A 57671-nucleotide genomic window follows, 5' to 3' on the forward strand; every position below is an offset into this window, starting at 1 on the left:
TCCACTACGATTCCGAAAGGAATGCCTATATCTGTCCGAACGGACAGGAACTCCGGTATTCGACCACCAATAAGCAGGGCTACCGGGAGTACAAATCGAACGGGGCCAAATGTGCAGGTTGTCCGCTGCTTGCTCAATGCACTCAAAGCAAGAATCATGTAAAAGTCATCACCCGGCATATCTGGCAGGACTACCTCGATCAGGCAGAGGCCATTCGGCTCACCCCAGAAAACAAAGAAATCTATGCAAGGCGGAAAGAGACCGTAGAACGCGGTTTCGGAGATGCCAAGGAGAAGTGTGGCATGCGTTGGACAACCCTTCGTGGAAGGGCAAAAATGTCCATGCAGGCGATGCTTACTTTTGCTGCCCTGAATCTGAAGAGGTTGGCCTGCTGGACCTGGGAGTCACCCGAACCGGCCTGACGGCCGGTCATTCCAAGGGGATTTAAGGAGAAAACCACGATAAATTTCCAATAAAATTACTAAACGGACCTAGAAAGATTTCATCTGGGTACGTTTTGTCTACAGTCTGAAGCACTGGGATTAAAATCCCGGTGCTTTCCTGTTGGCCAATCGGCTTTTAATACTTGGAACCCTTGTCCCCGTATTTATCGAGCAGTTCTCCGAACGACATGTTTTTTTCCCGTTCACGGCGTTCCTTCGCCTTCTGCGCAAGGCGTTTTTCCTCTTCTTCCTTTTCGGTTTGGAGAAGTGCCTGCTTGGCTTGTTTCAGCTTATCCAACGTGTCCCCGCCGAGTCCGTCGGCGAGTGTAGGACGGCTGTCCTGTTTTTGGGCGGCTGTTTTCCGCTGCTGCGGTTTCTTTTTGGCCACAGACTCACCTTCTTTCAGTCATTCAGGGACGGCGCACGACTGTCGCGACACCCTGGCCGCCGCCGATGCAGAGTGTGGCAAGACCCGTCTTGGCGTCACGCCGCTTCATCTCATGAAGCAATGTCACGAGGATCCGCGCGCCGCTTGCGCCGATCGGATGGCCCAGCGCAATCGCACCGCCATTCACGTTCAGTTTATCATGGTCGAATTCGAGTTCGCGGTCCACAGCGATCGACTGGGCTGCAAACGCTTCGTTCGCTTCAACAAGGTCCATGTCCTTAAGTTCCAGTCCGGCTTTGTCCAGTGCTTTCCTGACTGCCTGGACCGGGCCGATGCCCATCACGGCAGGATCCACACCGGCATTGCCGTTGGCGGCAATCACCGCGAGAGGCTCGATGCCGAGCTCATCCGCCTTTTCTTTGGACATCACGACAAATGCCGCCGCGCCGTCATTGATGCCGGAAGCATTCCCGGCAGTGACGCTCCCCTCTTTTTTGAAAGCCGGGCGGAGCTTCGACAGCTTCTCAGCCGTGGATCCGGCTTTTACGTGCTCGTCCGTATCAAAGACGATCGGGTCACCCTTACGCTGCGGGATTTCGACCGGCACGATTTCATCTTTGAATCGGCCTGCATCAATGGCTGCTGCCGCCCGCTCCTGTGAACGTGCCGCGAACTCATCCTGCTCCTCCCGGCTGATGCCGTATCGGTCGCAGAGGTTCTCTGCGGTGATTCCCATATGATAATCGTTGAATGCGCACCACAGACCGTCCGAAATCATGCTGTCGACCAATTTCTGGTCGCCCATCTTGAAGCCGTCACGTGCCCCTTTCAGGAGATGCGGTGCCTGACTCATATTTTCCATGCCGCCGGCCACGATGATATCGGCATCCCCTGCCTTGATAGCCTGGGCAGCCAGATGGACCGCCTTCAGACCGGAACCACAGACTTTATTGATCGTCAACGACGGCACCGTTTCCGGAAGTCCGGCTTTGATGGATGCCTGTCGTGCCGGGTTCTGGCCGAGTCCCGCCTGAAGGACATTCCCCATGATGACTTCGTCTACCTGCTCCCCGGCCACACCAGCACGGGAAATCGCCTCACGGATTGCGATGCTTCCAAGTTCAGTTGCCGGGATGTCTTTAAGCGTCCCAAGGAATGTGCCGATTGCCGTACGGACCGCACTTACGATTACCACGTCTTTTGTCATTTCCCCATCTCCCCTTTACACTCGTCTGTTAATTGCCTTGCCCCGCTCCGTCCGCATCCTTACAATGAAAACAAGGAGGGGGTTTGTCATGTTAAGTCTACCAAAAAAAGTTGCGATTATCGAGGTAGGGCCGAGGGATGGCCTGCAGAATGAAAAAAACCAAGTCCCGACAGAGGTGAAGCTCAGGTTCATCCGTGCCCTGCAGAATGCGGGGGTCAGTGAAATGGAGCTCACCTCATTCGTTTCGCCGAAGTGGGTGCCGCAGATGGGGGATGCGGCAGACATCATGGTGGGGACAAAACGTACCGGCAGGCAGTTTGTGCTCGCCCCAAATGAGCGGGGAATCGCAAATGCGAGAGCCGCAGGCGCGGAAAACATCGCCGTGTTTGTCGGTGTAACAGATGCATTTAATAAGAAAAATATCAACAGAACAACAGATGAAAGCATGGAACAGCTGGCTCCGCAGATCCGGAAATTGAAAGAGGATGGCCTGTTCGTGCGGGCCTGCATCTCGACCGCGTTCCACTGCCCGTTTGAAGGTCCGGTAGATCCTGAACGCACGGTCAGTCTGTGCAAACAGTTTGCCGAACTGGGAGCAGATGAGCTGAGCGTCGCGGATACGATCGGAATGGCGACGCCCGAGGAAAGTTACCGACTATTCAGCCGGCTGAAAAAGGAACTGCCCGGTATTCTGCTGACAGCGCATTTCCATGACACCCGCAAGATGGCACTTGCCAATATATTCGCGGCGCTCCAGGCAGGTGTCGACCGGTTTGACGCATCTGCAGGCGGACTCGGCGGCTGCCCGTTCGCTCCGGGCGCCACGGGAAACGTCGCAACCGAAGATGTAGTCAATATGCTTGACCGCATGGGGATTGAAACCGGGATTTCGGTTGAGGGTATCTGCCGTGCGGTGGACGAAGTGGCTTCTCAAGTTTCGCGGCCGATTGACACGGGGATGTATACACTGTATAAGAACGCACAACGTATAGGATAAGAGCAATCCGCGGAAAGGAGGCCAATCAATGGGAGACCGCATAAAACGCTGGCTGACTGCCACCGGCATTGTGACGGGAGTTTCGGCTGCTGTCGGCTCAGCGGTCGGCCTCCTTGCCACGAACCGGCTGATGTATATGAAAAAGAAAGAGGACGATGTGATCCTGCAGCGGGAGATTTCCGCAAAGCGCTTCGATGAAGGCTGGTACAATGCCGTCAACAAATCAGAACGCTGGGTCGACTCTCCAAACGGGTACCGGCTCAAGGCCGTGCTGCTGGAGCCACTGGACACCAATCATTATGTCGTCATTTCCCATGGCGTTACAGAAAACAAAATCAACTCGGTAAAATACGCCCGGATGTTCGAGCGTCTCGGCTTCAACTCCGTTATCTATGATCACCGCCGGCATGGGGATTCGGAGGGCCGGACCACCAGTTTTGGCCATTATGAAAAGACTGATCTCGGCGCGGTCATCGATGAGCTCCGGAATTACGCCGGCGAACATGCCATCATCGGCGTACATGGAGAATCCATGGGCGCGGCGACATCCCTCCTGTACGCAGGAAGTGTCGGAGACGAAGCGGACTTCTACATAGCCGACTGCCCGTTTTCGGATTTTACCGAGCAGGTCCTCCATATCCTGAGACGGTCCACGCCACTCCGGACGGGTTTCGCCATCCGGCTCGCAAATGTGTTCCTGAAGGTGAGAGACGGCTACACGCTTGACCTCGTCTCCCCGAGACAGTCGGTCGTCGACATCCAGAGGCCGGTACTCTTCATCCACAGCCTGGAAGATGACTTTATCCTCCCCGAGATGACGAAGGAACTCTATGAGCTGAAGCCGGAACCGAAATCGATCCGGCTGTTCGACAAAGGCGGCCACGCACAGTCCTACAATGAAAACACCGAGGACTATGAACAGACGGTAAGTTCGTTTCTTGAGGAATACGGGCTGCTCCCTTCAGACGCCGGCGACCGGCCGGGAATTGCCTGATCCAATCGCGGGAAATGTGGCTCATGCGGCGCTCCACGCCGCCATTCCCGGCTTGATGATCTTTCGCGGGCCTTTATTGATCTTTCACCGCAGCTTAATGATTTTTCGTTTGGACGGCTGACATTTAAAACAAAGGGGCGTCACACCCGGATTTGTGTGACGCCCCTTTTGCATGTCCGCGGGAAGCAATAATAAAACGCCCTTCCGCGGGGAAGGACGCTGTCATTATTTGTCGTTCATCTTGTTCATCTGTGCCAGCATCTGATTGATTTTCTTCTGGGAAGGTTTCATCCCCATTTGCATCATCAGCATACGCAGCATCTGTTCGTTGATCGGCGGGTTCTCTTTCAGGTAATTCATCATATATCTTCGCGCGATGAAAAAGCCGAGAGCCACCCCGGCGAGCAACGCGACGATGAGCAGAATGATCCACCAAACGGTCGCCATTGTGGTTCCTCCTTCGTGCCATCAGTTTCACGGAATGTGCACCAAGGAGAAGTATACAACATTCCGGAGTCAGATACTACTATTTCCGCATAATTGGCGACTTGCTCCGACCCCATTTTCCCAGAACCGGACCGGCTTCAGCCAGCCACATTCTCCGCTCCCCCCGCGGACTGCAAAGTAGCTCCCGCTGATGCCGGACAAACCGGCAAACAGGTCCAGGTCCAGCATTCTGGTACCTTCGCATCGGGCAGTGATGCTGTACTCGCCGAACCCGATCCGGATGGTGCCCTTAACCGGATGATGGAGGCGGAACAGGCCCCCCTCCCGTCCCACCTCCGGAAATCGCCTGTCCATCCTGCGTTTCAGCTGAAACGTAACCCGTTCGGGATCAACCTCGTGACAGAGAAAACGCACTTCCGGGCTTTCTTCCCCTTCCATTGCCAGCAGCTCTTCCAGCATCCGCTCCCGTCCCAGAATAAACGGCTGGTGGTCGTTTTTCACTTCGTAAATGATGTATTCGCGCATGACTGCCACCCCTTTTTCAACATCATATCCCGGTTGGGGAAAAAAAGATGTCAGAGTGCGGAGAAGAACCCCTCTAGTTTTGTCGAATTATCCGGAGCGGGAGGTGCCCGCACCGATGCACAAAAAAGGAAGGCCCCAATGGGACCTTCCTTCAATGATCAGAGTTGTTTATATCTTGCTGTCACATTTTCAGGTGTGAAGCCGTATTCCTTCATGACTGTGCCTCCCGGCGCACTTGCACCGAATGTATCGATGGCGAGCACGTCGCCTTCGAAACCGGTGTACTTGTGCCATCCGAGGGAAGCACCCATCTCGATTGCAAGGCGCTTCGTGACGGACTTAGGAAGAATTTCTTCCTTGTACGCTGCATCCTGTTCTTCGAAGCGGTCCCATGAAGGCATCGATACGACGCGGACACGGATGCCTTCCTCAAGAAGCTGCTTTTGTGCATCGACTGCGAGGCTGACTTCCGATCCGGTTGCGAGAAGGATCCCATCCGGGTTCCCTCCGTCCGCCTCGGAGACGATGTAGGCTCCCTTTTCGACACCTTCCATCGCCCGCTCCGCGGAGTTTTCGAGGACCGGCAGGTTCTGGCGGGAAAGCACGAGGACCGTCGGTTTGTTTTCCGATGATACCGCCAGTTTCCAGGCAGCTGCCGTTTCGTTCCCATCCGCAGGACGGATGACCGAGAGGCCCGGCATCGCGCGAAGAGAAGCAAGATGTTCGACCGGCTCGTGGGTAGGCCCGTCTTCTCCGACAGCGATACTGTCATGTGTGAACACATAAGTGACCGGAACACCCATCAGTGCCGACAGGCGGACTGCCGGACGCACATAATCACTGAAGACGAAGAACGTGCCGCCGAATACCCGGAGTCCTCCGTGGAGGGCCATGCCGTTTAGCGCTGCACCCATCGCAAATTCACGGACGCCGAACCAGATATTGCGGCCGCTGTAGTTGTCCGGCAGGAAGTCACCCGCACCCTTGATTGTCGTCTTGTTCGAACCTGCAAGGTCAGCACTTCCGCCAAACAGGGAAGGAACCGATTCCGCCAGGGCGTTGATCATATCGCCGGACGCACTGCGCGTCGCGACGGATTTTCCGGTTTCATAGACCGGCAGTTTTTCTGCAAAGCCTTCCGGAAGTTTGCCTTCAAGCGCTGCTTTCAGCCGGGCCGCCTCTTCCGGATAAGCTTCCTCATAGGCTGCAAACCGGTCGTTCCATTGTTTCTCGGCCTGCTCGCCATTTTCTTCCGCGGCCTTGCGGAACGTTTCGTACACTTCCTCCGGCACGCAGAAGTCTTCCTCGAACGTCCAGTTGTAGTACTCCTTGACGAGTTTCATTTCATCTTCGCCAAGCGGGGCACCATGAACATCGGATTTTCCGGATTTGTTCGGCGAGCCGTAACCGATGATCGTTTTCACTTCAATGATTGTCGGCCCGTCCCCATTCCCTTTTGCCTCTTCAATGGCACGGGATACGGCGTCGATGTCGTTTCCGTCATCAACACGGAGGTAGTTCCATCCGTAAGATTCAAAGCGTTTCCGGACGTCTTCAGAAAAACTCATATCGAGTTCCCCGTCCAGGGAGATGTCATTGCTGTCATACAAGACGATCAGTTTGTCGAGCTCAAGGTGTCCGGCAAGAGAAATTGCCTCGGAAGCGACACCTTCCATGAGATCCCCATCACCGCAAAGTGCATATGTGTAATGGTCGACAACTTCATGGCCGTCCCTATTGTAAGTTGCAGCCAGATGGCGTTCTGCCATCGCCATGCCCACCGCCATGCCGATTCCCTGGCCGAGCGGTCCCGTGGTCGCTTCAACGCCATCGGTATGTCCGTATTCCGGATGGCCCGGAGTCTTTGAACCCCACTGTCGGAAGTTCTTGATCTCGTCCATCGGCAGGTCATATCCGCCAAGATGGAGGAGGGAATAAAGAAGCATCGACCCGTGCCCTGCAGAGAGGACAAACCGGTCCCTGTTGAACCATTGCGGGTTCGAAGGGTTGTGCTTCATGTGTTTTGTCCAGAGGGTGTAAGCCATCGGGGCGGCGCCCATAGGGAGACCCGGGTGGCCGGAGTTGGCTTTTTCGATTGCATCGATGGACAGAGTCCGGATCGTGGTGATTGCAAGTGCATCGGCATGATTCGCCATCTTTCGACATCCTTTCACGAACAATTAGTTGAACCTTTTTAAGTGTAGACGAGCCCGGCATTCTTTACAACCGGATTCCGTCCCCCATGCAGCTCAGTTCGGGAATTTGTCGTTCCTGAGCTGTTTTACTTTATCCGGAGTGATGTCATTGCCCTCTGGATCGATGACCGTGACGTTTTCAATTGTCTTCTTCATATTCGAACGGAAGACATCCAAATATTCCTTGCGGAGTGAGGTTTGTTCTTTCGCTTCTTCCATTGTCAATCCGATCGTTTTCTTCTTTTTCGCCAATTCGTTGATACGGGCGAGCTTTCCGGGTGAAAGCATGAAATCTCCCCTTTCCATTTCTCCTAAAGATAAGAAAAAAAAGAGACGAGCGCAACTCATTCGCTCGTCCCCCCTGCTTCTTCATATTCCCTGTAACGGCGGTGCACCGTCGCTTTGCTGACGTCATGGCCGAGCCCTCTCAAAGTGGAGGCGATCTCCTCGAAAGTCAGTCCCTTCTGTCGGAGACTGACAATTTCCGCTATCGGGACGTCAATCCGCTCACGGCCCTCCGGATTCCCGCGTTTTTTAAGATTCCGTTCCGGCCGGTATCCCTTTTCCACTGCCCGGCGCATGCCCCTGCGGATTTTGGCGTTGTGCATTTTCCTCTGGTATTCCTCGACGATTGCGAGAATGTCCAAAAGCATCGTGTCCATCTCATTCAGCGCTGCCGGACCCTTGTCCGTGTATGTAAACGTGGATGCTCCGGCTTTCTGCAGGAGATGGAGAACTGCCACACGGGCATTTCCCCGGCCAAGACGGGTCTCGTCCTGCACGAGGACGATGTCTGCCTCACCTTCGCGCACATGGTCGATCAGGTCCAGCAGACCGTCCCGCTCCATGTCATAGCCGCTGTGGCGGTCAGTGAAAACAGCGGTCACCGAAAGTCCCAGTTCACCGGCAAATGCGCGAAGTTCTTCCTCCTGCCGCTCAAGGGACATGTCCTGTGTCTCCTTTTCCGTGCTTACCCGGCAGTAGACGGCACATGTACGCGCCGGCTTCACTCTCCCTCACCGGCCAGTTGGATATCATCCGAATAGCTCACTTTTGAGGGGATGAGCAGCGTCTCCCCGGCCAGGATCGTAGCGTCTTTTTTGCCGTTCAGCTTGAGCACTTCCTCTATCCATATCTCGGCAGGCAGTGAAGTGCCTGCATCCTGATGAAGTGCAAACAGCGTATCGCCATGGTCAACCTTGATCTCTGCGGTCTGCACCGGCTGCTTTTCTTCCTGTCCCGGAAGAATCGCAACTGAAACAATGGCTATTAGGAATAGAAATACAATGTAAGAATAATTTCGGATCATGTTCATATCCGGTCCCTCCTGTCGAAAATTCGAATGTCTGTTCGCATGTTAACCTCATCGTAATGCGAACAGATGTTTTTGTCAAGACGTTTTCTCGAACCTATGTTTGCATTTCATTGAGACGGCTGATATACTTGTACCAATCAGAAAACGTGAAAAGAAGAGGTGAATCCGTTTGAAGAAAATGTCGAAGAGGCAGGAAGCGATCCTGACCTTCATCAAGGAGGAGGTCCGGACAAAAGGCTACCCGCCGTCCGTCCGTGAAATCGGCGAAGCAGTCGGGCTCGCTTCCAGCTCGACGGTCCACGGCCACCTGGCACGGCTTGAGAACAAGGGGCTGATCCGCCGGGACCCGACCAAACCGCGCGCCATCGAAATCCTTGAGGCCGGCGATACCATCCCGAAAGCAAGTGTCGTCCAGGTGCCGGTAGTCGGCAAGGTCACGGCAGGCCAGCCGATCACGGCTGTCGAGAATATCGAGGAGTACTTTCCCCTCCCCGATCAGTACGGCAGTTCAGACGACCAGCTCTTCATGCTGGAGATCATGGGTGAATCCATGATCGAGGCCGGCATCCTGAACGGAGACTACGTCGTCGTCCGTCAGCAGAGCACTGCCAATAACGGTGAAATCGTTGTCGCGATGACCGAGGACGATGAAGCGACCGTCAAGCGCTTCTTCAAGGAGCATGGACATTTCCGCCTCCAGCCGGAAAACGCCTCGATGGACCCGATCATTGTGGATCAGGTGTCCATCCTCGGAAAAGTCGTCGGTGTTTACCGCCACATTCAGTGATAAACGGATAATCAGACAGCCTGCAGCGTAAACCGCTGCAGGCTGTTTTTAGGTTTCGGCAAGAAGCTTTTCTTTTTGACCCGCAAATTCGTTCCGTTATAGTGGAATTATCAGCAGGAAAGGAGAGGTGGACGAATATGAATGTACTGGTGATCGGAGCAAACGGCAAGATCGGTAAGCAACTGGTCAGGCTGTTGAGTGAGAGCGGGGAGCATTCACCGACCGCCATGATCCGTGACGACAAGCAGAAACCTGCTTTTGAAGAATTGGGAGCCAAAACAGCAGTGGTCGACCTGGAAGACCGGACTGAAGCTTTGGCTTCGGCGATGGACGGCATGGATGCAGTCGTCTTTACGGCAGGGAGCGGCGGCAGTACCGGCCCGGACAAAACCCTTCTTATTGACCTTGACGGTGCCGCGAAAGCGATTGAGGCGGCAAGAAGGAAGGGCATCAAGCGCTTCCTGATGGTGAGTGCAATCGGAGCCGATGACCGGGAACGCTGGTCGGATCAGATCCGGCCCTACTACGTGGCCAAGCACCATGCCGACAACATTCTTCGCGGGAGCGGGCTCGATTACACAATCATCCGGCCCGGCCTTCTTCTGGATGAACCGGGAACCGGGCTCATCTCGGCCGCAGAACACCTGGAGCCGGGCGGCGTACCGCGTGAGGATGTGGCTCGTGTTCTGTTCGAGGCTCTGGACTCGGAAAACACGCGCAACCGTTCTTTTGATGTCGTATCGGGAGACTCACCGGTCAAGGAAGCACTGGAACAACTATAATGAAAAAGGGAGCGCAGCATCTTTTGCTGCGCTCCCTTTGCTATTATCAATACATTTTCATGTATTGTTCTCTTTCCCATGGATGGACTGTTGTGCGGAACATATTCCACTCTGCTTCTTTCGTGTCCACGAAGTTTTTGTAGATGTGGCTGCCGAGTGCATGCTGGATGACCTTGTCTCCGGCCAGTGCGTCCAGCGCTTCCTTCAGGCTTGCCGGCAGATCCTCGATGCCCATGCTCCGGCGTTCACGGAGACTCATCTCATAAATGTTCTGGTCGACGGACTCAGGCGGCTCCATGCCGCTGCGGATGCCTTCGAGGCCCGCACCGAGCAGGACGGCCATCGCCATGTACGGGTTGGCAGCCGGATCGACCGAACGCACCTCGATGCGGGTGCTCAGTCCCCGGGATGTCGGGATGCGGATCAGCGGGCTGCGGTTCGTACCGGACCAGGCAACATAAACCGGTGCCTCATAGCCCGGAACCAGGCGCTTGTACGAGTTCACTGTCGGGTTGGCGATCGCCGTGAAGCCGTGTGCGTGCTGAAGCAGTCCGGCCATGAACTGGTATGCGACTTTGCTCAGGCCCTCTTCGCCATCGGGATCCTCGAACACGTTTTCGCTTCCCTTGAACAGCGACATGTTGACATGCATGCCCGATCCGGCCACTCCGAACAGCGGCTTCGGCATAAAGGTGGCATGGAGGCCATGTTTACGGGCGATGGTCTTGACGACAAGCTTGAATGTCTGGATATTATCGCAAGCCCTAATGGCGTCCGCGTATTTGAAATCAATCTCATGCTGGCCCGGGGCGTTCTCATGGTGGGAAGCTTCGATTTCGAAGCCGAGCGCTTCCAGTTCAAGCACGATGTCCCTGCGGCAGTTTTCGCCGAGATCGGTCGGAGCCAGGTCAAAGTAGCCGCCATAGTCGTTCAGCTCGAGACTCGGCTCGCCGTTCATATCAAGCTTGAACAGGAAAAATTCCGGTTCCGGCCCGATGTTGAACTTTGTATACCCGAGATCTTCCATTTCTTTGAGGATCCGCTTCAGATTGCTTCGGGGATCCCCCTCGAACGGAGTGCCGTCCGCACGGTGAACATCGCAGATCAGGCGGGCGACCTTGCCGGAGCCCGTATCCCACTGGAACACCGTCCAGGTGTCAAGGTCCGGAACCAGATACATATCCGACTCCTCGATCCGGACAAAGCCTTCAATCGACGAACCATCGAACATCATTTTATTGTCCATCGCCTTGTCGATCTGCGAAACCGGGATTTCGACGTTCTTCACAGTCCCGAGAATATCCGTGAACTGCAGGCGGATAAAATTCACATTCTGCTTTTGTATGTCGTTTTTAATGTCTTCCTTCGTAATTTTGGCCACGTTACCATCCTTTCGGTTTTTAAAGCAGGCCTTCCTCCATCAGCGCGCCAAGGGCGCCAAGAATCGCGATCTGTACATGTTCGTATGTAAGACCGCCCTGGACATAAGCGGTATAAGGCGGACGGATCGGTCCGTCTGCCGTCAGCTCGATGCTTGAACCTTGCACGAATGTGCCGGCCGCCATGATGACATCATCCTCGTAGCCCGGCATATAGGACGGCTCGGGCGCGAAGTGCGCGTTGACCGGCGAATTCGCCTGGATCTCCCTGCAGAACCGTATCATCTGGGCGGCAACATCAAATGAAACCGACTGGATCAGATCCGTGCGCTCTGCGGAAAAGTGCGGTGATGTCGTCATACCGGCTGCCTCAAGCATCGCCGAGGTGAAAATGGCTCCCTTGACGGCCTGGGCCGTCACGTGAGGCGCCAGGAAAAAGCCCTGATACATATCCGGGAGCGTTCCAAGAGAAGCACCCGCCTCTGCTCCTATACCCGGAGAAGTCATCCGGTAAGCACATTTTTCAATCAGATCTGCGCGCCCGGCCAAATATCCGCCGGTTTTGGCCAGCCCCCCGCCCGGGTTTTTGATGAGGGATCCGGCCATCAGGTCGACGCCCACTTCGGTCGGTTCGATCATCTCAACGAATTCGCCATAGCAGTTGTCTGTGAAGATGACGGCATGAGGCGCGAATTCCCTGACCTTTTGCACCATCTCGCCGATCTGCCCGACGGTAAAGCTCGGCCGGAGCGAGTATCCCTTCGAGCGCTGAATCGCAATCATCTTCGTTTTTTCTGTCACCGCTCTCCGCACTGCCTCAAAATCGACCGTACCGTCGTCTTTTAAATCGATGTGGCGGTAGGAGATTCCAAAATCACTCAGTGCCCCTGTATCTTTGCCTTCAGGGCCCGAAACGATTGAGGCGAGTGTGTCATATGGTTCACCGGTGATGTATAGCAATTCATCCCCGGGGCGCAGCACACCAAAGAGAGCGATGGAAATTGCATGGGTGCCGGAAATGATCTGATTGCGGACCAATGCCGCTTCAGAGCCGAACGCAGTCGCATATACCCGCTCCAGGACATCCCTGCCTTCATCGTCATATCCATACCCGGTGGACGGGTTCATATGGTGGTCGGAAACCCGGTTCTCCCTGAAGGCTGTGAGCACTTTCGCCTGATTGGCTATCGCCACTTCATCAATGCGCTTCAGGAAAGGGGCAATTTTCTCTTCCGCATCTTTTTTCCAGTTTTCGATCTGTTTTGTGTGATTCATGATGTCGGCCATCAAACTCTTTCCTCTCTGTTGCATAGTCACCGTTCCAGTATACCGTATTGACGGCATGCCGCCTCTCAATATGGACACGCAGCGACCGGGAAAATGACGGACGGGCTGTCAGGAAGCATGGCATTTCTGCTTCCCGGCAACCCGTCTTTTTCATACTGTTTCTTCTGCCTGTTCTTCCTTTGGGACGAGGTTGACCGGGCGTGCGGGGACAAACGTGGAAATCGCATGCTTGTAGATCAGCTGCTGCTTCCCGTCGGTTTCGAGCAGCACAGTGAAGTTGTCGTACGACTTCACCTGTCCCTTCAGCTGGAATCCATTGGTCAGGAACACGGTCACATAAACCCCGTTTTTACGGATCTGGTTCAGGAATGTATCCTGAATGTTTGCCGACTTCATTGCACCTATTCCTCCGCTCTCTCTTTATATTGCCCAACGCTTGCGCTTTTGGGCACAGTCGCCGCTCATCACGGCGCCGCTGCCGCGGTAGTTGGCATGGGCCCTCTTTTATGTATTCCGTCCCGATGGCCCAAAATCCTTCATCAATGCGAGTATTTTTTCGGTATTCTGACGGGTTCCTTCCAAAGCTTCCAACCAGTGCACGTCCAGCTTGTTCCGGAAATAGGTGAATTGCCGTTTGGCGTAGCGCCTCGTGTTCCGTTTTGTCAGCTCCAGTGCCTGCTCCAAATCCGTCTCGCCTTTCAGATAGGCCTCAATCTCCCGGTACCCGATCGCCTTCATGGACTGGCTCTCCCCGAAACCGGCTTCCACCAGACGGCGTACTTCCCCGATCCATCCGGCTTCCACCATCAGGTCCACCCTGCGGTTGATCCGCTCATACAGAATGCTCCGGTCCAGTGACAGACCGATCAGCAGATGGTCATAGAGCGGTGCGGCACCATCCGCTCCCTCGGCTTCCTTTTTTGTCTTGCCGGTCATGGACGCGATTTCGAGCGCGCGCATCACCCTTCTCGTATTGTTCGGGTGGATTTCCGAGGCAGACACAGGATCCAGCTCCACAAGAAGCTCATGGAGGCGCTCCGGTCCCTCTTCCCCGAGCACCCGCTCAAGGTTTCGCCTGAGCTCGGGATCATGCTTCTGTTCAGTGAAGCGGAAATCATACAGAACCGACTGCACATAGAGGCCGGTGCCTCCGGCGATGATCGGCAGGCGTCCCCTGGAACGGATTTCCGAGATTTTCTCCCTGACGAGCCGCTGGTAGTCGGCCACTGAAAAATCGTCCCCCGGCCCGAGAATATCAAACAAATGGTGCGGCACGCCCCGCATTTCATCCGGAGTAATCTTTGCGGTACCTATATCCAGACCGCGGTACACCTGGAATGCATCACCATTGATGACTTCTCCGCCTGTTGCTTCGGCAAGGCTGACGCTCAGGTCGGTCTTGCCTGATGCTGTCGGTCCGACGATCGCCACTACTTCAGGAACGCTATAGCCGCTCATGATTCCAGCCACTCCGTGATGTATTTGGTGATGCGGCTTTTTTTCGGGGAGTGGAGGATTTCGTGCCGTCCCTCCTCCACCAGATAGACGGTGACATCGCGGATCCCGTTCTCAGAATACTGCCGGGCGATATTCCAGATGCCGTCGCCATTCTTGCCTACCGGATCAGAGCCTCCTGAAATCAGGAGAATCGGCAAATCGTCGGGCGTCCTGCGTATTTCACGGTCGTCGTGGATCAGGTCCAGTCCGTCGAAAAGATCGGAGAAAAATCCGGTCGTGGAGACGAATCCCGATTCTTCATCATCCAGATACGCCCTGACCGCCTCATGGTCTTCGTTCAGCCAGTCAAACGGCGTCTCCGCATCCGGAAACTGAAGGTTGTACCGGCCGAAGGTGAGGGAGTTCAGCAGCTGATTCGGCTCCTTTTTCAACCCTGCTGCTATATATCCGGCAGCCACCATCCGCCCGGCCCTGATGGCAGGTCCGGGGTGATCCCCCGATCCCATGAAGATCGCGCGGTCCAGCAGATGACCGTAGCGCTGGGAATAGCGTCTCGCGACAAATGAGCCCATGCTGTGCCCGAAAATCGTGAAGGCAGGGGAAGGATGGCTGTCGCGAAGGAGCGAAGTCACTTCGTGGACGTCCTGGACCACCCTCTCGAATCCGTCCTCTTCCGCGAAGTAGCCCCTGACCCCGTTGAGCCTGACAGTACTCCCATGGCCTCTGTGGTCGTGTCCGCTTACGATATAACCGGCTTTCCGGAGTGCACCGGCAAACTCCGCGTAGCGGCCGATATGCTCCGCCATTCCGTGGAGCAAGTGAATATGACCTTTCGGCGGCCCATCCGGCTCTGCCAGAAAGGCACTCACCATATGGCCATCGGTCATGTGGATGGTCATTCTGTCCAATCGGTCAGCCTCCTTGCAGACCTGCCGCCTGACTGGTGGCATGGTCGAGTTCTTGAAACATCCGTGCCTTCTCTTCTTCGGTCAGGAAAAGCAGGTCCGCCATGTATTCTGTAATTTTCTTGCCTTCAATCCGTACCTTGCCGGCATCGAAAAACATCCAGCTGGTTCTTCTGACAAGGAAGTCGGCCGGCGTGGCTGCCATTTCTCCGTGGATGGCATAAAGGATCCGGCCCCTGACAGCGGCACTCAGTCCGGCACCTTCCCCGGCAGCGTGGGCAAAACGGAACACCACATCGGCATTCGTTCCGTAGAATGCGGCAATCTCACGCCCTTCTTCCCGGGTCAATCCGTAAAGTTCCGCTTCGTTGGCCTTGCCTTCGATAAACAGTTCCAGTTCACCGGGTTCGTCGAAATCGCCGCCCGACAGGCGGAGCGCTTTGGTGATGCAGGGTCCATATGTGCGGTCCTTTGAACGCCGGACGATCCGGTCGACGGCATCTTCGGCCATTTTCCTGTAACCGGTCAGCTTGCCCCCGGCCATCGTCAGAAGCCCTGATTCAGATTCCCAGATTTCATCCTTCCGCGAAATCTCCGATGGGTCCTTGCCTTCTTCATGGATCAGCGGCCGGACACCTGCCCAGGTGGATTCCACATCCTCTCTGCCCAGACCGCGACCCGGGAACATGCCGTTCGCCGCCTTCAGCAGATAATCCACATCGTCTGCCGCTGCCGCAACATCTTCAGGATTCCCGCCGTAGAACGTATCGGTCGTACCGACATAGGCCTTCCCGTCTCTCGGTATGGCGAAGATCATCCTCCCGTCGGCACTGTCAAAATAAACAGCCTGCCTGAGCGGAAAACGCGACTGGCTAATCACAATATGGACACCCTTCGAGAGCTTGAGATGCTTGTCGTTGTCGATGGCATCCAAGCCCCTCACCTCATCCACCCAGGGACCGGCAGCATTGATGACATGGTCCGCATCGGTCCGGAACAGGCTCCCATCCAGCCGGTCTCGGATTTCAGCCCCGGCAACCTTTCCGTCTCCGTCATAGATCAGCTTTTCCGCCTTGCAGTGGTTCAGGCAGAGCGCGCCTTTCTCCGCCGCCTTTTTGAGAACCTCAATGGTCAGCCGGGCATCATCCGTCCGGTATTCTACGTAGTGGCCTCCGCCGAGAAGGCCTTCACGCTTCAGCAGCGGTTCCAGCCGGAGGGTTTCTTCCGGTGACAGCATCGTCCGGCGCTCATCTTTCTCAACACCTGCCAGCCGGTCGTACACGGCGAGCCCGGCAGAAGTCATGTGCGGTCCGAACGTGCCACCCTTGTGGAACGGAAGCAACATCCGCTCCGGCTCTGTTACGTGGGGGGCGTTCTCATAAACCACTTTCCGCTCACGCCCGGTTTCCGATACAATCTTCAGCTCCATCTGCTTCAGATACCGGAGTCCCCCGTGGATGAGTTTTGTCGACCGGCTGGATGTGCCTGCCGCGAAATCCTGCATGTCGACCAGCAGGACGGACATTCCCCGGGTGACGGCATCCAGTGCGATTCCCGCACCGGTGATCCCGCCACCGATAACCAGGAGGTCAAAACGGAACCTCGTGGCATGCTGCTTCATCTTCGGCCTGAGCAATGTTGAAAACATGGTCGCCACTCCCTTCACATTCTAAACGAACGCGTCGCTTCAACCGCTTTTTGCCATCCCGAATATAGGCTGTCACGGTCTGCCTGATCCATCTTCGGAGAGTACAGTTTCCTGGAACGCCACATTGACGCAATCTCGTCACAGTCCTTGTAGAAGCCGGTCGACAGTCCTGCCAGATAGGCAGCGCCCAATGCGGTCGTCTCACTCAGTTCGGACAGTTCGACATCCGACTGGAGGATATCACTCTGGAACTGCATGAGAAATCCGTTATCTACGGCACCGCCGTCCGCACGAAGACGCTTGATCGGAATACCCGCATCTTTTTCCATGGCATCCAGAACGTCCTTTGTCTGGTATGCCAGGGACTCCAGTGTGGCACGGATAAAATGCTCTTTTTCCGTTCCTCTTGTCAGGCCGAAAATGGCACCGCGTGCATCCGTGTCCCAATATGGTGTCCCGAGTCCGACAAATGCAGGAACAACATACACACCGTCGGATGAATCGACCCGGGCGGCATACTGCTCACTGTCACCCGCCTTGCGGAGCATTCGAAGGCCGTCACGCAGCCACTGGATGGCCGATCCTGCTACGAACACACTGCCCTCCAAAGCGTAGACCGGGCCCTCCCCGATATCCCAGGCGACTGTTGTCAAAAGCCCATGACGGGATTTGGTCGGCTGTTTGCCCGTATTGACCAACATGAAACACCCTGTGCCGTACGTATTTTTGGCCATGCCCTTCTCGAAGCAGGCCTGACCGAACAAGGCTGCCTGCTGATCGCCCGCTGCCCCGCCGATCGGCACCTTCCCGCCGAAAAAGACCGAAGGGTCCGTGTGGGCATATACTTCAGAGGAAGGCCTCACTTCAGGCAGCATCCTCATCGGAATGCCGAGAATACCGCACAGTTCGTCATCCCACTTCATTTCGTGGATATTGAAGAGAAGGGTTCTGGAAGCATTCGTCACATCGGTCACATGGACGGCACCGCCGGAAAGTTTATAGATCAGAAAACTGTCGATCGTACCGAACAGCAGGTCCCCCGACTCCGCCCTTTCCCTGGCCCCCTCGACCTTGTCAAGGATCCACTTCACCTTTGTCCCTGAAAAGTAAGGGTCCAGCACCAATCCGGTCTTTTTCCTGAACAGATCCTCATGCCCGGATTCCTTTAGTTCATTGATGATCGGCTGTGTCTGGCGTGACTGCCAGACGATGGCATGATGGACAGGACGCCCGGTCTTCCGGTCCCAGATGACGGTTGTTTCCCGCTGGTTCGTGATGCCGATCGCCCCAATCTGTTCGTGGCCGACTCCGCTTTCGGTCATCACTGCGGCAATGCAGGAAAGGACTGACCCCCAAATTTCATTGGCATCATGCTCCACCCAACCGGGATGCGGAAAATACTGCCTGAACTCCTGCTGCGCGGAATGGACCACCCGGCCCTCCCGGTCAAACAAAATGGCACGTGAACTGGTCGTCCCCTGGTCGATCGACAGAATATAGTTTTCCAACATGCTCGCCCCTTTCGTGTTACATCACACGCTTGAACATCTTCTCGATTTCGTATGTGGAGAAATGGATGATGACCGGCCGGCCGTGCGGGCAAGTGTATGGACTTTCTGCCTGCCCAAGATCATGCAGCAGCCGCTCCATATCAGCCCGTGTCAGGTAATGGTTCGCCTTGATCGACCGCTTGCAGCTCATGAGAATGGCCGTCTCCTCAAGCAATTTTCCGATATCAGTCCTTCTCTCGGCCAGTGCCTGCTCGACGAGTGCCTCGATGATTTCTTTTTCCGAGCCTCCGGGAAACCATGCGGGATGTTCGCGCACGACAAAAGTCCGGTTGCCGAACTCCTCCATCTCAACACCGACGGAAGCCAGTGTACCGCGCAGCTCGCGAATCCTTTCCATATCATCAGGCGGATAGTGGAACGTCAACGGAATCATGAGTGTCTGCCGTTCGTTGCCGTCCGCGCGTTTTACCTTTTCACGGAAATACTCGTACTTGATCCGTTCCTGGGCGGCATGCTGGTCCACAAGATAAAAACCGTCCGTGCTTTGGGCCACGATATATGTACCGTGAATCTGCCCGACAACCTCCAGCTGACTGAACGGCACTTTTCTGGTTTGCCCCTCCTCCAAATGTTCCCCATCTGCAAGGGGACTGTCACTGATGTCATGGGCATCCGTTTCCTCATTGCGGACTGATGGGTCGGCTATCATCTGGGCTGCCGGTTGCCGGCGGAGGTTGTCTTCCATCAACCCGCTTGCGGCTGACGGTAACGGCAAGCCTCCTTCGGCTGAAGTTCCCGTCCTTTCCGATTCCCCTTCATCCTTAAAATCTTCCGGAGGGATTGAAGCCGGACGATAAACCGTCTTCCCGATTTCCGGCAAGACCCGGTTTTCCCTTTCCTGCTGGTGCCAGAGGGAAGTCTGTTCCGTTTTCGGGCGTATTTCCTTCGGAGGTTTTGCTGCCGGCGCACCGATTGCACCGGACACCGCCTTTCGGACCGCTTCTCGGATCAGCGCGCAGAGCTCCGGCTCTTTACTTAGCCGGATCTGCTGTTTGGCAGGATGCACATTCACATCTGTCAGATACGGGTCGCCCTTGACGTCGATGACGGCAATCGGAAAGCGGCCGATCGGCAGAAAGGTATGATAGGCAGCGATCACGGCGTTTGTAATCGGATAGCTTTTGACCCAGCGTCCGTTCACAAGAACTGTCATGTAGTTTTTGGAGGCACGGGTGATCTCCGGCAACGCACAAAAGCCCGATACCTCATAATCTGCAGATTCGCCTTCAAATGAAAGCATCTTTCGTGCGGTCCCCGGTCCATAGATGTCCGAAATGACTTTGAGGAGATTTCCGCTTCCGGACGTCCGAAGATGTTCCTGGCCGTTGTGCACCAGGCGGAACGCGATATCCGGATGACTGAGGGCTGCCCGGTTCATGAAGTCGATGGAATGGCCAAGCTCTGTCTGGATCGTCTTCATATACTTCAGGCGTGCCGGCGTGTTGAAGAATAGCTGTGAAACCGTGATGTCGGTTCCTCTCCGGTATGCGGCCGGTTCCTGTTCGACAAGGCGTGTGCCCTCGATGCGGATCCTGCACCCGCCGGATTCACCGTCGGACGTCTGCATATCCACTTTTGAGACGGCGGCGATACTGGCCAGCGCCTCTCCCCTGAAGCCCAGTGTCCGGATCCTGAACAGGTCATGTTCGTTGCCGATCTTGCTTGTCGCATGCCTTGAAAAACAGAGAAGGGCATCTTCCGTATCCATTCCCTTGCCGTTATCCGTCACCCGTATCGAAGAAAGCCCGGCTTCCTCCAGCCTCACCTCGATGGAAGTCCCCCCGGCATCGATGGCGTTTTCCACCAGCTCCTTGACGACGGATGCGGGACGCTCCACCACCTCACCGGCAGCGATTTTGTTGGACAGCGGTTCATCCATCAGAACGATTTGTCCCATCCGATCACCTTCCGTTCCGTTTCAGTCTTTCCTGCATGCCGTGGAGCCATTGGAAAGCATCCATCGGCGTCATGCGCAGAAGATCCAGGCCTTCGATCTCGACGGCCAGCCCGGAGTCGTCTGCATCTTCCTTAGCGGGGCCCTTTTCTCCCGCGTTTTCGTCGAAGAGCGACAGCTGGCCTTCCGGTTCCGTACGCGTCTCTGAGTCAGGCCTTTCAGCTTCAAATTCACCAAGCAGTTCTTCAGCCCGGCGGATAACGTTATCCGGAAGTCCCGCAAGTTCCGCAACCTGGATTCCATAGCTCTTGTCCGCCGCACCGTCTTTCACTTTATGAAGGAAAATGACACGGCCGCTTTGTTCGGCTGCTGCCACATGCACGTTTTTCAGCCGGCCGAGCGTCTCAGAAAGCCCGGTCAGTTCATGATAGTGCGTGGAGAACAGCGTATTGGCCCCGATATGATCATGGATATGTTCCATCATCGCCTGAGCAAGTGCCATACCGTCATAAGTGGATGTCCCCCTCCCGATCTCGTCAAAGAGAAGCAGGCTGTCCGGAGTCGCGTTCGCAAGGGCCAACCTGGATTCCATCATCTCGACCATGAACGTGCTTTGGCCGCCGGCCAGATCATCTGCAGCTCCGATGCGCGTGAAAATCTGATCGGTCACCGGAAGTTCGGCTCGGTCAGCGGGGACAAAACAGCCGATCTGCGCCATGATGACAGTCAGCGCAACCTGCCTCATGTATGTACTCTTGCCTGACATATTCGGTCCCGTGATCAGCAGCATGTTAGACCCTTCATCCAGAACGCAGTCGTTCGGGACATACGTTCCGTCATCCAGCATCTTTTCCACCACCGGGTGCCGGCCTCCGATGATTTTCATCTCCCGCCCTTCATTGAAGACGGGTTTTACAAACCGGTATTTCTCTGAAACTTCCGCAAACGCGGTGAGGACATCCAGCGTGCTCAGCCGGTCAGCCAATGCCTGGATGGCCGGGATATGGCGCTTCACCTCATCCCTCACCGCCTGGAACAGCTCCGCTTCGAGAGTGAGCGCCTCCTCGTCGGCGTTAAGGATGATCGCTTCCTTCTCCTTGAGTTCCGGCGTGATGTACCGCTCCGCATTGGCAAGCGTCTGCTTCCTCTCGTAGCGTTCCGGGTCCACCAGGTGGACGTTCGACTTGGTGACCTCGATATAGTAACCGAATACCCTGTTGTAGCCGATCTTAAGCGATTTGACGCCGGTCTTTCGGCGTTCTTCCGCTTCGAGGGCTGCGATCCAGTCCTTGCCGTTTTTGGAGGCATCCCGCAGTTCGTCCAGGCGGGCATGATACCCTTCCCGGATAACTCCGCCTTCCTTGTTGCTGATCGGCGGATCATCAGTGATCGCCCGCTCGAGAATGGTGAGGACATCTGCGCACGGATCGATCATGCCGGCCAGCCGTCTCAGCTTCTCACCATCAGAAGCTTCAAGAGATTCCCGGATCGGGTGTGCCTGGGAAAGGGACCGTCTCAGCTGTGACAGTTCCCGGCCCGTCGCACTGCCTAGCGCCACCTTTCCTGCAAGCCGTTCGATATCATAGACACCCTTCAGCAGTTCCCGGACTTCGCCGCGGACAAAAAAGTCTTCAATCAATTCTTCAACGGCATCAGTCCGTTCAAGGATTGCGGCCTTTCCGGCCAGCGGTTCATGGATCCATTGTTTGAGTCTCCTGCCGCCCATGGCCGTCACCGTTTCATCCAGCAGCCAGAAAAGCGAGCCTTTCTCACCGCCGCCGCGTATTGACTGGACCAGCTCCAGATTCCTTCTGGAGTTCGGATCGATCGACAGTACGGATTTCTGCTCCCTGTAGACGATCGGCTGAAGATGGGACAGCGACCTCTTCTGTGTACGCTCCAGATAGCGGAGAAGGCGGGAAGCGCATGGCCTGATCCGGGCAGGACAGGAGCCCGTGACCGACATTTCCCAGTCCCGGGCCGCTTCCTCGTTCTCGATGGAAAGCAATATGGAACGGGCCTGTGCATGCTCGTGCAGTTCCAGATACAGCTCGTCCGGCACGACGATTTCCCGGATTTGGAGTGCTTCCGCCTCCGATACGAGCGATTTCGGCTCGCGCCCGGCGTAGGTCGCCGTTCCCTCGCCGGTTGACAGGTCAATTCGCACAAGTGCATAGTCACCATCTTCTGTCCTTCCGGCAGAGCCGATGTAGATGTTCGACTTTTCCCCGATTGTCCGGCCCTCCGTCAATGTCCCCGGAGTGATCAGCTGGATGACCTCCCGCCGGACGATCCCCTTGGCCAGTGCCGGGTCTTCCGTCTGCTCACATATTGCAACCTTATATCCCTTGCGGACAAGCGTCTCGATATATCCGGCCGATGAATGATACGGAACACCGCACATCGGAATTTTACCGGACTGGCCGCCATCCCTGGATGTCAGGGTGATTTCAAGAATCTGCGAAGCATTCAGCGCATCCTCGAAAAACATCTCGTAGAAATCGCCGAGCCTGAAAAACAGGAAGGCGTCTTTATAATCTTCTTTGATCTCCAGATACTGTCTCATCATTGGTGTCAATGTTTTCACTGCCATCGTTGCCACAACTCCCGTAAACCTCAGTATTCCTTCAATTATATCAGAGACCCGGCACAACAGAAAAAGCCGGGGAAGCTCCCCGGCCTCTTAATACGAACTGGAATCCTTGTCTGAATCGCCCTTTTCGCTGCCAAAGTCTTTTTTATAGTCCTTTTCTTCCCCATGTCCCCCTGATGAAGATGAAGAGGAAGAGGAACTCTCATCGTCAAAACGCCATTCTTCCTCAAAATCAACCGGATGGACCTGTACGCACACCTTCGTCTCCCCGACCACCTCGGCAAGGAGTTCACGCTCGACCGAAACGCTGAATTTCTCTCCGCATTTGGTGATGATCGCTTCGGTGCAGTTCGGCTGCTGGATGACCTTGATGTACACATCTTCCTGGCCGCCGGTCGCTCCATCACGATAATGAAGCCGGACACGGTCCTTGTAGCTGATCGTTTCCGTGTAAACCGACGTCTTCGAATGATCATGGTGAGAGTACCAGACGTTGATGTCGAACTTGCCGTACACCTCCACATACTTGCCATACTTCTTGGACTGATGGGTGTGATTGATGATCCAGCAGCCCAGGATGCCCGACGGCTTATTCGGCGGCCGGAGCACCTCCGTCGACTCCGATCTCTTCTTCCCTTTGGCAACTACCGCTTTCGTGACAATCTGCCGTAAGTTTTTCAGGGTCAACCCTCCTTCTTCGGTTCACTTCCATCCTATGCAACATTCGCCCAGGAAGTGAAAAAAGCCCAAAGGAAATTCTTCCTTCGGACTTTCTTTTTATTTCTTGCCGCCGGGAGCATTGCGGACCATGGAGCCGGTCTCGCCGCGGAGCACGTCGCCGCCGGTCGACTCGATGATATGATTGGTCACATTGTTTGCGATCGTGTTGGACACAAGCTGAAGCAGCTGATTCACATCGATCTGGGACTGCTTGAACTCCTGCACGATCGGAACTTCGTCTATTTCTTTCTCGATTTGTTCGATTTTATTTTCCACGAGTCCGAGTGCACGTTCCTTGCCGTACTGCTGGAAGTTGACAGCCTGTTTTTGAAGGCTCTTCAGACTGGCGATCTTTTCCCTGATTTTCTGGTTGTCGTTGATTTGAGCTTCTGCACGCTTGAAGAAGTCAACCTCTTCCGTCTGTGCAATCATCTCGGCAAGTTCTTTCGCCTTTTCGATGATTTCGTGTTTTGTGTATGTCTTTTCCATCATATCCACCTTTTCTGCCGTCCGCTCTTTGCCGGGGCGGCAATCGGACAAATTTAACCGGCCGGAAACCGGATGTTTTCCCCATTATACGAGACAGTGACGCGGCCAGACAAGCCGGGCGCCCGAATGTCGGCACATTGACACATCTCGTTCCCTCGCCGGCATCTCAGAAAACCGAACGGCCCCCCGAAGAGGGAGGCCGACAGTTCATCGTTTTCTTTTTTCCACGAGCAGTTTCATCGCTGTCCGTTCCTCTCCGGCGATCAGGATGTCGGTGAAGGCAGGCGAGCAGGTCAGGTCATTGCCGCTTGGTGCGACAAATCCTCTTGCAATAGCGACGGCCTTGACGGCCTGGTTGAGCGCTCCGGCCCCTACAGCCTGCATTTCCGCATATCCTTTCTCCCGGATAACCGCGACGAGTGCTCCTGCGACAGAATTCGGATTGGATCGTGAGGATACTTTCAATGAGTCCATGCCTATCCCTCCTGTTTTTCCGCTTTCATGGAACCGGTCTCTTCCATGCCTTATTGTATGCGAGGTGCGGATAGCGCATGAACACCCAGCCAGATGGCTGTATCAGTACTTTAGAGGATGGTCGTCATTGATAAGTATGCGTTCGCAGCGGATCGCCTTACCGGATCCCGCATCCGCTTCTACGAAAAATCCGCCAAGCTGTGTGCGTCCTTTTTTCGGAACTTCAAAGCGGGCAGGAAGATTTGTTCGGAAGCGGTAAAGCACTTCTTCTTTTTTCATGCCGAGAATCCCATCATATGGTCCGGTCATACCTGCATCTGTGAGATATGCAGTTCCGCCAGGCAGAATCCGCTCATCCGCCGTCTGCACGTGGGTATGCGTTCCGACCACGGCAGACACCCGGCCGTCCAGATGCCATCCCATCGCAATTTTCTCGCTTGTCGCTTCCGCATGGAAATCGACGAACACCAGCGGAGACTCCTCCCTGGCCTGGGCAATCAGCCGGTCTGCCGCTTCAAACGGATCGTCATGGGGCGGCATGAATGCGCGCCCATGCAGATTGATGACCGTCAGCAGGCCAGCTTCCTTAGAAATGGTCGTCATTCCGCGGCCCGGCGCTTCCGGCGAGAAGTTCGCCGGCCTGATAAGTCCGTCGGCACCGTCGATAAAATCGAAAATCTCTTTTTTGTCCCATGTGTGGTTTCCCATCGTGATGACGTCAACGCCCCCGAAGATGAGGTCATCATAATCCTGGCGCCTCAGCCCCTTGCCGGATGCTGCGTTTTCTCCGTTGGCGATCACTACGTCGGGTGCATACTTTCTCCGAAGGCCCGGCAATGTACGCCTGACCATTTCCATGCCGGGCTCGCCGACAATATCTCCGATGAACAGAATTTTCACTTGGTTCTCTCCCGTCCTGTTTCAGCAATGAAAAAGGCTTCCCGGACATTTTCCAGGAAGCCTGTTCATGCTGTTATTTTGCGTATTCGACCGCCCGGGTCTCCCGGATGACAGTCACTTTGATATGGCCCGGATAATCCAGTTCGCTTTCGATCCGTTTCCGGATATCCCTCGCGAGCCTGTGGGCCGTGATGTCGTCCACCTGATCCGGACGTACGATGATGCGGACTTCCCGTCCTGCCTGGATGGCGTAGGACTTCTCGACACCATCGTAGTCTTCGGCAATTTCCTCGAGTTTTTCAAGACGGCGGATGTAGTTCTCCAGCGTCTCGCTCCTTGCACCCGGGCGCGCAGCCGACAGGGCGTCTGCGGCCGCCACAAGAATGGCGATGACCGATGTCGGCTCCGTATCCCCGTGGTGGGATGCGATGCTGTTGATGACAACCGGATGCTCCTTGTACTTGGTGGCGAGCTCGACTCCGATTTCGACGTGGCTGCCTTCGACTTCGTGGTCGATCGCCTTCCCGATGTCATGAAGCAGTCCCGCGCGCCGCGCAAGCGCGATGTCGGAATCCTTGAACCCGAGCTCGGCTGCGAGAAGTCCGGACAGGTAGGCCACTTCCTTCGAGTGTTTCAGGACATTCTGGCCATAGCTTGTCCGATACTTGAGGCGGCCGATGATCTTGATGAGATCCGGATGGAGGTTGTGGATCCCGAGATCGAAGGTCGTCTGCTCGCCCGCTTCGCGGATCTGCTCGTCGACCTCCTTGCGGGATTTCTCCACCATCTCTTCGATGCGTGCCGGATGGATCCGCCCGTCCTGCACCAGCTTCTCGAGAGCCAGCCGGGCAATTTCACGGCGGATCGGATCGAAGCCTGAAAGGATCACCGCTTCCGGTGTATCGTCGATGATGAGATCGATGCCGGTCAGTGTTTCCAAAGTACGGATGTTGCGCCCTTCCCGTCCGATGATCCTGCCCTTCATCTCATCATTCGGCAGATTGACCACCGATACAGTCGTTTCCGCCACGTGGTCGGCAGCAAAACGCTGCAGGGCCAGTGACAGGATTTCGCGGGCCTTCTTGTCTGAATCTTCCTTCGCCCGCAGTTCGGCCTCCCTGGTCATGACAGCGATGTCCGTCGAAAGCTCTGTTTCCACTTCCGAAAGGATCAGCTGCCGTGCCTCTTCCCGGGTAAGGGCCGATATGCGTTCCAGCTCAGTCTGCTGATCGCTCATAAGCTGTTCCGCCTTGCTCTCCATCTGTGCGATATGCTGTTGTCGTTCGGCCAAAGCGTCTTCCTTGCGCTCCAGACCCGCTTCACGTTTGTTCAGCGCATCCTCCTTGCGGTCAAGATTCTCTTCCTTCTGCAACAGCCGGTTTTCCTGCCGCTGAAGTTCTGAGCGGCGTTCCCGGATGTCCGATTCGGCTTCTGTCCGTAGTTTGTGAGTTTCATCTTTCGCTTCAAGTAGCGCTTCTTTTTTCAGTGCCTCCGCTTCGCGCCTGCCGTCTTCCACGATGGATTCGGCAGACTGCTTCGCACCGGTCACTTTGGAATCGTTCACTTGTTTTAAGGCAAAATAGCCAACAACTGCACCGACGATGAGTCCGAGCAAAGCGGAGATGATCACTTCAACCATTTAGGTCACCTCCCCCTGCTTTCATTCGTCTGTTAAACCATCCCGGCGTCAAGCCGGGCATTCATGCTGTTCATGCCGGTCTTGCATAAAATTGTCATGATGGTCATTGGATAAATCTATCCATCTTCAATTGTACCGGCGGTAAAAAGCGCTGTCAAGGTGGGAAGAAAGCCGTTTCCGGCCTTTTCCTGTGCGGCAGTCCGCAATGAAAATAGACCGGCAGCCGCACCTCAATTCTCAGGAGAGAAGAGGCGCCGCTGCCGGCCGTCAACGGTCCGAAGCCGGACCGGTTCTTACTTGTCTTCTTCGATGAGCAGGTCGAAGATTTCGTCTTCTGACTCTTCTTCCTCTTCAATAGCCACCTGAGGACCGTTCAGGCCATAGGCATCACGGATTTTCCCGGCGATCTCCTGGCGGATATCCGGGTTTTCCTTCAGGAACTGTTTCGCATTCTCGCGGCCCTGACCAAGGCGTTCGCCATTGTATGAGTACCAGGAACCGCTTTTCTGGACGACATCCTCTTCTGCGCCAAGGTCGATGATTTCGCCTTCCTTGGAAATCCCTTCACCGTACATGATGTCGACTTCCGCCGTACGGAACGGTGGAGCCACCTTGTTTTTGACGACCTTGATCCTTGTGCGGTTGCCGACGAAGTCATTGCCCTGCTTGATCGACTCCGCACGGCGCACTTCAAGACGGACGGAACTGTAGAACTTCAACGCACGGCCGCCCGGTGTGGTTTCCGGGTTGCCGAACATGACGCCGACCTTTTCACGGATCTGGTTGATGAAGATTGCAATGGTCTTCGATTTATTGATCGCACCGGAAAGCTTCCGGAGCGCCTGGGACATGAGACGGGCCTGGAGGCCGACATGGGAATCGCCCATTTCGCCTTCGATTTCCGCTTTCGGCACGAGCGCCGCAACGGAGTCGATGACGATGATGTCGATCGCGCCGCTGCGTACAAGCGCTTCTGCGATTTCAAGAGCCTGTTCTCCCGTGTCCGGCTGGGAAAGGAGGAGCTCGTCGATATTGACGCCCAGTTTCTGTGCGTAGACCGGGTCAAGAGCATGCTCGGCATCGATGAAGGCGGCCTGTCCGCCTGCCGCCTGGGCTTCCGCGATGGCATGGAGCGCAACCGTCGTCTTACCCGAGCTCTCCGGGCCGTAGATTTCTACGACCCGTCCGCGCGGGTATCCGCCTACGCCGAGTGCGGCGTCAAGCGTGAGGGAACCGCTCGAGGACGTCGAGATCTCACGGTCCGTCTTCTCGCCCAGTTTCATGACAGAACCCTTCCCGAATTGTTTTTCAATCTGTTTCAGTGCCATATCCAATGCAGCTTTGCGATCGCTCAAACTTGTTCCTCCTCATGGGTATATGCTGGTTTTCTATCTGTCTCTACTATACTCGGTTATTGAGAAAAACACAAGAAAAAAGCGAACATCCATTCGATTTTTATACAGGCGATATTTGAAACTTGTGCGTATCATACTTCCCGTTTTTTGATTTTCGCATCGGAAAAGGCGCCGAAATTGAATTTTGCGGCGCCTCATCATAATTAATTATTTATTCCCGATGGCTGTGTCGCCGATCATCCGGATCAGCATATGCATGGCTGATTTCACCGCCCGGATCCGGTTGGTATTCCTCATTCCGGACAGCAGCAGTTCCCGTGTCCGGACGTCCCGGCCGGATGCTATTGCGACCCAGACCGTGCCGCCCGGCTTCCCGTCATGCGGATCCGGCCCTGCCGCCCCCGTCAGTCCGACCCCGTAATCAGTGCCGAACTTTTCACGGACCGCTTTTGCCATTGCCGAGGCCGTTTCCTCGCTGACGACTCCCTTTTCTTCCAAAATCGAAGCGGGTATACCAAGCTGTGCTTTTTTTGCATCTGCAGTATAGGTCACGACACCCCCCGCCAGCGCGCCGCTGATGCCGGGCTGTTCGGCAAGCTCGGACATGAACAGTCCGGCGGTGAGGCTTTCTGCAGCGGAGATGGTGAGCCCGTTTCCGAGCAGGAGTGAAGCGGCCTTCGAGACCAGAGTCTCATCATCGTAACCGTACAGGTACTGGCCGACAATTTTGCGGATTTCGGTTTCCGCGCCATCGAGCAATCCTGCCGCTTCCTCTACAGTGTCCGCCTTCGCGGTCGCACGGATGGTCACTTCACCGTCAGAAGCAAGCGGGGCAAGTGTCGGATTTGTCTGGTTATCCAGAAGAGCCGACAAGCGATGCTCCAGTTCGGCTTCCCCGATTCCGTAGAACCGGAACACACGCGAGACGATCGGACCTGTGAAGCCGGCGATCCGGGCAAGTAGCGGTTTTGCCTGTACAGTGAACATCGGTTCCATTTCTTTGGGCGGTCCGGGCATGAGAAGATAGTGGCGGTTGCCTGCGGAAAACAGCATGCCAGGCGCCATCCCATGATGGTTCTGCAGAACTGTTGCCCCCTCAAGGATCAGTGCCTGCTTTTTGTTGTTGTCCGTCATTTCACGGCCCATTCGTTCAAACCACGCACGGATCGATACGAGCGCCTCATCGTCATAGACCAGTCGGGTACCGGCATGACGGGCAATGGTTTCCTTCGTCAGATCATCCTTCGTCGGTCCAAGCCCTCCTGTGAAGATCAGCAAGTCTGAACGGGATTCTGCGATTCTGATCGCTTCCTCCAGTCTTCCGGCATTGTCCCCGACCACGGTATGGAAGTGCACGCTGATGCCCAGTTCGGCAAGCCCTGATGAAATGTAGCGGGCATTCGTGTTATTGATCTGCCCCAGAAGCAATTCGGAACCGACAGCAATGATTTCGGCTTTCACATTGACTCCCCCTTACATAGAATCCAGCAGAACACGGCGGTTTTTATAGAAATAGTCCACACCCGACCAGACCGTGAAGACGAGCGCGACATATAGCATGATCGTGCCGAACGGGATGCCGGCCGCTTCAAAGAAGATATTGTGGAGCAGCAGGAAGATGGTGGCAAGAAGCTGTGCGGTCGTTTTGATCTTCCCAAGCATATTTGCCGCCACGACTTCACCGCCGCCGGCAAGGATCAGACGCAGGCCGGTCACCGCAAATTCGCGGCTGATGATGATAATGACAATCCATGAAGGCGCAAAGCCCATTTCAACGAGGATGATCAGTGCCGAGGATACAAGCAGCTTATCTGCCAAGGGGTCAAGGAACTTGCCCATGTTCGTGACAAGATTATATTTGCGGGCCAGATGGCCGTCGAACCAGTCGGTCAGCGCCGCGACAATAAAGATAAGGCCGCCGATCAGGTGTTCGGCCGGAAGTTCCACACCGCCTGCACGGATATTGCCCATTCCGAAGTCGACCAGCATGAACAGGATGAATACCGGAATGAGCAGGACTCTGGCCACTGTGATTTTATTGGGTAAATTCATGAATTACTCCGCCTTTCAAAAAAAATAAGTCATCCCTGGAGATGACTATTGTTCAGCACCGAGCTGGATAATGATGTTTTGCGTAACCCGTTCCTTTCCGGAAATTGCATAGTCGAGCGGACTTCCGTTCACTGTGATTTCCACGCCCGGCACATAACCGATCCGGAAGCGGAGCCACTGTATACCCTCTGCCTCGATGGTCTCTGTCTGTCCTTTTTCGAGGCTCTTGCTCAAGTACTGCTTCCCGGTATTGTCAGTGACGGAGAGCCAGGACCGGCCCTTTCCGGACAATTCGACGCTCACCTTGTCGGTGCCCTTCAGGTTGTAAAAGGTGTTCTCTCCTTCGGACTTGTCCACTGCAAGTTCGGTTTTCGGTTCTGCGGGCTCATCCGCTTCTTCAGAAGGCTTTTCCTGTGCGGACTCTTCTTCATCAGAATCGGCGTCTTCTGCAGGCGCCGCATCTTCTGCGTCTTCAGGACCGATTTGTTCCACCTGGACAGTGCTCTCCGTTTCGTTGATTTCTTCTGCAGGTTCCATATCCGCGGCCTGGTTGGCCTTCAGGAACCAGACGATACCGATGGCCACCACGATGAAAAGCGCAAGAATGATCTTTGGCATCGCTTCTGCAGCCTTGCCTGCGCGCCTCATGGACGTCCGTCTCATCGCCGGGGCTGACATGCCGGCGCTTTCACCCGTAATCAGCGGTTCAGGTGCCTCCGCCTTATACATGGCCAGCATCTCATCAGCATCCAGGCTCACCGCTTCCGCGTATTGCTTGATAAATGCCCGTACATAGAATGTCCCCGGCATGATGCTGAACTTGCCTTCCTCGATGGCGGCAAGATAGCGTTTCTGAATTTTTGTGATTTCCTGTAAATCTTCAAGCGAGTAACCTTTCTCCATCCTCGCCTGTTTTAGCCGAGCGCCCAATTCGGACAACAAAAACACCTGCCTATCAAATATTGAACCCGAAATCCATCCCGCTCCGGCTCGACATCCTGTCGTTTTTCTCCAGTATCTCGTAAGTGATTTCTTCATCTTCATCACGGCGGATCTCAATGATGTAGTCAAAATCATCCATCGTGTACTCAGAAAGACGCACGAACATGTCAGGATGTTCCACGACCTTGATCGCGGGCAGGCGCATGATTTCCCGGACAAGCTGCATATGCCGCTCGTCGCTCGCCTTCCTCGTCACGATCCCGTCCAGGATAAAGACATTGTCCGCTGAAAACTCATCACCGGCAAGCTGGCTCCGGACCGTCTGGCGGAGCATCGTCGAAGAAAGGAAAATCCACTTTTTGTTCGCGCTCACACTCGCGGCGACGACTGACTCTGTCTTGCCCACGCGCGGCATGCCCCGAACGCCAATCAGCTTGTGTCCTTCCTGTTTGAATATCTCGGCCATGAAATCGACGAGGATACCGAGTTCGTCCCGTACAAACCTGAATGTCTTTTTGTCATCGGCATCACGCTGGATGTACCGGCCGTGCCGGACCGCCAGGACGTCACGAAGTTTGGGATGCCTCAGTTTCCTGACATTGATCATATCCATCGTCGAGGCGATCAGTTCAAACCGCTCGATGGCATCATCGTTCTCAGTCCGGAGCAGCATGCCCCTCCTGCCCTGATCCACACCGTTGATTGTCACGATGTTGACACGCAACAGTCCGAGAAGGGAGGAGATTTCTCCCAAAAGCCCCGGCCGGTTCACTTCAATCTCATATTCCATGTACCACTCACTCAATTTGGGTCGCCTCCATCGGCGCCGGATGCGCAATGTATTTCTATCATATCGGATTTGTCATTTGAAGAAAAGGGATAGCCAGAACAATATATTGATATACAATCCACCGGTTTCCCGCTTTGGACCCTCGCTTTGTCAACCCCACTCTGGTGAATAGTTAACTGCTTCAGTTTCTTATTCCTCATGTCAAAATGCGTTCTCGTTCCTATCTATATCTTGGTGTATGGGGATTCACCAAAAATCATTCCAATCAAACAGCGGACCGGAGCTTGTGGGCACCGGTCCGCCGTCTGTTCAGATATACCATCCGCCATTGACTTTGATGATTTCTCCAGTGATGTAGCGTGACTGTTCGCCCAGCAGGAAATCCACCGTTCCGGCCACATCTTCAGGGGTGCCCGGACGCATAAGCGGGATCTCTCCGAACGCCATCCTGCGCTCTTCCTCATCAAGGTGACTGTTCATCTGTGTCTCGATCCACCCTGGTGAGACGGCATTTACCAGCACATTCGAGGCAGCCGCTTCCTTTGCGTACGCCTTGACGAACGCATGGACCGCCCCCTTGACCGATGAGTAGGCCACTTCCCCGGCGGCTCCGGCATCGCCCCAGATCGAGCCGATCATGACCACATGGGAAACAGGATGCCGCCGCAGTTTTTCTGAAACCAATCCGATAAAACGCATGGGATTGGCCGCATGGACACGCCAGAGTTCATCCATGTCATTCATGTCGGTGTCCGTCAGCAGCTTGGTCATCCCCTGGCCTGTGCAGGAGACGACGGCCCGAAGATCTCCGGTGACGGCAGCAAGACGTTCTCCTCCATCCGGAGCGGCAAAATCCGCCTGCACCGCAATGAACCTTTGTTCCGGATACGCCTTTGCCAGACGGAGCTCCAGCTCTGCCGCGGACTGCCGGGAGGAATTGTAATGGAGATAAAGCGACCAGCCGGAAGCGGCAAGCCGCTCCGCTACCGCAGTACCGATTCCGCCGGAGGCTCCGAGCACCGCCGCCGTCTTGAGCGGGATCACCCTTTGTTCGCCGGAGGTTTTACCGTAAATACGGTGCGCGCCTTCTCATCTGTGAGCGGCACGAGGACTTCCTGGAGATCCTTCACTTCCAGCGCCTCCAGTGCTGTGACGGTGTCAAACAGGTTCATCCCATTGAATGCATAGCGGGTGAACTGGTTCGCGATGTATTCAACAGAGTTCAGTGCGCGCATGAAGAAGCCGATGCGTCTTCTCCGCTGACGGTCGAGGTCTTCCTGGCCGAACGGGAATTTCTCGGAAGCCCACTGCAGGGTGTCCTGAATCTTCCGCGTCAGTTCCTCCGGTTTGGCACTGTCAGAGCCGATCACCGAAAAGGCAAATCCTTCTTCCGCTGTAAAGTCGGTGGAGAACGATTCGTCGATCAGGCCCTCTTCATATGCGTCCGTGTAGAACTTGGAAGTCTTTCCGAACAGGAGATCCATCATGATCTGATAAGAAAGCTCCTGCTTCAGACCCTCCAATCCCTCTTGCGCGAGTGCCGGAAGCTTGATGCCGAGATGGACTTTCGGTTTTGAAACATCCATTTCGAGACTGCCTTCCTTCACTGCCGCTTCCATCTTCTCCTGAGGGAATTGGCGGACGATCCGCTCCGGCTTATCAAATGTCTTCGCTGCCTGGTTGTCCCGGATGAACGTCATCATCTCTTCGGGATCAACCGCTCCAACCGCGAATACGAGCATGTTGGATGGATGGTAGAACGTGTGGTAGCACTCATACAGGTGATCCGCGGTAATTTTGGAAATCGACTCGACCGTTCCGGCAATGTCGATCTTCACCGGGTGCTCCTTGTAGAGATTCTCAATCGTACCGAAGTAGGCACGCCAGTCCGGCAGGTCGTCATACATCGTGATTTCCTGCCCAATGATTCCTTTCTCCTTTTCGACGGTCTCCTCTGTGAAATAAGGCGCCTGAACGAAATTCAGAAGAAGTTCAGTGTTCGGATAGAGATTCTCCGTCGCAGAAAACAGATAGGCGGTACGGGTAAATGATGTAAAGGCGTTTGCGGACGCCCCGTTCATCCCGAACTTCTGGAAGACATCCCCATCTTCCTTTTCGAACATCTTGTGTTCGAGGAAGTGAGCGATGCCATCGGGGACCCGGACAATTTCATCCTTGCCCAGCGGGATGAAGGTGTTGTCCACGGAGCCGTATCTGGTCGTGAATGAGACATAGGTCTTGGAAAAACCGGATTTCGGCAGGATAAACACCTGCAGCCCATTCGGCAGGGTCTCATGGTAAAGCGTTTCGTTGACTCGGCTGTACTCAAGCGTTTTCATCTGCCGATTCCTCCTTTCCGGAAAGCAGGTAGACCAGCTGGCGGTCGATCTTCCCGGCCATGTTCCGGATATCGTCTGCCGTCACAGGCTCCCACTTCGCGATCCATCCTTCAGGGGTGAAACCGCCGGGCAAGTCCTTATACTGATCAAAGATCTCGATCTGGCCCCTAGAGGAATCCAGCGCTTCACGAAGCTGGTTGGCGAGCATGGCCTTTGTCTGGCCAAGCTCGGTGTCCGTAATTTCCCCTGCCCTCATCGCTTCCAGCTGTTCATCGATCAGTTTCACCGCTTTGTCGGCGAGGTCCGCATCGATTCCTGCCGAAACGGTGATGAGCCCGTAGCGGGACAGATAGGAACTGGCGGCATAGTATGCCATGCTCTCCTTTTCCCGGACGTTCATGAACAGCTTGGAGTGAGGGAAACCTCCGAAAATGCCGTTTGTCAGCTGCATCTTCGGGAAGTCCTCCGTGCCGAACATCACAGGTGTGCTGAATCCGATATGGAGCTTGCCCTGCTTCATGTTCTGCTTTTCCGAAACCCGGCCCTGCTTGCCGGTTCCGCGGACGGCCTTTTCAGGAAGTACGGCCGGAACACGCTCCTCGAAGTGGAAAGCTTCCTTAAGCGAGGTGGTGATCGCTTCCTCATCGACCGCCCCAACGACATAGATCTCTATCTCATCTTCGCTGATCATCCGGCGATATGCCTCCATGACTTTCTCGGGAGTCAGCGCTTCCAGATGGGTTTCTTCACCGGTGGCCCTGATGGACTCGGGTCCCTCCGGCCGCAGCAATGTCAGCAGCCGCTGCTGTGCATAGCGGGTCTTATCATCGTACAGGGAGCGGACGCGCTCCAGAACGGTCTGCTTTTCCCGCTCAAACACCTGGGATTTGAAAGTGCCGTCCTGGAGATTCGGGCGGAGAACGGCATCGGCCAGAAGGCGGATCGTCCAATCGGCGATGTCTTCATCACGGATCAGGCGGTCATCCACACATTCCGCGTTCAATGATAAGTAATGGTAGCCGCCGCGTTTGCCGACATCTGTATAGTAAAGAGTTCCATACATCGTCTCGAGTGCCTGCCGGAGTGCGGCCCGGCTCGGATAGGCCTCTGTGCTGTCTTCCAGAATATTGGCCAGAACAGCCCGCTCGGAAGCCCCTTCCGCAGTGAGCGGCTGCTTGAAGCGGATGGAGAACGTCAACGTCTTAAACTGTTCGGTCCTTCGTACATACAGTCGGACGCCTTGAGTCAATCGAGTTTCCGTAAACATGGGACACCTCGTTTTCATTCAAATTTGTATCAAGTATTCACCAATTTAACTATACCCAACCCGGCAGTTGCATGGCAAACTTTGGAGAGATTTTAGTACGAAAGCGCAAGCGCCCGTTCAGCAACGTACGAACTGGAGCCCTTCGCAATGAGATCAAGGAAACACGGTGAGGAACGAGCCGATGTTGACTTATCGCAATGGAGAAGGGTGAAGTTTGCCATATGGAATCAACTAAAGAAAGTTCCCCATGAAGAAAGGGCGGTTGCTTTCCGTTCCAGCACTCACTTTCCGCGGGCATGGCCTTAGCCCCCTCGTCGCTGCACTCCTGCGGGTTCTTCGGCTCATGCTATTCCCGCAGGAGTCTCGTGCTTCCACTCCAAGCAATCGCCATAGAAAATTCCTCCGTTCGATTCAATTGTTCGTTTTATATAGTTCTGTGCGCCGGAACTGGAGGTGGCTTACATGAGAATAATAATTGTCCGCAGCGTAAAGTTTTATATTTCCTGAGCCAAAATAAAAAGCGGGCCCTAAGGACCCGCTCCGGCCGGAATTACCGGCTGCCTTTGATATATGGTTTTCCGTTCGCCTTCGGACCGGTCGCTTTGCCGATAAAGCCGGCAAGGGCGAGGATCGTGACGACGTACGGGAGTGCGTGGAGATATCCTGTCGGGATTTCTTTGATGAGCGGAATGCTCGGCCCGACGACTGCCAGCGCCTGGGCGAATCCGAAGAAGATGGCCGCCCCCATGGCACCGATCGGATGCCATTTCCCGAAGATCATCGCGGCGAGGGCCATGAAGCCCTGCCCGTTGATCGTCGCATGACCGAAGTCGCGGGTCATCGTCTGGGAATAGATGGCTCCGCCGATTCCCGCCAGTGCGCCGGAAATGATGACGGCGATATAACGGATCTTGTTGACGTTGACCCCCATTGTGTCCGCCGCCATCGGATGTTCCCCTACCGACCGGAGACGCAGGCCGAATGGCGTCTTGTAGATCACATACCAGGTGATGATTGCCGCGACGATTGCAAGAATGCTCGAACCGTAGATGCCTGTGAAGAGCATCGGGCCGATCACCGGGATGTCTGACAGGAACGGTACATCAAAATTCGGGATTGCTTTCTTGATGAAGTCGGTCTGTCCCTTGTCAAAAATCATTTTCGTCAGGAACAGCGCTATGGCAAGGCCGAGCATGTTGATGGCGACACCCGAGACGACCTGGTCGGCCCGGAATGAGATCGACGCGACCGCATGCAGGATGGCAAACACACCGGATACGACCATTGCGGCGATCAGTGCGATCCACGGCGTCCAATCTCCAAACGTATCATAGAAAAACAGATTGAATAGGATTCCGATGAATGCACCCATGACCATGAGCCCTTCCAATGCGATGTTGACGACACCGGACCGTTCGGAAAAGACGCCCCCGAGCGCTGTGAAAATCAATGGTGCTGCATAGGCGATGGACACCGGCACCATGAAGTAAAGGATATCGAGGAAGCCCATGTCACTTCGCCCCCTTATTCTTGGAGATCTTGGTCAGGAAGAGACGGATTGCATACCCGCACGCCACGAAGAAGATGACGAGGGCGATGACGATCTGGACAACCTCTTCCGGAATCTGTGCGGCGTTCGGCATGTTGAGCGATCCGTATTTCAGGGAGCCGAACAGGACCGCACCGAAAATGACGCCAATCGGGGTATTTGCCCCGAGGAGCGCAACAGCAATTCCGTCAAACCCGATGCCGGTGAAGCCGCCGCGCGTATACATATTGCCGAATGTACCGAGCCCTTCCATTGCACCCGCAAGGCCGGCGAAAGCGCCGGAAATGACCATTGACAAAATGATGTTCTTGCCGATTTTCATGCCTGCGTACTCGGATGCATGCTCGTTGAAGCCGACTGCCTTCAACTCAAAGCCGGTTGTGGTCTTTTCAAGGATGAACCACATGACGACCACCATCAGCAGTGCCACAAGAATCCCGTAGTGCAGCCGCGAATAATCGGTCAGTGAAGATAGGAATTCGGAACGCAGGGAAGCCGATTCTAGGATCCGGTCTGTTTTGTCCCCGCCGCCTGACCACGTTTTAATCAGTGCGTTGACTACGTGGAGCGCAATATAGTTCATCATGATTGTCACGATGACCTCATGGATTTTCATCTTCGCCTTAAGAAGACCCGGCAGGAAGGCCCATAGTGCCCCTGCTGCAGCCCCCGCCAGGATGGCAAGGGGAAGATGGATGAATTTCGGGAGATCAAAAGCCGCTCCCACATAGACTGATGCGAACCAGCCAACGATCAGCTGCCCTTCCACTCCGATGTTGAAAAGGCCGGTGCGGAAAGCGAAGGCCACCGCAAGGCCCGCCAGAATGTATGGCGTGATCTGGCGGATGGTTTCCCCGATGGCATAAGAGTCACCGAAAATTCCGTGCCAGAGTGCGATATACCCCGCGACCGGATCATAGCCGCTCAACAGCATGACGATCGCCCCGACCAGCAGGCCGAGGATGACGGCAATGGCCGGCACGAGGAGATTAATCATTCTATTCGACATGTTTGCTGACACCTTCTTCCGCCTGCCGGGCAGCCGCTTCTCTTGAATGGCCGGCCATGAGCAGACCGAGTTCCTGTTCGTCGGTCTCCGCCGGGAGCACCGTATCTATGATCGAACCGTCATAGATGACTGCAATCCGGTCAGAAACATTCATGACTTCATCCAGTTCAAACGACACGAGCAGGACCGCTTTGCCGCTATCCCGCTGCTCGATCAGCCGGCGATGGATGAATTCAATGGCCCCGACATCGAGCCCGCGTGTCGGCAGTGCCGCTATCAGAAGATCGGGATCCCGCTCGACTTCCCGCCCGATGATCGCTTTTTGCTGGTTCCCTCCGGAAAGCGCGCGTGCGGGTTCATGCGGGCCCTGCGTCCGGACATCATATTGGGCAATGATTTCTTCCGCTTTTTTCTCGATGGCGGAATAGTCCATGATCCCTCCTTTGGAATAAGGAGGCCGGTAGTATGTCTGAAGACCAATGTTGTGGCCGATCGGGAAATCAAGCACCAGTCCGTGCTTGTGGCGGTCCTGCGGAATATGGCCGATTCCGCTTTCCGTGATTTCCCGCGGCTTTCGGTTCGTGATGTCTTTGCCGCTGATCAGGATTTTTCCCGATTTCACTTTGCGCAGGCCGGTGATCGCCTCGATCAGTTCCGACTGCCCGTTGCCGTCAATACCGGCGATGCCGACGATTTCACCCTTTCGGATGCTGAGGCTTAGGTTTTTGACCTTGGCAATCCCGCGGATGTCCTCCACGGTGAGCCCATCAATCTGCAAGACCTCCTCTTTCGGAAATGCCGGTCCTTTTTCGGTCTTGAATGTAACTTGGCGTCCGACCATCATCGATGCCAGCTGCTCCGGATTCGTTTCAGCTGTCTCGACCGTTCCGATTCCCTTGCCTTTCCGGATGACGGTCACCCGGTCGGATACATCCATGATTTCCTGAAGCTTGTGGGTAATGAGGATGATCGACTTCCCTTCGGCGATCAGTTTTTTCATGATACCGATCAGCTCGCTGATTTCCTGAGGGGTCAGTGAGGCAGTCGGTTCATCGAAGATCAGGATATCCGCGCCGCGGTATAGCGTCTTCAGGATTTCAACACGCTGTTGCATTCCGACGGAAATGTCTTCGATCTTTGCGGTGGGGTCAACGTTCAGACCATACTGCCTTGACAGTTCTGCCACTTTCTTCGCGGCACCTGCCACATTGACGCTTCCGTTCTTTTTCGGCTCGTTGCCAAGAATGATATTTTCGGTAACTGTAAAATTTTCGACCAGCATGAAATGCTGGTGGACCATTCCGATTCCCAGTTTGTTCGCGACGTTCGGATCGGTGATGTCCGCTTTCTTGCCGCGGACCCGGATTTCTCCGCCTTCCGGCTGGTAAAGTCCGAAAAGCACGTTCATAAGCGTGGATTTCCCGGCACCGTTCTCGCCGAGAAGCGCATGGATCTCACCCTTGCGGAGCTGCAGGGTGATATTATCGTTAGCCACGAAATTGCCGAACTCCTTGCGGATGTTGAGCATTTCGATCACGTATTCCAATGGTTTCACTCCTTTGTCCTATAAACCTTCCAAGCGCCTGTAAACTGATACAGGAAAGACTTCCTGAAAGGAAATCTTTCATCTATCATTTACAAAATGTCTTTTTACATAAGGAAGCATGAAGACCGGACATTCCGGCCCCCATGCTGAACACATCCATTACTTAGGTTCTTTGCCTTCCGGGTATTCCTTGACTTCGATTTCGCCGGAAGCAATTTTTTCCTGATACTCTTCAATCTGAGCCATGACATCCTCAGGGATGTTGCCACGGGAATCCGCGAGTGCGACGCCGTCATCAGCGATGCCGTAAGTGATCACTTCGCCGCCAGGGAATTCGCCGTTCATCGCTTTTTCAGAAATATCCTTGACCGCTACGTCAACGCGCTTCAGCATCGAAGTGAGCGTAACGTTCGTGTCTCCCACCGCACCTTCATCGTACTGATCGGAGTCGACACCGATCACCCAAACGTTTGCATCCGGGTCATTCGATTTGCGTTCTTTTGCTTCGGAGAAGACACCATTGCCCGTTCCGCCCGCTGCGTGGAAGATGACATCAACGCCGCTGGAGTACATGCGGTTGGCAGTCGTCTTGCCAAGCTCCGCTTTGTCAAATGCGCCAGTGTACTGGATATCGACCTCGATGGATGGGTCAACTGCCTCTACACCCTGTACGAAACCGGATTCGAAGCGGTGGATAACTTCGTTTTCCATGCCGCCGACAAAGCCGACTTTCTTGCTTTCTGTTGTGAGCGCCGCTGCGACGCCTGCCAGGAAGGAACCTTCATGCTCTTTGAAAAGGAGGCTGACCGTGTTTGGCTGCTCGACAACCGCGTCGATGATCGCAAACTCCGTGTCTTTCTGTTGGGAAGCGATCTCATCAAGCGCATCCTGCATCATGAAGCCGACACCGAAAACGAGGTTGAAGTCACGACGCGCAAGTGCGTTCAGGTTCGGGATGTAGTCTTCTTCACCGGCAGACTGGAGATAGTCAAACCCGCCGTCGCCTTTTTCGAGGCCATTGTCTTCGCCGAACTCCTGAATCCCTTTCCAGGCAGCCTGGTTGAACGATTTATCGTCAACACCGCCGACGTCAGTGACCATCGCTACGGAAAACTCGGAAGCGGACTCTCCGCCGCCGGAGTTGTTGCCTTCGTTTTGTGCTTCTTCACCGTTGTCGGAGCCGCATGCGCCGAGGAGCGTGCCCGCAGCCAAGAGAACCGACAGCGCAAGACCAAACTTGCGTTTTGCCATTTGTGGTACCCCCTAAATGTTGTTGTAAATGTGCTTTTGATAGCAGGAAGGTTGTCTGTTTTACATCCGTTTCCGCAAAACGTGGAAGTTGAATTTATCGCCCTTGAAATAGTTGCGGGAGTAGAGAATGACCTCTTCCCCCTCCGCGTAATGGGACTGCCGCAACATAAGCAGCGCGGTCTCCGGTTCGCATTCGAGGATCGGAGATGCCTCCTCGTCGTACCCGACCGGTTCAATCTGGGCCACCGCCTGTGTAATCCTCAGGTTCCCCGTCCGTTCAATCGCCTCGAAGATGGATTCGTCTTCCTGTTTCAGGAATTCCTCACTGACGTAACGGGACGGGAAGACATCGATGCAGTAAACAACCGGCTCGCCATCCGCTGTCCTGACTCGCTTGATCGTCATGATCTGCTCATCCGGACCGCACCCGAAACGCTCCATGTCTTCCTCCGCAGCAAGTTCCTCGGAAGAACTGATGAAGTTTGTCCCCGGTGTCATGCCCACCTGGCGGATCATATCCGATACGCTGGCCAGCTCTTCGATGCCGGCCGAAAACAGCGGTCTCGGATTAATGAAAGTCCCGACACCATGCCTTCGGACAATATAGTGCTCTTCCTCCAGCAGGCGGAGCGCCTCCCGGAGAGTTGCCCTGGACACACCCATGATCTTGGCGAGTTCAAACTCGGAAGGGAGTTTTTCTTTCTCTTTGAAAACCCCCGACGCAATGTCCCGTTTAAGCTGCTCGATAACCTGAAGATACAAGTGCCGGTGGTCCGCCTTTACCGTCATGACATCACCACCAAATTATAGAGATCAGACATCTGATGTAAAACCTTCCTCCTAATCAGACATACTATATCATTTTTGCTACCCTAGTGGAATACCTTTCTTTCTAAATATGAAGACAAATTCATACTTACGCCCCATACAGGTTAACAATCCGTCATGATTAAGCGCTTACTTTCCAAATAAACCGCTTTCAACATTTCATCCGGATTGCAGAAGAGGTCCCCCTAATTTAATATTAGGTCCTCCTGAGATAAGCCTGAGTCTCCTTATTGCCAATATGGAGCAATTAAAAAGCTGCAGACAAAGGAGAAACACACTCACTTTGTCTGCAGCTTTAAGTTTAATGTTCTACAGTTCATGGTTCATCCGGATGGTCTTGGATAAGGACCTGGCGCGGTTTGCTGCCTTCATGCGGGCCGACCACCCCTCGCATTTCCATCTGATCGACGATACGTGCGGCTCTGGAGTAGCCGATCCTAAATCTCCTCTGGAGCATCGAGACCGATGCCTGATTCATGCTCCTCACAAGGTCGACCGCCTCATCGTACAATTCATCCGTCTCTTCATGCGGCGCGACTTCTTCCACTTCCGTCGGAATCATCGATTCCTCATACTGCGCTTTTTGCTGGCTGATTACAAAGTCGACGACTTCCTCGACTTCCTGATCGGATAGGAAGGCGCCCTGGATACGGGTCGGCTTGGAGGCTCCGGCCGGAAGATACAGCATATCGCCGCGGCCGAGGAGTTTCTCTGCCCCGCCGGAGTCAAGGATTGTCCGTGAATCTACGGCCGACGAGACAGCAAAGGCGATTCTGGACGGGATGTTCGCCTTGATGATGCCGGTGATGACATCGACGCTCGGACGCTGTGTCGCGATGATCAGGTGGATACCGGCAGCCCTGGCCATCTGGGCGATCCTGGTGATTGAGTCCTCGACATCGCTTGAAGCGACCATCATGAGGTCCGCGAGTTCATCGACAATGACGACTATATAAGGAAGGCGCGGATGCTTTTCTTCGTTTTCCTCGTTCCATTCATCAATATGGTGGTTATAGCCCTCGATATTCCTCGTGCCTGTATGCGAAAACAGATCGTAGCGCCGCTCCATTTCCGCAACCACCTTTTTAAGCGCCTGGGAAGCCTTCCTCGGATCCGTGACGACCGGAGCAAGAAGATGCGGCACACCATTGTAGACATTGAGCTCAACCATCTTCGGGTCAATCATCATCAGCTTCACTTCATGCGGCTTCGCCCTCATGAGGATACTGATGATGATTCCGTTGATGCATACACTCTTCCCGCTGCCGGTCGCTCCGGCAACGAGCATATGGGGCATTTTATTGAGCTCGGCCATGACCGCATCACCTGAGATGTCCCTTCCGAGCGCGACCATGAGTTTGGAGTCTGGCCGGTTATTGTTGCGGGATTCCAGCACCTCGCGCAGCGATACCATCGCCACCTCGGTGTTCGGCACTTCTATGCCCACTGCCGATTTGCCCGGAATCGGCGCTTCGATCCGGATATCGCGTGCGGCAAGCGCAAGGGCGATATCGTCCGAAAGACTGACAATCCGGCTGACCTTTACCCCCGTAGCAGGCATCACTTCATATTTGGTGACAGCCGGGCCGAGATGCACTTCCGTGACGCTCGCCTTCACGCCGAAGCTGTTGAATGTTTTCTCAAGCTTTTCGGCATTGTGCTGGATCATATTGTATTCGCCGCTTTGGTCATTTTCAGGCGGCGGATTCAACAGAGAAACAGGAGGCAGCACAAAATCCTCGTTCACAGGCTGCGCATCGCCAATGTCCCGTATTTCTGCATCCGTGTCCTGTTCTTCTTCCTTTTGGCTGGCTGACGCCTTTTCTTTGACCGGCTCTTCCTTTACCCGCTCTGTAAAGGAAGAAATAATGGGCTGGATCCGGACTGGTTCGGGCTCCGGAACGCGACTGTCGTTTGCATCATCGCGTGAATCCGTATCCGGAGCTCCGATGCCGGCGGATGCGGCTTCCTCATCAGCAGCGGCCCGGCGTGATTTCCGGGGTTCTTTCATTTTCTGTGCTTTTGGTGCCTTATCCGGCTTTGGCCGAGCGGGCTTGCGTTCCCTGGTAAACCAATCCCCGATGGTTTCCATCATTTCAGGGACTTTTTCCGCGAGATACGGGACGAGTGCCTTTCCTGACAGCAAAATCAGCCCCATCGAAAGCATGATCACTCCTGCAATGGTGGCTCCTGCGGAATCGAACAGCACATGGAACATGGCAAACAGGAATCCCCCGACAATCCCGCCTCCGAGCGAGACTGACGGATCCGTGATGCCCCCGTCTGTGACCAGGATGAGCCATGTTTCCCTCAGGGCCGAAGTGGTCTGCAGACGGCCGCTCTCATACCGCTCCGTAAACAGCAGAACATGGCTGAAGAGCGTCAGGCTTCCGAGAATGAGGAGCAGCCCCCCGACTATTCGGTTCCTGAGATCCGGAATTTCCCGCTTCACCATCAAAAGAAGCGCGAATATCAGGAAAAGAAACGGCAGTGATGCATGCCAGTTTCCGAACAGGAACCGGCCGGCACTGCCGAGTGCCTTCCCGACAAATCCAAGATCAAAAAATGTGATGATGGCAAGCCCGGTCATGACAAGGCCCGACAGTTCGTACCCGAGCGGATAGAGTCCGGATTTCTTCTTTTTTGCAGTGGTCCTGCGCTTTTTCTTCTTGCTGCGTTTGGTTGCCATCTGGTTCACCCCCATCGATGAAAACGGGATTTCCCGCCAGTGACGGCGAAGAAATCCCGTTTTGTTCTATCTCTGTTGCGTCGCCTCAGTATTCCATGATGATCGGGATGATCATCGGGCGTCGCTTCGTCTTCTGGTAGAGGTATGAATTGAGTGTATCGCGGATTTCCTGCTTGATGCTCGTCCATTCAAACGAGTCTTTATTGGAATACTTGCCGACGATCTTCTTTACGAGCTCTTCGGCTTCGCCGATCAGTTCACGGGAATCGCGCACATAGACAAAGCCGCGGGACAGGATTTCCGGTCCGGCTGCAATCGTCTTTTTCTTGCGGTTGAGCGTGATTACGACAATGAAGATGCCATCCTCGGAAAGGAGTTTACGGTCGCGCAGGACGATGTTGCCAATGTCCCCGATTCCGCTTCCGTCAATCAGTACATTGCCTGCGGTGACCCTTCCGGTCATGCGCATCTTGCCGTTCTTGTACTCAACGATATCCCCTTTGTCCGCAATGAAGATGCGGGACTTCGGAAGGCCGGTCTGCTGGGCAAGTTTGGAGTGGGCAATGAGCATCCTGTACTCACCCTGGATCGGGATGAAGAATTTCGGCTTCATCAGGTTGAGCATCAGCTTCAGGTCTTCCTGGCTGCCGTGTCCTGATACGTGCACCTTCCGGCTCGAGGTCAGGACATCGGCACCCGCCTTCGCCAGCTCGTTCATCGTGTTGTACATCCCGACTTCCATGCCCGGCGATGGGGTGAAGGTGATGAGGACCGTGTCGGTCTCCTTGATCCGGATGTCCTTGTGCTGCCGCTTCACGATGCGCTCGAGCGCATGGAGGGGCTCGCCCTGATTGCCTGTGACGATGATCGCCACTTCTGAATCATCGTATTTGCCGATTTCCTTGACCGGAATGACGAGGCCGTCGGCAACATTCAGATAGCCGAGCTTCATGCCGACCTCGAAGTAGGTTTCGAGTGATTTGCCGATGACCGCGACTTTGCGGCCTGATTCGGCGGCCCTGTCGAAGACCTGCTGCATGCGGATGAAGTTGGAGGCATAAAGGGCGATGAGGATGCGGCCCTGTGCCTTGTGGAAGGTCTTGGACAGTTGCTCAGCGACAACGGACTCCGGTGTCGTATGGCCCGGGCGCTCCGCTTCCGACGAGTCGGACATCAGGATGAAGACACCTTCATCGCCGATCGCGGCCATTTTCGAGATATCCGGACGGTACTTGCCTTTTGCTGACTGGTCGAACTTGAATTCCCCTGTGTGAACAATGGCGCCCTCGCTCGTATGGAACACGATTCCGAGGGAGTCCGGAATGCTGTGGGTCGTATTGAAGAACGTCACATACGTCCGCCCGAAGTTCATCCGGCTCCTGTTCGATACTTCGAAGAACTTGATGTTCTTGGGTGCCTGCTTGTCCTTCAGATGTTCTTTTGCCAAGGCGATGGTCAGTTTCGAGCCATAGACAGGCGCCTGGACTTTGCCGAGCAGGTAGGCGATCGATCCGATCGCATCTTCATGGCCATGCGTCAGGAAGATTCCTTTCAGCCGGTCTTTGTTTTCTTCGATGTAGGTCGTATCCGGGATAACGATATCAATGCCGAGCATTTCCCCTTCCGGGAACATGAGGCCGCTGTCGACGATGAACAGTTCATCATCGATCTCGACCACATACATCGCCTTCCCGATCTCCCCCACTCCTCCGAGGGGGATGACCCTGATGTTTTCATTTTTTGTCTTGGTCAATGGTTCTCCTCCTAAATCATACCCGTTCCATATCCGCTAACCTCCATTATACGGTAGCCGTACAATCTAGACAAATTAAAAAAGTGATGAAATTGGTGTTCGTTCCGCACGGAACTGATTGGCGCACCGCGGAGGGGTACTCCGGCTTTCCTGCTTTGGCACCGACGGGGATGATGGGTGCATCATCTATGTACATATGTTGATCTGTCATCTGGGCTTGGTGATCTTTGAAAGACCCTTATTGATCTTTCGCTTACTCTTGTTGATCTTTCGAAACCTTTCCCGTCCGGATATGCACTACGATTTCCGTTTTAAAAAAGGGCTGTCCGAAAAGTATATTTCCAGCAGAAAAAGCAAACAGCAGTGGCTCTGGTCGCTTTCCGCGGGCGTTGCCTTAGCCGGCGCCAGTACGCAGACTGGCGTCTGTGCGCATCGCGAAGCGTTGCGCAACATCCGGGGTCTTCGGCTAACGCTATTCCCGCAGGAGTCTCCCGACGCCACTGCTGTTTGCATAGATACAAGAATTAATTACTTATTGGACATCCCCTTTTGGCAGATGCCTGTAGAACATGCGGCATGTCACGTCCTCGTCGCCGCCCGGAAACCGGACATTGCCTGCCCCACAATCGTGCACCCTTCCCCGTCCAGGGGCATGATCGGAAGCCGCACCGTACCGGGGTCAAATCCGGCCAGTTTCAATGCATGCTTAACCGGAGACGGGCTAGGGCGGGAAAACAGGGCTTCTGATAAACGGCTGATTTCCGCATGGAGGCGTGCGGCCTCTTCAAGATCACCATTCTTGTAAGCACGGACCATCCGCTGCATCTCGGGTCCGGCCACATGCGAGGCGACTGAGACCACGCCGTGCCCGCCGATTGCCAGCACCGGAAGCGTCAGGCCGTCATCCCCGCTATACAGGCGGAATCCCTCGTCCGTCCCCGCAATGATGCGGGTCATGGCGCCGAGATCTCCTCCCGCCTCCTTGACAGCCCGAATATTCGGGACACCCGACAGGGAGATGACCGTCTCGGGTTCCAGCCGGGATGCGGTCCTGCCGGGCACATTATAAAGCATGACCGGAAGCTTCGTGCTTCCCGCCGCTTCAGTGAAATGCGCATGCATGCCCCGCTGGTCCGGCCGGTTATAGTACGGTGCCACCAACATGATGCCATCGGCTCCCGCTGCCTCCGCCCTTTTCGTCATGGCGACCGTCGCGGCGGTGCTGTTGCTCCCGGTGCCTGCGATGACAGGAATCCTGCCACCGGCCGCCTCGACGGACAGCCTGATGACCCGCTCCTTCTCGTCGTCGGTCAGCGTGGGCGCTTCCCCAGTCGTCCCACAGACCACAATGGAGTCCGATCCTTTCTGTATCAAAATATCAACGAGGGCGGTCAGGCGGCCCTCGTCAACATTTCCATCCTTATCGAACGGCGTGACCATCGCCGTCGCTATGCTGCCGAGTTCCATCGGCGTCTTCCCCTTTCAGCAACCCGTCCGCGATTAGTGCTTCAGCGATCTGGATCGAGTTGAGGGCAGCTCCCTTCAGAAGGTTATCTGCGACAACCCAGAAGTGGAAGGCGCCCGGGGTGTCGAGATCCCTACGGAGGCGTCCGACAAATACATCGTCTTTTCCTTCTGCGAACAGTGGCATCGGGTACGCCTGGTTTTCCGGATCATCCATTACGGTGATGCCTTCCGCGGCATGCAGGGATTCCCGGATGCCTGCCGTATCAGCAGACGGATTGCCCGTCTCGAAATACACAGATTCGGAGTGGCCGGTCACGACCGGAAGGCGGACACATGTTGCCGCTACGGAAAGTTCTGGCATTCCCATGATCTTCTTTGTCTCATTGATCATTTTCCACTCTTCAAATGTATAGCCGTCCTCGCTGAAGACATCAATTTGCGGTACCGCGTTGAACGCGATCGGGTAATGTTTCTTATCACCCTTGACCGGCAGAAGCTCCGCCTCTGCCCCGGCCCTGTTGTCCATGTCCTCACTTTGTTTGCCCAGCTCGCCGATTGCGGCGGCTCCCGCACCGGATACAGCCTGATAAGTCGATACGATCACTTTCTTCAGTCCGTACTTCCTGCGGACCGGTTCCAGTGCCGCAACCATCTGGATGGTCGAGCAGTTCGGATTGGCGATGAGGCCCCGGTGTTCCTTGAGCGCCTCGCGGTTCACTTCGGGAACGACAAGCGGAGTGTCCGGATCCATGCGGAATGCGCTCGTATTGTCGATGACGACTGCCCCCCGGCGGACCGCTTCTGGCGCAAGCTGCTTGGAAACGCTCCCTCCTGCACTGAAGAAGGCGATATCTACGCCTTCAAAACGTTCAGGCACCGCTTCTTCAACAGTAAATTCCTTACCGCCGAACTCCACTTTGCTTCCTGCGGATCGGGCAGAGGCAAGGAAAAGAATTTCATCTGCGGGGAATTTCCTTTCTTCAAGCTTCTTAGCGATTCTCTGGCCGACCGCGCCTGTAGCTCCGACAATTGCAACACGATATCCCATGGTTAAACACTCCTCAAATTTCATGATCGAATGTTCAGTATTATAGCATGTTTTAGTGGGCTTTCGGTGAAATATACGTGATTAAGTATTTTCATGCCTGATCAGGAGCGGCTGAAGCTGTTCTCCTCTCATCGCGGCCTCCACCGTATCAACCATCTTGGTGAAATCACTGATGAGGGAATTCGGCTTTTTGACCGGGTCATCCTGTCCGAACGGGATGCAGTAGATGTTCTTCGTATTCAGCAGTTTCATGATATTTGTTCCGTTCAGGCCGAGCGCATCGTTGGTGGAGATTCCGATAACGACCGGCGTACCGTTCCTGAGTGTCGCCTTTGCCGCCATGAGCACGGGTGAGTCCGTGATGGCATTGGCAAACCGTGAGATTGAATTCCCCGTCATCGGGGCAATCACCATGCAGTCGACCGGTGTCTTTGGTCCAAACGGCTCAGCCCCCGCAATGGTCGTGATGATATCCGCGCCTGCCGCTTCGCGGATTTTTTCCATCCATTCTTCGCCTGTCCCGAAACGGGTCGCGGCGGTCAGCACAGAATTGGTGATGACCGGGACGACCGTAGCCCCCCTGTCGGTGAACGCCTTGATCTTCGGAATCACATCCGCATAAGTGCAGTGGGATGCGGTAATCCCGAAACCGATTCTCTTGCCGTCGAGCATCCTGACTCTCCTTCCGCTAGCTGTCCATTCTGCACAGCGCCTCCGAGAGGATCCGGGCTGCATCGTCCGGAAATATACGTCCCGGCAGCGCAGGCAGTAACCTATAGTATTCATGGGCGGCTCCGGGCTTTAGGCACCCGGGCGCAGAAGCCAGGTCATAAATGTGTGAGGGGTTGTACTGCCCGGAGAGTTCCAGCCACTGTGACGGTATCGTGTTGACCAAAATACCGCCCGGCAGACCTGCCTCATGAAAATCCAGGATGCCGAATCCTTCGGTCAAGGCTTCTGCAGTCTGTGATGGAGAACGGGCAAGCACGGAAACCTCCGCCCCCATCGCACGCAGCAGCCGCGCCGTGGTTTTCCCGACCCGCCCGTAGCCCGCGACGATCCATTGCCTGCCGGCTACGGGACCTGCCCCGGAACGGTAGAACATGGCAAGAAAACCTTCTGCAGTCAGGACGGCATTTTCCCAGATGAATCTCTCCTCCTGCAGGTAAAGACGGGGCAGTTTTCCTGCTAATTCCGTTGCCTTTTCCCATTCGGCATTTAGCCTTCCAACAAACAGCCGGTCCACTTTTTCCAGCAAGCCGGGGGCCGGCTGGCCTTCCGGCGGATGGATCGGCAGGACCACCCGAACGGGCTTTTCATTTTTCAGGAGTTCATCAGTCTTGCTGTCCCACGTGTCACGGGCATCGTGAATAACCGTGTACCCCTTTTTACGGAGATGGTCCGCAGCTTTCGGGAAACGGGCATCGGATCCGATGATCAGCCAATCCGGTCGGTTCATTCAAATAGCCCCTCATGGATCGGGTGGGTCCGCCGGAACAAAATTCGGTCATCACCGATCAGCACGATTTCCTCCCAAGGGATGTATTCCGCTTCTCCGGCTGATTTCCGGCCGCCCTGCAGCCATCCTGCGCGGCGTTTCAGTTCGAAACCGTGGATCCGGCCACTCTTCGGATCAAACAGCATCTCCGTGTCGGCAAGAAGCCCGTAGCGTACGCCGTCTTCCATCTGGATCAGTTCTTTTTCGGCCATTGTCGACAGCAGCATCTTCCACTCCCCCTTCTCCTAAACTATATGCACCGCCCGGGCGGATGTTCCGTCCCAAACGGTATATGAAAAACCGGAAGGCCATAGCCTTCCGGTCGGTTTCAGTTCGGGATGATGCTTGACTCTGCCGGCGGCCCTGAAAAGATCCTTTCAGCAATGCGCCGGATCTTTTTGCCGTCCACACGGCGAAATTCATCCATCACTTCATCAATATTCCTATGTTCTCCGGTAAAAAGTTCATTTTTCGCATTCCGGCTCATTCTTGAAGCAGGTGATTCAAGGCCCAGCAGGAGACTCCCCTTCATCTGGCCGACTGCACTTTCGATCTCGGTATCGTATACGCCATCCCGGAGGAGCAGGGATATTTCATTCCGTATGACTGTCCGTGTCTCCTCAAGGCGGGACGGAGAGGTGCCAGCGTAGATGGTGACCGATCCCGAATCGGCATGGGATGAATGATACGAATAAACGGAATAGGCAAGCCCCCTCTCCTCACGGATCCGCTGGAAGAGCCTTGAGCTCATACTACCGCCAAAGAGCGCGTTCAGAATGATCATTCCATAGATATCGGAATCGTTCGCATCCATCCCCGGATAGCCGAGGCACAAATGGGCCTGCTCCGTGTCTTTCCGCTTGCGTACCGCTCCAGGAGTGAACTCCGGCCTTTCTATGGAAATAGGGGTTTCGGATCCTCCCGTGAACATCCCGAAGCTTTGTTCAAGCCGGGTAATCAGATCATCATCCACATTGCCTGCCGCGGAGATGACCAGCCGTTCCGGCCGGTACTCCCGCTTCATGAATGAGAGGGTTTCTTCCCTGGTAAACTCGCTGACCGTTTCCGGATAGCCGAGGATCGGACGCCCCATCGGATGGCCCGGATACATCGCGGCCTGCAGCTGTTCATGGACGTCATCATCCGGTGTGTCGGCGACCATCGCGATTTCTTCGAGAATGACGGAGTTTTCCTTCCGCATTTCCTGCTCATCAAAGGCTGAGTTGAAGAACATGTCCGCCAGCACATCAACTGCCTGGGGGGCGTCTTCCGCGAGCACATTGACATAAAAGCAGGTTTCTTCCATGGCAGTGTAGGCGTTGATCTCTCCGCCTGTCCGGTCAATCGTTTCAGCAATCTCTTTGGCCGTCCGTCCGGCCGTACCCTTAAACAGCATATGCTCGATAAAGTGGGCCATGCCGGCTTCTCCCGAGGCTTCATTCCTGGCACCGGCCTTGACCCAAATGCCGATCGAAACCGAGCGGACATGCGGCATTTTTTCTGTGACGATCCGCACACCGTTCGGACATTTCCTGGTCTGGATCATTTTCTCCCCCCTTTTAGTAATCTTTATGTTTCCGGCACGGCCATGAGAGCCTGCCCGGCCGGAAAAAGAGGGCAGGCCGATCCCGGCCGCCCTCTGGTGATGGTTATTCCGTTTTGCCGGATTCTTCCGCAACTTCCTTCTCTTCTTTCAGGACCGCCTTGCGGGACAGGTTCACCCGGTTGTGGTTGTCGATTTCGACGACCTTTACACGCACGACATCGCCGATCGACAGGACGTCTTCGACTTTGTTCGTCCTCTGCTCCTGGATTTCCGAGATGTGGAGCAGGCCGTCCTTGCCAGGGAAAATTTCGAGGAAAGCCCCGAACTTCTCGATCCGCTTGACCTTGCCGTCGTAGTATTCGCCGACCTTCGCCTCACGGACGATGTTTTCGATCATCGACTTGGCCTTCTCGTTCATTTCCTGGTCGATCGAGGAAATGTAAATCGTGCCGTCCTGTTCGGTATCGATCTTGACGCCGGTCTCGTCGATGATTTTGTTGATCTGCTTGCCTCCAGGCCCGATCACGTCGCGGATCTTCTCAGGCTTGATCTGAATGACGACAATCTTCGGAGCGTGGTCGGACAGTTGCTTGCGCGGTTCGGAAATTGCCGACATCATGTTTTCCATGATATGCATCCGGCCCGCCTTCGCCTGTTCCAGCGCTTCTTCGAGGATTTCCCGAGACAGCCCCTCCACTTTGATGTCCATCTGCAGGGCCGTGATTCCCTTTTCGGTGCCGGCCACCTTGAAGTCCATGTCCCCGAGAGCGTCTTCCATCCCCTGGATGTCGGAAAGGACGGTATAGTTGTCGCCCTTTTTGACAAGACCCATGGCAATGCCTGCGACAGGCGCCTTGATCGGTACCCCGGCATCCATCATCGCCATCGTGGATGCGCAGATGGATGCCTGTGAGGAGGAACCGTTGGATTCGAGGACTTCCGAGACAAGACGGATCGTGTACGGGAAGTCATCCTCGGACGGTACGATCGGCGCAAGGGCCCTTTCGCCGAGTGCGCCGTGGCCGATCTCCCTGCGGCCAGGAGAGCGGATCGGTCCTGTCTCGCCGACACTGAACTGAGGGAAGTTGTAATGGTGCATGAATCGCTTGGATTCCTCGAGGCCGAGGCCATCGATGATCTGCACATCCCCAAGCGCGCCGAGTGTACAGATGCTGAGTACCTGCGTCTGCCCGCGGGTGAACAAAGCGGAACCGTGTGTCCGGCTCAGGATTCCGGCCTCGGATGAAAGCGGGCGGATTTCATCCGGTTTCCGTCCATCCGGGCGGATCTTTTCATCAGTGATCAGGCGGCGGACTTCATCCTTGACGAGTTTGTCCAGAATGGCACGGACCTGTCCAAGATCTGCCTCATCGTCCGATTCCGCATATGCCTCAACCACGGATGTCTTTACTTCCCTGATGGCCTCTTCGCGTGCATGCTTTTCTTTTGTCTGGATGGCGTCGTGCAGACGGGCTTCAGCTTTTTCCCGAACTTCTTCCGTCAGGGACGGATCCAGTTCGAACAAGGCGATTTCCCTGTTCTCCTTGCCGTTTTCGCGAGCGATTTCTTCCTGGAAGGCGACGAGGCGCTTGATTTCTTCATGACCGAACATGATTGCTTCAAGCATGACAGATTCTTCGACTTCGTCAGCACCGGCCTCCACCATGTTGATGGCGTCCTTGGTTCCGGCGACAATCAGGTCTATGTCGCTTTTCGCCTCCTGCTCTACAGTCGGGTTGATGATAAACTTGCCATCAATGCGGCCTACCTGCACACCCGCGATCGGTCCGCCGAACGGAATGTCCGACACCATCAGGGCAAGTGAGGAACCGAACATCGCGGCCATCTCGGACGAGCAGTCCTGGTCGACCGACATCACCATCGAGATGACCTGCACTTCATTCCGGAAACCGTCCGGGAAAAGCGGGCGGATCGGGCGGTCGATCAGACGGCTGGTCAGAACAGCCTTCTCGGAAGGACGGCCTTCCCGCTTGATGAAGCCGCCCGGGATTTTACCCACTGCATAGAGCCGCTCCTCATAGTTGACTGTGAGGGGGAAGAAATCCAGCGGCTTCGGCTCCTTGGACGCTGTCGCTGTCGATAGGACCGCAGTGTCCCCGTAACGGATGAGCACGCCTCCGTTCGCCTGTTTCGCGAATTTGCCCGTTTCGACAATGAGCTTTCTTCCAGCCCAGTCGAATTCGTAAGTTTTGTGATTCTCGTTCATTATGGGGCTCCTCTCTTCTGTGCATAACGCTATCCCGGGTGCCTGTCCGTCTGCATACGCAGACGCTTGGAGCGTCGGCAGACCCGGACAGCCGTCAAACGTATGTACTCACTCCCCATAGTGTACCAAAATTCCCATAGTGATGCGAAAGGATTTGTGGGGAGCGGATTTATTATGAACAGTTTTACGCATTAAAAAAAAACGGGCCGAGGCCCGTTTTTCATATGTGCGGTCTTATCGGCGAAGGCCGAGCTTCGCGATGAGGTCACGATAACGCTGAACGTCGTTTTCACGAAGATACTTGAGCAGATTCCGGCGACGGCCGACCATTTTGTAAAGGCCGCGGCGGGAGTGGTGGTCTTTCTTGTGTGTGCGCAAGTGCTCGTTCAGGTTGTTGATCTCTTCCGTGAGGATAGCGATCTGGATATCAGGGGATCCCGTATCCGATTCATGTGTGCGGAACTCTTGGATGAGTTCGTTTTTACGCTCTTTTGTAAGTGCCATCCTGTTCACCTCCAAATCAGTTAGTTAAAAATCCCCAATTCCCGAGCAAACGTTGGTGAGTCGATTGCCAAGCAATGGTTAGGTGCATCAGCACATGAGTATCATACCACAGCCCGGAGGCCGATTCAACTGTCAGGATGCGTTGCAAGAATCCGCCGTGCCTCTTCCTTGTCTCGGCCGATCTGGGTTTTCAGCTCTTCGATCCCGGAGAACTTCCGTTCTTCCCGGATTCGTCTGATCCAGCTCACCCGCACATCCTTTCCGTAAAGATCGCCTTCAAAGTCGAGGAGGTGAACCTCGACCGACAGAAAGGTATCGGACGGATCTTTGAAAGTGGGCCGGTAGCCGGCATTGAGAACGCCGGCATGGATCACGCCGTCCGTTTCAAACGTGGCGGCATACACACCGGGAGCGGGAAGGCATGAACCCGGCACCGGATCGACATTAGCCGTCGGGAATCCGATCAGCCGTCCCCGCTTGTCACCTTCGATCACCTTTCCGTCGGTCATGAGCGGGCGTCCGAGAAGTCCCGCAGCCCCAACGACATCGCCTTCGCTGAGCAATGAACGGATGCGTGTCGAGCTGATTTTCTCTTCTTCTTCAATGACTTTTCCGATCACGGATACACCATAATCCCCACCGGACAACCTCTCCAGGTCGGCAGGTTTTCCCTTACCGAAATGCCCGAAGGAAAAATCGAAACCGCAAGTGATGTGGCGGACTCCAAGCTTGCGGATATAGCAATCGATAAACTGTTCCGGAAGCATCGATGCGAATTCCCTGGTGAAGCTGATGACGAACACTGTATCCGTCCCCATCTCTTCAAGCAACTGCATTTTCTGCTCGTAAGGCGTGATGTATGTGACTTCGTGCCGGTTACCGAGCACCGCAGAGGGGTGGGGGTCAAACGTCATGACTGCCGGGATCAGGCCCTTCTCAAGAGCCACATCCATGGCATGGCCGATCACTTCCTGATGCCCACGGTGAATCCCATCAAAAAAACCGGCTGCCACCGAGTATTCCCTGCCATCCGTTTCCGGGATTTCGGGATATTTAATATGTTGAATCTTCAATTTGCTCACCTCTTGTCTTCAGCCATGCCAAACATTTTCTCGGGCTTCATCAACCCGTTTTTTTCAGGATGGCGCCGATAAACGGCCACCGCCCGGCCGCCATCATAAATGACAATCCTCGGGTGATCAGCAAGCAGCGGATGCGCAGGCAGCACCTGGCCGTTCCTTATTTTGGCAAGAAGAACGTCATCCGCCTTCAAGGTAGGAAACTCGGACAGCGCCCGTTCAACGGGAAGCAGTGCCGCTTCCAGGATGCCGCGATCCCGCTGCTGTTCGACTTCCGACAGTGTCAGGCAGTCTTCTGCCATGAAGGGACCGGATGCGGTTCGCACAAGGGAAGCCATATGGGACGGAAAGCCCAGCTTTTCGCCGATTTGCACAGCGAGCGTGCGAATATAGGTACCCTTACCGCAGACGACCCTGATCCGAAATTCCACTTCATTGCCTTCAAACAACTGCCCATGAGACAAAAGTTCAATCTCTCTAATCAGAACCCTTCGCGAAGGCCGCTCGACAGATTGTCCCTGACGCGCATACTCATACAGCCGCTTCCCGTTCACCTTCACCGCCGAATACATCGGAGGGATCTGTGTGATTTCACCGGTCAGCGCCTGGAGCACTTCCCGGATTTCCGAGCCGGAGAAACGCTTTGGGGTCAGATCCTGTTCCACTGTCGCTCCCGAGGCATCCTCGGTCTCCGTGGAACGGCCGATGCTGACGACGGCCTCGTATGTCTTTCCCATGTCCGTCACATACTCGGCCGCCTTTGTCGCTCGGCCGAGGCAGATCGGAAGGACGCCTTCGACATCCGGATCGAGTGTGCCCGTATGGCCGATGCGTTTCATCCCGAGAATCTTCCTGAGCCGGAAAACACAGTCGTGTGAAGTCATCCCCTTTTCTTTCCAGAGAGGCAGGATTCCCTCAAGCATGGCGTTCTCCTCCTTTCCTATGTACGGAAAACAAGCCTGCATGCCGGAAAGGCTGCAGGCTTATTCTCAGTCTTCCGGATTCGCTTCGTTTACCTCACGGAGAAGCGATTCGATCCGGTTGCCGTAGTCGACGGACTCATCAAATTCGAAAAGCAGCTCCGGCGTCTTTCGCAGGCGGATCCGATTTCCGATCTCAGAACGGATGAATCCCTTGGCCTTTGTCAGGCCTTTTAGCGTATCTTCCTTCTGACGGTCATCGCCAAGAACCGAGATAAACACTGTCGCCTGCTGAAGGTCGCCGGTCACCTCGACGTCGGTAACCGTGACGAACCCGATTCTCGGGTCCTTCAGCTTTCGGCCGATAATGTCGCCCATTTCTTTTTTCATCTGTTCCGCCACGCGGTTTGCCCTCATTGTCATATAGAACACCTCGGCTTCCGCTATAAATGATACTTCTTGCTGCTTGTCATCTCCCAGCCCGAGTGGGACATCAGGAAGTTCAGCACCCGGTCGATCTCACGCTCGGCCACGGTCCCCGAGGAAGATACCGCAGCCAGGGTGAGACCGGCACGCTGCCAAAGGTCCTGATGGTCCGTTTCGGCGATGGAGATGTTGTACTGCTGACGGGCCCTGGTGAGCATGCGCTGCAGAATCGCCCGCTTTTCCTTTAGCGAATGTGTTTCGTACAGGAAGAATTCACATTCGGCGGCGACAATCACTTCCGCTCGACTTCTTCCATTACAAACGCTTCGATGACATCGCCTTCTTGGATGTCGTTATAGTTTTTGACGGTCAGGCCGCATTCATACCCGCGGGAGACTTCTTTAACATCATCCTTGAAGCGTTTGAGCGTATCCAGCTCGCCTTCAAAGATGACCACGCCGTCGCGGATCACCCGCACGCCGGAGTCTCTTGTGACTTTGCCGTCGGTGACATAGCCGCCTGCGATCGTGCCCACTTTGGAAACCTTGA

The 57671-nt window shown here is 55.0% G+C and carries 55 protein-coding genes (1 of these 55 running past the window's edge); 5 read left to right on the plus strand and 50 right to left on the minus strand.

The genetic code is table 11. The annotated features are described in order from the left end of the window. Nucleotides 1–422: transposase (locus DZC51_RS12175; protein ID WP_157296289.1), on the plus strand; the 422-nt coding region annotated here is incomplete at its 5' end. Between the two features lie 157 nt (nt 423–579). On the opposite strand, the gene DZC51_RS12180 is transcribed toward DZC51_RS12175, so the two are convergent. Both DZC51_RS12180 and DZC51_RS12185 read right to left on the minus strand, forming a co-directional pair. Then, entirely contained in the window at nt 580–831 is a 252-nt protein-coding gene (locus DZC51_RS12180; RefSeq protein ID WP_157296291.1) for a YqkE family protein, read from the minus strand. A gap of 22 nt (nt 832–853) precedes the next feature. Further along, nucleotides 854–2038 (minus strand): acetyl-CoA C-acetyltransferase, encoded by a 1185-nt coding sequence (locus DZC51_RS12185; protein WP_157296293.1) that lies wholly within the window; start codon nt 2036–2038, stop codon nt 854–856. Between the two features lie 88 nt (nt 2039–2126). On the opposite strand from DZC51_RS12185, the gene DZC51_RS12190 reads away from it, so the two are divergent. Both DZC51_RS12190 and DZC51_RS12195 read left to right on the plus strand, forming a co-directional pair. Further along, a complete protein-coding gene (locus DZC51_RS12190) occupies nt 2127–3035 on the plus strand; it encodes a hydroxymethylglutaryl-CoA lyase (protein WP_157296295.1) in 909 nt (302 codons plus the stop codon). 28 nt (nt 3036–3063) lie between these two features. After that, nucleotides 3064–4029, plus strand: coding sequence for an alpha/beta hydrolase (locus tag DZC51_RS12195; RefSeq protein ID WP_157296297.1), 966 nt, complete (start codon nt 3064–3066; stop codon nt 4027–4029). Between the two features lie 225 nt (nt 4030–4254). Here the strand turns inward: DZC51_RS12195 and DZC51_RS12200 are convergent, their stop codons facing one another. From DZC51_RS12200 to DZC51_RS12225, 6 genes are all read right to left on the minus strand, one after another. Beyond that, on the minus strand, nt 4255–4476 hold the full coding sequence (locus DZC51_RS12200) for a YneF family protein (protein ID WP_008297072.1): 222 nt from the start codon (nt 4474–4476) through the stop codon (nt 4255–4257). A gap of 69 nt (nt 4477–4545) precedes the next feature. Further along, a complete protein-coding gene (locus DZC51_RS12205) occupies nt 4546–5001 on the minus strand; it encodes a hypothetical protein (RefSeq protein WP_157296299.1) in 456 nt (151 codons plus the stop codon). Nucleotides 5002–5159: 158 nt separating this feature from the next. After that, on the minus strand, nt 5160–7157 hold the full coding sequence (gene tkt, locus DZC51_RS12210) for a transketolase (protein WP_157296301.1): 1998 nt from the start codon (nt 7155–7157) through the stop codon (nt 5160–5162). Between the two features lie 93 nt (nt 7158–7250). After that, nucleotides 7251–7484 (minus strand): DUF896 domain-containing protein, encoded by a 234-nt coding sequence (locus DZC51_RS12215; protein ID WP_157296303.1) that lies wholly within the window; start codon nt 7482–7484, stop codon nt 7251–7253. Nucleotides 7485–7540: 56 nt separating this feature from the next. Next, complete coding sequence (locus DZC51_RS12220; protein WP_157296305.1) at nt 7541–8206, minus strand: YneB family resolvase-like protein; 666 nt, start codon at nt 8204–8206, stop codon at nt 7541–7543. Further along, on the minus strand, nt 8203–8511 hold the full coding sequence (locus DZC51_RS12225; protein ID WP_157296307.1) for a hypothetical protein: 309 nt from the start codon (nt 8509–8511) through the stop codon (nt 8203–8205). Before DZC51_RS12225 ends, DZC51_RS12220 begins: the two co-directional genes overlap by 4 nt. A 169-nt stretch (nt 8512–8680) precedes the next feature. Here DZC51_RS12225 and lexA point away from each other — a divergent pair, with 169 nt between their 5' ends. After that, on the plus strand, nt 8681–9298 hold the full coding sequence (gene lexA / locus DZC51_RS12230) for a transcriptional repressor LexA (protein ID WP_157296309.1): 618 nt from the start codon (nt 8681–8683) through the stop codon (nt 9296–9298). A gap of 137 nt (nt 9299–9435) precedes the next feature. Then, complete coding sequence (locus DZC51_RS12235) at nt 9436–10080, plus strand: SDR family oxidoreductase (protein ID WP_157296311.1); 645 nt, start codon at nt 9436–9438, stop codon at nt 10078–10080. Between the two features lie 46 nt (nt 10081–10126). Here DZC51_RS12235 and glnA read toward each other — a convergent pair whose 3' ends face one another. From glnA to infB, 42 genes are all read right to left on the minus strand, one after another. Beyond that, on the minus strand, nt 10127–11461 hold the full coding sequence (glnA, locus tag DZC51_RS12240) for a type I glutamate--ammonia ligase (RefSeq protein ID WP_157296313.1): 1335 nt from the start codon (nt 11459–11461) through the stop codon (nt 10127–10129). Between the two features lie 19 nt (nt 11462–11480). After that, entirely contained in the window at nt 11481–12746 is a 1266-nt protein-coding gene (locus DZC51_RS12245; protein ID WP_157296315.1) for a methionine gamma-lyase family protein, read from the minus strand. A gap of 150 nt (nt 12747–12896) precedes the next feature. Beyond that, a complete protein-coding gene (gene hfq, locus DZC51_RS12250) occupies nt 12897–13142 on the minus strand; it encodes an RNA chaperone Hfq (protein ID WP_157296316.1) in 246 nt (81 codons plus the stop codon). Nucleotides 13143–13250: 108 nt separating this feature from the next. After that, entirely contained in the window at nt 13251–14204 is a 954-nt protein-coding gene (gene miaA / locus DZC51_RS12255) for a tRNA (adenosine(37)-N6)-dimethylallyltransferase MiaA (protein WP_157296318.1), read from the minus strand. Further along, nucleotides 14201–15103 carry an alpha/beta fold hydrolase gene (locus DZC51_RS12260; RefSeq protein ID WP_232524140.1) on the minus strand — a complete coding sequence of 301 codons (903 nt, stop codon included), beginning with the start codon at nt 15101–15103 and terminating at the stop codon, nt 14201–14203. The genes miaA and DZC51_RS12260 overlap by 4 nt, the downstream gene beginning before the upstream one ends. A gap of 13 nt (nt 15104–15116) precedes the next feature. Next, on the minus strand, nt 15117–16757 hold the full coding sequence (locus tag DZC51_RS12265) for a glycerol-3-phosphate dehydrogenase/oxidase (protein ID WP_157296322.1): 1641 nt from the start codon (nt 16755–16757) through the stop codon (nt 15117–15119). A gap of 14 nt (nt 16758–16771) precedes the next feature. Further along, entirely contained in the window at nt 16772–18265 is a 1494-nt protein-coding gene (gene glpK / locus DZC51_RS12270; protein ID WP_157296324.1) for a glycerol kinase GlpK, read from the minus strand. A gap of 19 nt (nt 18266–18284) precedes the next feature. Further along, complete coding sequence (gene mutL, locus DZC51_RS12275; protein ID WP_157296326.1) at nt 18285–20225, minus strand: DNA mismatch repair endonuclease MutL; 1941 nt, start codon at nt 20223–20225, stop codon at nt 18285–18287. Between the two features lie 4 nt (nt 20226–20229). Beyond that, entirely contained in the window at nt 20230–22815 is a 2586-nt protein-coding gene (gene mutS / locus DZC51_RS12280) for a DNA mismatch repair protein MutS (RefSeq protein ID WP_232524136.1), read from the minus strand. Between the two features lie 90 nt (nt 22816–22905). Continuing rightward, nucleotides 22906–23496 carry an outer spore coat protein CotE gene (gene cotE, locus DZC51_RS12285; protein ID WP_232524141.1) on the minus strand — a complete coding sequence of 197 codons (591 nt, stop codon included), beginning with the start codon at nt 23494–23496 and terminating at the stop codon, nt 22906–22908. A gap of 96 nt (nt 23497–23592) precedes the next feature. Next, entirely contained in the window at nt 23593–24024 is a 432-nt protein-coding gene (locus DZC51_RS12290) for a YlbF/YmcA family competence regulator (RefSeq protein WP_198304121.1), read from the minus strand. 207 nt (nt 24025–24231) lie between these two features. Then, nucleotides 24232–24498: a stage V sporulation protein S gene (locus DZC51_RS12295; protein ID WP_008297102.1), complete on the minus strand. Its 267-nt coding sequence runs from the start codon at nt 24496–24498 to the stop codon at nt 24232–24234. Nucleotides 24499–24600: 102 nt separating this feature from the next. Beyond that, entirely contained in the window at nt 24601–25398 is a 798-nt protein-coding gene (locus DZC51_RS12300) for a TIGR00282 family metallophosphoesterase (protein WP_157296332.1), read from the minus strand. Between the two features lie 73 nt (nt 25399–25471). Then, nucleotides 25472–27037 carry a ribonuclease Y gene (gene rny / locus DZC51_RS12305; protein ID WP_157296335.1) on the minus strand — a complete coding sequence of 522 codons (1566 nt, stop codon included), beginning with the start codon at nt 27035–27037 and terminating at the stop codon, nt 25472–25474. 293 nt (nt 27038–27330) lie between these two features. Beyond that, on the minus strand, nt 27331–28392 hold the full coding sequence (recA, locus tag DZC51_RS12310; RefSeq protein WP_157296337.1) for a recombinase RecA: 1062 nt from the start codon (nt 28390–28392) through the stop codon (nt 27331–27333). A gap of 207 nt (nt 28393–28599) precedes the next feature. Beyond that, nucleotides 28600–29853: a competence/damage-inducible protein A gene (locus tag DZC51_RS12315; RefSeq protein WP_157296339.1), complete on the minus strand. Its 1254-nt coding sequence runs from the start codon at nt 29851–29853 to the stop codon at nt 28600–28602. A gap of 12 nt (nt 29854–29865) precedes the next feature. Next, nucleotides 29866–30444, minus strand: coding sequence for a CDP-diacylglycerol--glycerol-3-phosphate 3-phosphatidyltransferase (pgsA, locus tag DZC51_RS12320; RefSeq protein ID WP_157296341.1), 579 nt, complete (start codon nt 30442–30444; stop codon nt 29866–29868). Between the two features lie 45 nt (nt 30445–30489). After that, nucleotides 30490–31392, minus strand: a complete 903-nt coding sequence (locus DZC51_RS12325; protein WP_370513694.1) for a helix-turn-helix domain-containing protein — start codon at nt 31390–31392, stop codon at nt 30490–30492. Nucleotides 31393–31399: 7 nt separating this feature from the next. Beyond that, nucleotides 31400–32191: a DUF3388 domain-containing protein gene (locus DZC51_RS12330; protein WP_157296345.1), complete on the minus strand. Its 792-nt coding sequence runs from the start codon at nt 32189–32191 to the stop codon at nt 31400–31402. 294 nt (nt 32192–32485) lie between these two features. Next, a complete protein-coding gene (gene ymfI / locus DZC51_RS12335; protein WP_157296347.1) occupies nt 32486–33220 on the minus strand; it encodes an elongation factor P 5-aminopentanone reductase in 735 nt (244 codons plus the stop codon). Further along, complete coding sequence (gene yfmH, locus DZC51_RS12340) at nt 33217–34515, minus strand: EF-P 5-aminopentanol modification-associated protein YfmH (protein WP_157296349.1); 1299 nt, start codon at nt 34513–34515, stop codon at nt 33217–33219. The genes ymfI and yfmH overlap by 4 nt, the downstream gene beginning before the upstream one ends. Continuing rightward, on the minus strand, nt 34502–35782 hold the full coding sequence (gene yfmF, locus DZC51_RS12345; protein WP_157296351.1) for an EF-P 5-aminopentanol modification-associated protein YfmF: 1281 nt from the start codon (nt 35780–35782) through the stop codon (nt 34502–34504). The genes yfmH and yfmF overlap by 14 nt, the downstream gene beginning before the upstream one ends. Nucleotides 35783–36332: 550 nt before the next feature. After that, the gene (locus DZC51_RS12350; RefSeq protein ID WP_157296353.1) at nt 36333–37292 is read right to left on the minus strand and encodes an ABC transporter permease; all 960 of its coding nucleotides are present in this window, start codon (nt 37290–37292) and stop codon (nt 36333–36335) included. Between the two features lies 1 nt (nt 37293). Continuing rightward, on the minus strand, nt 37294–38340 hold the full coding sequence (locus DZC51_RS12355; protein WP_157296354.1) for an ABC transporter permease: 1047 nt from the start codon (nt 38338–38340) through the stop codon (nt 37294–37296). After that, the gene (locus tag DZC51_RS12360) at nt 38330–39886 is read right to left on the minus strand and encodes an ABC transporter ATP-binding protein (RefSeq protein WP_157296357.1); all 1557 of its coding nucleotides are present in this window, start codon (nt 39884–39886) and stop codon (nt 38330–38332) included. Before DZC51_RS12360 ends, DZC51_RS12355 begins: the two co-directional genes overlap by 11 nt. A gap of 159 nt (nt 39887–40045) precedes the next feature. Continuing rightward, entirely contained in the window at nt 40046–41137 is a 1092-nt protein-coding gene (locus DZC51_RS12365) for a BMP family lipoprotein (protein ID WP_157296359.1), read from the minus strand. Nucleotides 41138–41197: 60 nt separating this feature from the next. Next, nucleotides 41198–41926 (minus strand): GntR family transcriptional regulator, encoded by a 729-nt coding sequence (locus tag DZC51_RS12370; RefSeq protein ID WP_157296361.1) that lies wholly within the window; start codon nt 41924–41926, stop codon nt 41198–41200. Nucleotides 41927–42281: 355 nt separating this feature from the next. Continuing rightward, complete coding sequence (locus tag DZC51_RS12375; protein WP_157296363.1) at nt 42282–44654, minus strand: DNA translocase FtsK; 2373 nt, start codon at nt 44652–44654, stop codon at nt 42282–42284. 85 nt (nt 44655–44739) lie between these two features. Further along, nucleotides 44740–46407, minus strand: a complete 1668-nt coding sequence (locus DZC51_RS12380; RefSeq protein WP_157296365.1) for a ribonuclease J — start codon at nt 46405–46407, stop codon at nt 44740–44742. Nucleotides 46408–46986: 579 nt separating this feature from the next. Continuing rightward, nucleotides 46987–47874, minus strand: coding sequence for a 4-hydroxy-tetrahydrodipicolinate synthase (gene dapA, locus DZC51_RS12385; RefSeq protein WP_157296367.1), 888 nt, complete (start codon nt 47872–47874; stop codon nt 46987–46989). Beyond that, complete coding sequence (gene asd, locus DZC51_RS12390; RefSeq protein WP_157296369.1) at nt 47828–48922, minus strand: aspartate-semialdehyde dehydrogenase; 1095 nt, start codon at nt 48920–48922, stop codon at nt 47828–47830. Before asd ends, dapA begins: the two co-directional genes overlap by 47 nt. 81 nt (nt 48923–49003) lie before the next feature. Beyond that, on the minus strand, nt 49004–49594 hold the full coding sequence (locus DZC51_RS12395; RefSeq protein ID WP_157296371.1) for a dipicolinate synthase subunit B: 591 nt from the start codon (nt 49592–49594) through the stop codon (nt 49004–49006). A gap of 16 nt (nt 49595–49610) precedes the next feature. After that, a complete protein-coding gene (locus DZC51_RS12400; RefSeq protein ID WP_157296373.1) occupies nt 49611–50381 on the minus strand; it encodes an NAD(P)-dependent oxidoreductase in 771 nt (256 codons plus the stop codon). Continuing rightward, nucleotides 50378–50647: a YlmC/YmxH family sporulation protein gene (locus DZC51_RS12405; RefSeq protein ID WP_157296375.1), complete on the minus strand. Its 270-nt coding sequence runs from the start codon at nt 50645–50647 to the stop codon at nt 50378–50380. Before DZC51_RS12405 ends, DZC51_RS12400 begins: the two co-directional genes overlap by 4 nt. A 101-nt stretch (nt 50648–50748) precedes the next feature. Next, nucleotides 50749–51966: a M16 family metallopeptidase gene (locus DZC51_RS12410; protein ID WP_157296377.1), complete on the minus strand. Its 1218-nt coding sequence runs from the start codon at nt 51964–51966 to the stop codon at nt 50749–50751. Between the two features lie 103 nt (nt 51967–52069). Continuing rightward, nucleotides 52070–54193 carry a polyribonucleotide nucleotidyltransferase gene (gene pnp, locus DZC51_RS12415; RefSeq protein ID WP_157296379.1) on the minus strand — a complete coding sequence of 708 codons (2124 nt, stop codon included), beginning with the start codon at nt 54191–54193 and terminating at the stop codon, nt 52070–52072. Nucleotides 54194–54427: 234 nt separating this feature from the next. Then, complete coding sequence (gene rpsO, locus DZC51_RS12420) at nt 54428–54697, minus strand: 30S ribosomal protein S15 (RefSeq protein ID WP_076756497.1); 270 nt, start codon at nt 54695–54697, stop codon at nt 54428–54430. 125 nt (nt 54698–54822) lie between these two features. Then, entirely contained in the window at nt 54823–55770 is a 948-nt protein-coding gene (locus DZC51_RS12425; RefSeq protein ID WP_157296381.1) for a bifunctional riboflavin kinase/FAD synthetase, read from the minus strand. A 5-nt stretch (nt 55771–55775) separates the two neighbouring features. Beyond that, nucleotides 55776–56699 carry a tRNA pseudouridine(55) synthase TruB gene (truB, locus tag DZC51_RS12430; protein WP_157296383.1) on the minus strand — a complete coding sequence of 308 codons (924 nt, stop codon included), beginning with the start codon at nt 56697–56699 and terminating at the stop codon, nt 55776–55778. Nucleotides 56700–56765: 66 nt separating this feature from the next. Next, on the minus strand, nt 56766–57119 hold the full coding sequence (gene rbfA / locus DZC51_RS12435; RefSeq protein WP_157296385.1) for a 30S ribosome-binding factor RbfA: 354 nt from the start codon (nt 57117–57119) through the stop codon (nt 56766–56768). A 20-nt stretch (nt 57120–57139) separates the two neighbouring features. After that, complete coding sequence (locus tag DZC51_RS12440) at nt 57140–57418, minus strand: DUF503 domain-containing protein (protein ID WP_157296387.1); 279 nt, start codon at nt 57416–57418, stop codon at nt 57140–57142. Beyond that, nucleotides 57415–57671, minus strand: partial view of a translation initiation factor IF-2 gene (infB, locus tag DZC51_RS12445; protein ID WP_157296389.1) — the final stretch only. 2122 nt of this gene lie beyond the right edge of the window; the window shows 257 of its 2379 coding nt (coding positions 2123–2379); the start codon falls outside the window, past its right edge; the stop codon is at nt 57415–57417. The genes DZC51_RS12440 and infB overlap by 4 nt, the downstream gene beginning before the upstream one ends.

It is taken from the genome of Bhargavaea sp. CC-171006 (assembly GCF_009761675.1).
GTDB lineage: Bacteria > Bacillota > Bacilli > Bacillales_A > Planococcaceae > Bhargavaea > Bhargavaea changchunensis.

Coding starts and splice junctions, on each gene's coding strand:
- DZC51_RS12365 (WP_157296359.1), bottom strand. CDS start 41,137: ATGGCAAAACGCAAGTTTGGTCTTGCGCTGTCGGTTCTCTTGGCTGCG.
- dapA (WP_157296367.1), bottom strand. CDS start 47,874: ATGGAACTCGGCAGCATAGCGACGGCGATGGTCACGCCGTTCGATAAG.
- DZC51_RS12400 (WP_157296373.1), bottom strand. CDS start 50,381: ATGAACCGACCGGATTGGCTGATCATCGGATCCGATGCCCGTTTCCCG.
- DZC51_RS12410 (WP_157296377.1), bottom strand. CDS start 51,966: ATGATCCAGACCAGGAAATGTCCGAACGGTGTGCGGATCGTCACAGAA.
- rpsO (WP_076756497.1), bottom strand. CDS start 54,697: ATGGCACTTACAAAAGAGCGTAAAAACGAACTCATCCAAGAGTTCCGC.
- DZC51_RS12245 (WP_157296315.1), bottom strand. CDS start 12,746: ATGGCCGACATCATGAATCACACAAAACAGATCGAAAACTGGAAAAAA.
- DZC51_RS12215 (WP_157296303.1), bottom strand. CDS start 7,484: ATGCTTTCACCCGGAAAGCTCGCCCGTATCAACGAATTGGCGAAAAAG.
- yfmF (WP_157296351.1), bottom strand. CDS start 35,782: ATGTTTACGGAAACTCGATTGACTCAAGGCGTCCGACTGTATGTACGA.
- DZC51_RS12405 (WP_157296375.1), bottom strand. CDS start 50,647: ATGCTGCTGTCGACAATGGCCGAAAAAGAACTGATCCAGATGGAAGAC.
- DZC51_RS12395 (WP_157296371.1), bottom strand. CDS start 49,594: ATGCTCGACGGCAAGAGAATCGGTTTCGGGATTACCGCATCCCACTGC.
- pnp (WP_157296379.1), bottom strand. CDS start 54,193: ATGAACGAGAATCACAAAACTTACGAATTCGACTGGGCTGGAAGAAAG.
- miaA (WP_157296318.1), bottom strand. CDS start 14,204: ATGAGCGGCTATAGCGTTCCTGAAGTAGTGGCGATCGTCGGACCGACA.
- tkt (WP_157296301.1), bottom strand. CDS start 7,157: ATGGCGAATCATGCCGATGCACTTGCAATCACCACGATCCGGACTCTG.
- DZC51_RS12225 (WP_157296307.1), bottom strand. CDS start 8,511: ATGAACATGATCCGAAATTATTCTTACATTGTATTTCTATTCCTAATA.
- DZC51_RS12370 (WP_157296361.1), bottom strand. CDS start 41,926: ATGACGGTAAAGGCGGACCACCGGCACTTGTATCTTCAGGTTATCGAG.
- DZC51_RS12260 (WP_232524140.1), bottom strand. CDS start 15,103: ATGACCATCCACATGACCGATGGCCATATGGTGAGTGCCTTTCTGGCA.
- DZC51_RS12375 (WP_157296363.1), bottom strand. CDS start 44,654: ATGGCAACCAAACGCAGCAAGAAGAAAAAGCGCAGGACCACTGCAAAA.
- DZC51_RS12235 (WP_157296311.1), top strand. CDS start 9,436: ATGAATGTACTGGTGATCGGAGCAAACGGCAAGATCGGTAAGCAACTG.
- DZC51_RS12350 (WP_157296353.1), bottom strand. CDS start 37,292: ATGGGCTTCCTCGATATCCTTTACTTCATGGTGCCGGTGTCCATCGCC.
- DZC51_RS12295 (WP_008297102.1), bottom strand. CDS start 24,498: ATGGACTCATTGAAAGTATCCTCACGATCCAATCCGAATTCTGTCGCA.
- rny (WP_157296335.1), bottom strand. CDS start 27,037: ATGGTTGAAGTGATCATCTCCGCTTTGCTCGGACTCATCGTCGGTGCA.
- mutS (WP_232524136.1), bottom strand. CDS start 22,815: ATGGCAGTGAAAACATTGACACCAATGATGAGACAGTATCTGGAGATC.
- DZC51_RS12200 (WP_008297072.1), bottom strand. CDS start 4,476: ATGGCGACCGTTTGGTGGATCATTCTGCTCATCGTCGCGTTGCTCGCC.
- DZC51_RS12265 (WP_157296322.1), bottom strand. CDS start 16,757: ATGTTTTCAACATTGCTCAGGCCGAAGATGAAGCAGCATGCCACGAGG.
- DZC51_RS12205 (WP_157296299.1), bottom strand. CDS start 5,001: ATGCGCGAATACATCATTTACGAAGTGAAAAACGACCACCAGCCGTTT.
- mutL (WP_157296326.1), bottom strand. CDS start 20,225: ATGGGACAAATCGTTCTGATGGATGAACCGCTGTCCAACAAAATCGCT.
- DZC51_RS12195 (WP_157296297.1), top strand. CDS start 3,064: ATGGGAGACCGCATAAAACGCTGGCTGACTGCCACCGGCATTGTGACG.
- truB (WP_157296383.1), bottom strand. CDS start 56,699: ATGCTTGAGGGAATCCTGCCTCTCTGGAAAGAAAAGGGGATGACTTCA.
- rbfA (WP_157296385.1), bottom strand. CDS start 57,119: ATGACAATGAGGGCAAACCGCGTGGCGGAACAGATGAAAAAAGAAATG.
- DZC51_RS12355 (WP_157296354.1), bottom strand. CDS start 38,340: ATGTCGAATAGAATGATTAATCTCCTCGTGCCGGCCATTGCCGTCATC.
- hfq (WP_157296316.1), bottom strand. CDS start 13,142: ATGAAGTCGGCAAACATTCAGGATACATTCCTGAACCAGATCCGTAAA.
- pgsA (WP_157296341.1), bottom strand. CDS start 30,444: ATGAATTTACCCAATAAAATCACAGTGGCCAGAGTCCTGCTCATTCCG.
- DZC51_RS12190 (WP_157296295.1), top strand. CDS start 2,127: ATGTTAAGTCTACCAAAAAAAGTTGCGATTATCGAGGTAGGGCCGAGG.
- DZC51_RS12185 (WP_157296293.1), bottom strand. CDS start 2,038: ATGACAAAAGACGTGGTAATCGTAAGTGCGGTCCGTACGGCAATCGGC.
- DZC51_RS12290 (WP_198304121.1), bottom strand. CDS start 24,024: ATGGAAAAGACATACACAAAACACGAAATCATCGAAAAGGCGAAAGAA.
- asd (WP_157296369.1), bottom strand. CDS start 48,922: ATGGGATATCGTGTTGCAATTGTCGGAGCTACAGGCGCGGTCGGCCAG.
- yfmH (WP_157296349.1), bottom strand. CDS start 34,515: ATGAAAACGCTTGAGTACAGCCGAGTCAACGAAACGCTTTACCATGAG.